Here is a 57,671-nt window from a genome sequence, read left to right as displayed (position 1 = left end):
GCAGACGCGGCGCAGGACCGCCTCCTCGGGGGCATCAGGGGCGTCGTCACCGGCCGGCAGGTCGATGAGGCCGCCCCAGGTCGCGGGCGCCTCCAGGGCGAGCGCCGCGCCCAGACCCCAGACGGCGGCCTGCTCGGGCCGCACGGGCCGGGCCGTCGCGTCGGCGTCGTCGGTGGCCACCGCGCCCCGGGTCAGGCACCACACGGGCGCCGCCCACTCCTGGGCCCCCGTCTCCCGCAGCAGGGCGGTGGTGTCCGCGAGCCCCTGGGAGAGCGCGGGGTGGTCGGGATGCGGGGTGCTGTCGAGGGCGAGCAGGCTGACGACCCCGGCCGGGGCGGTCAGTGTTTCGGGGAGGATGCCTCGCGCTCCACGGCCCTCCGCCGGAGCGGTCGGCGCCTCGCCGGGCGCGCCCGCCACCAGGACCGGGTGCGCGCCCCGGTCGGTCAGCGCGGCGGCGAGGGCGTCCGCGAGGGGGCGCTGCGCCGCGGAGTGGACGAGGAGCCAGTCGCCGGTGAGCGGGGCGGGCGGTGCGGGGTCGGTGACCGGGGCCCAGGAGACCCGGTAGCGCAACGCGTCCACGGCCGACGCCTCACGCTGTCCGGCGCGCCAGCTGGTGAGCGCGGGCAGCACGGGGGCGAGGTCGGCGGGGTCGACGCCGAGCCGTTCGGCCAGCCCCGCCGCGTCCTCGCGCTCCACGGCCTCCCAGAACCGGGCCTCACCCGGGTCCGCCGGGGCGGCCGCGGCCTGGCCGGCTTCGGGTGCGTCGGCCCAGTAGGCGCGGTGCTGGAAGGCGTACGTGGGCAGGTCCACGCGGTGCGGCCGGTGGCCGGTCGCGGTGAAGCAGGCGTCCCAGTCGACGGGGACGCCACGGGTATGGGCGAGGGCGACGGCCTCGGTCAGGACGCGTTCCTCGTCCCGGCCCCGGCGCAGGGCGGCGGTGAACACCGGCTGGTCCGTGCCCTCGTCGGCACCGGCCAGGCAGTCCGGGCCGAGCGGGGTGAGGGCGGCGTCCGGGCCGAGTTCCAGGAAGGTGTGGACGCCCTTGGCCGCGAGCGCGCGCACGGCGTCGCTGAAGCGGACGCTCGCCCGCACATGGCGCACCCAGTAGTCGGCGCAGCCCAGTTCGTCGTCGCCGGCGAGTTCGCCGGAGACCGTGGAGACGACCGGGATACGGGCGGTGCCGTACGTCAGGGACTCGGCGACCTCGCGGAACGCGTCGAGCATCGGCTCCATCAACGGCGAGTGGAACGCGTGCGACACGGCGAGCCGCTTGGTGCGCCGGCCCAGGTCGGTGAAGTGCGCGGCGACGGCGAGGGCTTCGGAATTCACTCCTGAGACGACGACGGCTTGCGGGCCGTTGACGGCCGCGATGCCTACCCCGTCCGTGAGGAGAGGAAGCACCTCGTCCTCGGACGCCTGTACCGCGATCATCGCGCCACCGGCCGGCAGCTCCCGCATCAGCCGGCCCCGGGCGGCGACCAGCCGGGCCGCGTCCGCGAGGGAGAGCACCCCGGCCACATGCGCGACGGCGAACTCGCCCACGGAGTGCCCGGCCAGGAAGTCGGGCCGCACCCCCCACGACTCGATGAGCCGGTACAGGGCCACCTCACAGGCGAACAGGGCGGGCTGTGCCAGCCCCGTACCGTCCAGCGGCTCCCGGTTTTCACCCCACATGGCCCCCCGCAGCGAGGTGTCCAGGTGCGCGTCCAGCGCTTCGACCGCCTCGTCGAAGGCGCGGGCGAACACCGGGTAGGCGGCGTGCAGTTCGCGCCCCATGCCGAGGCGCTGGGCGCCCTGGCCGGTGAACAGGACGGCGCTCAGCGCGTCCGGCCGGGCATCCCCGGTGACGGCGGCCTCGGCTGACCCGTCCGCGAGTGCGCGCAGCGCCCGTACGAGCTCACCGTGGCCGTCTGCGGTCCGCGCGTCGGCGACGACCACGGCGCGGTGTTCCAGGGCGGCCCGGGTGGTGGCCAGCGACCAGCCGGTGTCGGCCAGGGGCGCCCCGGGGTGTGCCTCCAGGTGGTCGGCGAGGCGGGTGGCCTGCGCGGACAGGGCCTCGGGGCGCCGGGCGGAGAGCAGGACGGGGACGAAACGGGGGGCGGCGCCGCCCTCCTCTGTAACCTCTTCGGCCGGAGCGGTGGGGGCCTCCTCCACGATCACGTGGACGTTCGTGCCGCTCAGGCCGAACGAGGACACCCCGGCCCGCTTGGCGCGCCCGAGCTCCGGCCAGGTGACCGGCTCGGTGAGCAGCCGCACGCTGCCCGCGCTCCAGTCGACGTTGTGGCTCGGCTCGTCCACGTGCAGGGTGCGCGGCAGCACGCCCGCCTTCATCGCCTGCACCATCTTGATCACTCCGCCGACCCCGGCGGCGGCCTGCGCGTGGCCGATGTTCGACTTGAAGGAGCCCAGCCACAGCGGCTGTTCGGCGGGCCGCTCCCGGCCGTAGGTGGCGAGGAGTGCCTGCGCCTCGATCGGGTCGCCGAGGGTGGTGCCGGTGCCGTGCGCCTCGACGGCGTCGACATCGGCGGGGGCGAGACCGCCGGAGGCCAGGGCCTGCTGGATGACGCGCTGCTGCGAGGGGCCGTTGGGGGCGGTGAGGCCGTTCGACGCGCCGTCGGAGTTCATGGCCGAGCCGCGGATGACGGCGAGGACGGGGTGGCCGTTGCGGCGGGCGTCGGACAGCCGCTCGACGAGGAGCATGCCCGCGCCCTCGGACCAGGTGGTGCCGTCGGCCGCGTCCGCGAAGGACTTGCAGCGTCCGTCGGGGGCCAGGCCCCGGTCCTGGCTGAAGCCCACGAAGGAGTCGGGGCTCGCCATGACGGTGACGCCGCCCGCGAGAGCCAGCGCGCACTCGCCGCCGCGCACGGACTGGACGGCGAGGTGGAGGGCGACGAGCGAGGACGAGCAGGCCGTGTCCACGGTGACCGCGGGCCCTTCGAGGCCCAGCGTGTACGCGACCCGGCCGGAGGCGACGCTCGCCAGGCCGCCGGTACCGCCGCCGCCCGGGTAGTCGTGGTAGACCACCCCGGCGAACACCCCGGTGCGGCTGCCCTTCAGCGAGGTCGGGTCGATGCCGGCCCGCTCGATGACCTCCCAGGACACTTCGAGCAGGAGGCGCTGCTGCGGGTCGGTGTCCCTGGCCTCGCGCGGGCTGATCTTGAAGAAGTCCGCGTCGAACTCCCCCGCGTCGTGCAGGAAGCCGCCCTCGCGGCAGTACGTCTTGCCGGGCGTGGACGGCTCGGGGTCGTACAGGGCGTCCATGTCCCAGCCCCGGCCGTCCGGGAAGAGCGAGACGGCGTCCCGGCCGGCGTCCACCAGCTGCCACAGATCCTCGGGCGATGCGATGCCGCCGGGGAAGCGGCAGCCCATCGCCACGATCGCGACCGGCTCGCTGCCCCGCGCCTCGGCCTCCGACAACTGGCGTCGGGTGCGCTGGAGTTCGGCGGCGGTGCGCTTGAGATAGTCCCGGAGCTTGTCGTCGTTGCTCATCGAACCTCAACCAATCTGCAGCTGATCGCTGGCTAGGAGATGCCGAATTCGCTGTCGAGCACGTCGAACAGCTCCTCGTCGGTGACCGTTTCGAAGTCGGGTCCTTCGCCGTCCGTCACCGGTTCGCCCTGTGCGTCGCGCCAGCGCCGCACGATGGCCTCCAGCCGGGCGGTGATCGCGTCCGCACGGGCGCCGACCGTCTCCGCGTCGCCGCCCGTGACGGGGAATCCGCCGAGCACGTCCTCGATGCGGTCCAGCTCGGCCAGCACCGTGGCGGCCGGGTCGCCGCCCCCCGCACCGGACTCGGACTCCAGCCGCTCCGCCAGGAACGCGGCGACGGCACGCGGGGTCGGGTAGTCGAAGATGAGCGTCGCGGGCAGGTCGCAGCCCGCGGCGGCGGTGAGCCGCTTGCGCAGTTCCACGGCGGCCAGCGAGTCGAAGCCCATGTCACGGAAGGCGAGATCGGTCTCGACCACGGCCACGGAGGCGTGCCCGAGGACGGCCGCCACATGCGTACGGACCAGAGCCAGCAGCACCCGCCCCGCCTCGGCCGTACCCAGCCCGTCCAGCTCCGCCCGCAGCCCGGCCGCCGCACGCTGCGACTCCTCGGCGGTGGGCTCGTCGTGCGCGACCGGGACCACGGCCCCGGTGGACCCGCTGCCCTCGACCCAGTAGCGGGTGCGCTGGAAGGCGTACGTGGGCAGCTCGACCTTCCGCGCCCCGCTGCCGGCGAAGAACGCCTCCCAGTCGACCCGGACACCCTGCGTGTACAGCCGTCCCACGGCTCCCACCAGGGACTCCGCCTCGGCACGGTTCCTGCGCAGGAGAGGCACGAGGGCGGTGTCCTCGTCGCTCACGGAACCGGCGCCGAGTGCGGTGAGGACGGCGTCCGGACCGATCTCGATGAACGTACGCGCCCCGAGGGCTTCGGCGGCGCCCACCGCGTCCGCGAACCGGACCGGCTCACGGACCTGACCGACCCAGTACTCAGGCGTCTGCCAGGCGGAGGACGAAGCACCCGTGACAGTGGAGACAACCGGGAAGCGCGGCTCGGCATAAGACAGCCCGGCCGCGATCGACCGGAACTCATCCAACATCGGCTCCATGAGCGCCGAGTGGAACGCGTGCGAAACGGGAAGACGGCTCGTCTTACGACCCAGCGCGGCGAAGTGCTCGCCCACGGCGAGGGCTTCGGACTCCACTCCTGAGACGACGACAGCCTGCGGACCGTTGACGGCCGCCAGGGATACCCCGTCCGTGAGACGTGTAAGTACCTCGTCCTCGGTCGCTTGAACGGCGACCATCGCACCGCCGGCGGGAAGCGCCTGCATCAGACGTCCCCGGGCAACGACCAACCGGGCAGCGTCCGCGAGCGACAACACCCCCGCCACATGCGCGGCGGCCAACTCACCGATCGAGTGACCGACGACCACATCCGGGGTGACACCCCACGCCTCGACCAGCCGGAACAGCGCGACCTCGAACGCGAACAGCGCGGGCTGGGTGAAGGACGTCTGGTTCAACGCATCCGCGTCTTCCCCCCAGACAATGTCACGCAACGCCGTCCCGAGGTGCGCGTCTACCTCACCGCACACCGCGTCAAACGCCCCCGCGAACACCGGAAACGCCTCATACAGCTCCCGGCCCATACCGAGCCTCTGCGCACCCTGACCCGTGAACAGGAAGGTCGTCTTCCCTCCTCGGCGGGCCCGGCCCACGACCACCCCGGGGTGTTCGTTCCCGGCCGCGAGCGCGGCGAGGGCCTCCGCGCGGTCGTCGCCGATGACCACGGCCCGGTGGAGGAAGGCGGTACGTGTGGTGGCCAGGGAGAGCCCGATGTCCGCCGCATCGGTGCCGGGCTCTCCCGCGGCCTGTTCCCGCAGGCGGGCGGCCTGAGCACTGAGGGCCTGCTCAGTCTTTGCCGACACCACCCAAGGAACCACGGGGAGCGCGGCCCGCACGGCCGCCTCCCCCGTCTCTTCCGGCGCCTCCTCCACGATCACGTGGGCGTTCGTCCCACTGATCCCGAACGAGGACACCCCGGCCCGTCGCACCGAGCCGCCGGCCACCCAGTCCCGGGACTCGGCCAGCAGCTCCACCGCACCCTCCGACCAGTCGACCTGGTCCGAAGGGGTTTGTGCGTACAGGGACTTGGGAAGCACGCCGTGGCGCATCGCCATGACCATCTTGATGATCCCCGCGACGCCGGCCGCGGCCTGGCTGTGGCCCATGTTCGACTTGATGGACCCGAGCCACAGGGGCCGGTCCTCGGGCCGTTCCCGCCCGTACGTCTCAAGAAGCGCCTGCGCCTCGATCGGATCGCCCAGGGTCGTGCCCGTACCGTGCGCCTCCACGGCGTCGACCTCGGCCGCCGTCAGGCCCGCGTCCTCCAGGGCCCGGCGGATCACGCGCTGCTGAGCGGGGCCGTTGGGGGCGGTGAGGCCGTTGCTGGCGCCGTCCTGGTTGAGGGCCGAGCCACGCACCACCGCGAGGACCGGGTGACCGTTGCGGCGGGCATCGGACAGCCGCTCCAGGAGCAGGACGCCCGCACCCTCCGAGCAGGCGACGCCGTCGGCCGACGCGGAGAAGGACTTCGAGCGGCCGTCGGACGCCAGGCCCTGCTGGGTGCTGAAGTACACGAACATGTCCGGGGTCGACATGACCGTCACCCCGCCGGCCAGGGCCAGCGAGCATTCGCCCGCCCGCAGCGCCTGGGCGGCCATGTGGAGCGCGACGAGCGAGGACGAGCACGCCGTGTCGACGCTGACCGCGGGGCCTTCGAGCCCCAGCGTGTAGGCGACCCGGCCGGACACCACACTGCCCGCCGTGGTGGAACCGGGCTCCGCGCCGAGCGCGTAGTCGTGGTACATCACCCCGGCGAAGACTCCGGTGGACGTGCCCTTCAGCGTGGTCGGGTCGATGCCGGCGCGCTCGACGGCCTCCCAGGCCACTTCGAGGAGCAGCCGCTGCTGGGGGTCCGTGACCAGGGCCTCGTTGGGGCTGATCCCGAAGAAGACCGGGTCGAAGTCGGGTGCGTCGTGGAGGAAGCCGCCCTCGCGGGCGTACGTCCTGCCGGGGGTGCCGGGCTCGGGGTCGTACACGTCCGGGTCCCAGCCCCGGTCGGCCGGGAACTCGCTGATGGCGTCGACGCCGTCCGCGACGACCCGCCACAGTTCCTCCGGGGTCGTCACACCGCCCGGGTAGCGGCAGCCCATTCCGACGATGACCACCGGGTCGTCGTCGTACCGGGTACGGCCGGACGTGCCCGCCTCTTCGAGCCGGCGTTCGGCGTCCGCCAGCCGGCGGCGCGCGTCGCGCAGGTCGGTCGTGGCCCGTTTCAGGTACTCGAGAAGTCGCTCCTCGTTGCTCACAGAGACCTACTCCCTCTGGTAGACGATCCGTGGCGACTCACTCACGCGGCGTCCAACGTCGATCGGATTTCGAACGCTACTGAGGGCGTTGAGGGGCGGCCTACCCTTAACCCACCCCTGCCGCGGGACCCGGTCCGGCGGGGGAGGAATGGCGCAAAAGGCCGGGGTGTGCGACGGCTGCTGTACAGCTGTCGCACACCCCGGCCGGGGTGCCCGTACCGCCGGGTGGGGCGGGGCGGACGTCAGGGGGCGGCCGGGCTGCCGAGCTCGTTGTCGAGGATGTCGAACAGCTCGTCCGCGGTGACCTCGTCCAGGTCCTGACCTGCGTCGTCCGGCTCGTCCTGCTGCGAGGCGTCGAGTCGGCCGGCCAGCTCCCGCAAGCGCTGCACGAGGCGGGCGCGTTCGGGTCCGGCGGGAGGGGCGTCGGTCGTCAGCGAGGCCTCCAGCTTCTTGAGGTCCGCCTCCGCCCTGGACACGGGTACGGCCGGAACCAGCCGGGCCGCGATGTATGCGGCGACCTCCGCCGCGCTGGGGTAGTCGAAGATCAGCGTGGCCGGCAGCCGCACCCCGCTGACCGCCGTGAGCTGGTTGCGCAGTTCGACCGAGCCGAGCGAGTCGAAGCCCAGCTCCCCGAACGCCCGGTCCGGTTCGATCGCCTCACCCGACGCGTGGCCGAGCACGGCGGCCGCATGCCCCCGTACGACGTCCAGGACGATCCCGGTCCGCTCCTCCTCGTCGCACCCGGCGATCCGCGCCGCGAGCCAGGCGCCCTTCGGAGCGCCGGCCGCGGCCCGCTTCCGTGCGGGCGGGGCCATCGCCCGCAGGAGTGCGGGGAGTTCGTCGGTACGGGTGCGCAGGGCGCCCGGGTCGACGTGGAGCGGCACGGTGGCCGCAAGCCCCGAGTCCAGCGCGGCGTCGAACAGCTCAAGCCCCTCCGACTCGGAGAGCGCCGGCATCCCGGCACGGCGCATGCGCTCCAGGTCGGCATCGGCGAGGTCGGCCGCCATGCCGGTGTCGACGGCCCAGAGGCCGAAGGCCATCGAGGAGGCGGGCAGACCCTCGGCATGACGTTTGGCGGCAAGCGCGTCGAGGAAGACGTTGGCCGCCGCGTAGTTGCCCTGCCCGGCCGCCAGAACCAGACCACCCGCGGACGAGAACATCACGAACGCCGAAAGATCCAGATCGCGGGTCAACTCGTGCAGATGCCAGGCAGCGTCCACCTTCGGACGCAGAACCCCAGCCACCCGCTCAGGCGTCAACGCACCAACCACACCATTGTCGGCAACCCCAGCGACATGAACGACCCCGCAGAGCGGACGCGCCGGATCCACGGACTCGATCACCGCCCGCACGGCTTCCCGATCCGCCACATCACACGCGGCGACCCCGACCGAAGCACCCAGCCCGGACAACTCAGCCACCAGACCGGAGACACCCGGAGTCTCGGCACCCCTGCGCCCCACCAGCAACAGACTGCGCACACCGTGCTCAGCCACCAGATGCCGGGCCACCCGCGCACCCAGACCGCCCGTACCACCCGTGATCAGGACGGTCCCCTCGGCGTTCCACACCGGCACCGCGGTCCCGTCGCCCGAAGCCACCGGAACCAGGCGGGGCACCCGTACCTCGCCCGCGCGCACCAGCAACTCCGGCTCGCCCAGAGCCACCAGGCGGTCGACCGGCACCGAGCCGTCCGTGTCGACCAGCACGAACCGGCCCGGGTTCTCCGCCTGTGCCGACCGGACCAGACCCCACACCGGGGCCTGCCGCACGTCGACCGACTCGCCCACCGCGTCACGGGTGACCACGGCCAGCACCGCACCCTCGGGCCGGTCCACCGACAGCCACTCCTGCACGGCCACCAGCGCCCGCCCGAGCACCTCACGCACCGCGCCCGGCACGTCGTCCGCCTCCCCGTCCTCCACCGCGCAGTCGAACAGAGCGGGGGCAGGCACGTCCGCCGTTCCGCCGCCGTCGCTCAGGGAGACGGGCTGCCAGTCCACCCGGAACAGCGATTCGGCGGTTCCGGGGCCCGACTGCCCGCCCCAGACGGGCCGGGAGAGCAGGGATTCGACCGAGAGCACCGGGCTGCCGTGCTCATCGGCAACGGTCAACGAGAGCCCGTCCTGCTGAGCGACGGGCGTGACCCGCACCCGGAGCGCCTTGGCCCCGGCCGCGTGCAGCGCGACGCCGTTCCACGCGAAGGGGAGCAGTGTCTGCCCGCCGTCCTCGCGGCCCGGGATCGCGAGCAGGCCGACGTGCATCGCGGCGTCCAGCAGGGCGGGGTGCAGGCCGAAGCGGGCGGCGTCCTCGTGGGCGGACTCCGGCAGGCGGACCTCGGCGTACAGCTCCTCACCGAGGCGCCAGGCGGCGGTGAGTCCCTGGAACACCGGCCCGTAGTGGTACCCGGCGGCTGCCAGGTCCTCGTACGCACCGGCAACGGTCAGCTCCTCGGCCCCGGCCGGCGGCCAGTCCATGAGCCCGTCCGGCCCGTCCTCGTCCGCCACGGGCGCCAGCACCCCTTCGGCGTGGCGGGTCCACGGCATGTCCGGCTGGTCGTCAACGCGCGAGTGGATCGCCACGGTCCGGCGCCCGTTCTCGTCGGCCGCCCCTACCGCCACCTGTACGGCGATCCCGCCCAGGGGTTGCAGGACGAGGGGCGCTTGCAGGGTGAGTTCTTCGAGCAGCCCGCAGTCCAGCTGCTCGCCCGCCCGGACGGCCAGCTCGACAAAGCCGGTGCCGGGGAGCAGGACGCTCCCGAGGACGTTGTGATCGACGACCCAGCCGTGCGTACCGGCGGACAGCCTGCCGGTGAGCACCACACCACCGTCGTCGGGCAGAACCACCGCCGCACGGAGCACCGGGTGGTCGAGCGCGACCTGCCCGGACGCGGCAACGGCCCCGCCCTCGGAAACGGGCGCTTCGAGCCAGTAGCGGGTGCGCTGGAAGGCGTACGTGGGCAGCTCGACCTTCCGTGCCCCCGAACCGGCGTAGAACGCCTCCCACTCCACCCGTCCGCCGCCCACGAAGACCCGCGCCAGGCCGCCGGCCAGGGACTCTGCCTCGTCGCGCTTCTTGCGTACGAGGGGGATGAAGGTGGTCGTGTCGTCGGTGGCGGACCCGGCGCCGAGTGCGGTGAGGACGGCGTCCGGGCCGATCTCGATGAACGTACGGGCCCCGAGAGCTTCGGCGGCGCCCACAGCGTCCGCGAACCGGACCGGCTCACGGACCTGACCGACCCAGTACTCCGGGGTCTGCCAGGCGGAGGACGAAGCACCCGTGACAGTGGAGACAACCGGAACGCGCGGCTCGGCATACGACAGCCCGGCCGCGATCGTCCGGAACTCATCCAGCATCGGCTCCATGAGCGCCGAGTGGAACGCGTGCGAAACGGGAAGACGGCTCGTCTTACGACCCAGCGCGGCAAAGTACTCGCCCACCGCCAGGGCTTCGGACTCCACTCCTGAGACGACGACAGCCTGCGGACCGTTGACGGCCGCCAGGGATACCCCGCCCGTCAGACGCGTAAGCACCTCGTCCTCGGTCGCTTGAACAGCGACCATCGCGCCACCTGCGGGAAGCGCCTGCATGAGCCTGCCCCGGGCAACGACCAGGCGTGCCGCGTCCGCGAGGGACAACACCCCCGCCACATGCGCGGCAGCCAACTCACCAATCGAGTGCCCGACCACCACATCCGGGGTGACACCCCACGCCTCGACCAGCCGGAACAACGCGACCTCGAACGCAAAGAGCGCGGGCTGGGTGAAGGACGTCTGGTTCAACGCATCCGCGTCTTCCCCCCACACCACCTCACGCAACCCCGTCCCAAGGTGCGCGTCTACCTCACCGCACACCGCGTCAAACGCCCCCGCAAACACCGGAAACGCCTCATACAAACCACGACCCATCCCCAGCCTCTGCGCACCCTGCCCCGTGAACAGGAACGCCGACTTGCCCTTCGTCACCGCTCCCCGCACCACTCCCGGGTGTTCCTCACCGGTCGCGAGCGCGCCGAGCGCATCGGTGTGGTCACCGAGAACCACCGCCCGGTGCTCGAACACCGACCGCGCGGCCGCGAGCGAGTAACCGATGTCCTCGGCGCGGTGGTGGTCACCGGCCACGGACAGCAGCCGTTCCGCCTGGGCGGGCAGGGCGTCCGGGGTCTTCGCCGTCACCACCCAAGGGGCGACCGGAAGTTCGACGCCGGGCTCCGCCTCCGCGGCTTCGGGAGCCTCCTCCACGATCACATGCGCGTTCGTCCCGCTCAGCCCGAAGGAGGAGATGCCCGCGCGCCTCGGCCGGCCGGCCGGCTGCCAGTCACGGGCCTCGGTGAGCAGTTCCACCTCGCCCGCCGACCAGTCGATCTGGTCCGAACGCTCCTCCGCATGCAGGGTCGGCGGCAGCACCCCGTGGCGCATCGCCATCACCATCTTGATGATGCCCGCCACACCGGCAGCCGCCTGCGTGTGGCCCATGTTGGACTTGATGGACCCCAGCCACAGGGGCAGGTTCTCGTCGCGCCCCTGGCCGTACGTCGCGAGCAGGGCCTGCGCCTCGATCGGGTCGCCGAGCCGGGTGCCCGTGCCGTGGGCCTCGACCGCGTCGACCTCCGCCGCCGACAGACCCGCGTCGGCCAGGGCCTGGCGGATCACACGCTGCTGGGCCGGCCCGTTCGGGGCGGTGAGGCCGTTGCTGGCGCCGTCCTGGTTGAGGGCCGAGCCACGCACCACCGCGAGGACCGGGTGACCGTTGCGACGGGCATCGGACAGCCGCTCAAGCAGCAGGACGCCCGCGCCCTCGCCCCAGCCCGTACCGTCCGCTCCGGCGCCGAAGGACTTGCAGCGGCCGTCCGGGGAGAGGCCGCGCTGTTCGCTGAAGTACACGAGCATGTCGGGCGTCGCCATCACCGTCACACCGCCAGCGAGAGCGAGTGAGCACTCACCCGACCGCAGCGCCTGGGCGGCGGAGTGCAGAGCGACCAGCGAGGACGAGCACGCCGTGTCGACAGTGAGCGCCGGGCCTTCCAGCCCCAGCGTGTACGCGACCCGGCCGGACACCAGGCTTCCCGCCGTGCCGCCCGCGTAATCGTGGTACATCACCCCGGCGTAGACCCCGGTACGGCTGCCCTTGAGCGTCGTCGGATCGACACCGGCCCGCTCGATCGCCTCCCAGGACACTTCGAGGAGGAGCCGCTGCTGCGGGTCCATCGTCAGGGCCTCGCGCGGGCTGATCCCAAAGAAGTCCGGGTCGAACTCCGCCGCGTCGTACAGGAACGCCCCGTCCCGGGCGTACGACTTGCCGGGCACGCCCGGCTCCGGGTCGTACACGTCCGGGTCCCAGCCCCGGTCGTCGGGCAGCGGGGCAATGGCGTCCGCCCCCTCCGCGACCAGGCGCCACAGCTCGTCGGGGGTGGTCACCCCGCCCGGGTAACGGCAGGCCATGCCCACGATGACGACCGGGTCGTCGTCGCCCGCCCGCACGACGGCATGGGCAGGCTCGCGGTCCGCGTCCGGGGCCCCGTCCAGGAGCGTCAGGACGAACGCGGCGACGGCCTCCGCCGTCGGGTGGTCGAAGATCAGCGTCGCGGGGAGCCGCAGGCCGGTCTCCGTGTCGAGCCGGTTGCGGAGTTCGACGGCGGTGAGCGAGTCGAAGCCCAGCTCGTCGAAGGCGCGGCCCGGTTCGATGGCCTCGCCCGAAGCGTGCCCGAGGACCGCCGCGATCTTCGTACGGACCAGGTCCAGGACCGCCCCGGCCCGGTCGGCACCGGTCAGGCCCGCGAGCCGGGTGCGCAGCACCGGTGATCCGGCGCGCGCGGCCCGGCGGCCGGGGGTCCGGACGAGGCCCCGCAGCAGGGCGGGCACGTCCTCGGCGTGTGCGCGCAGGACGGCGAGGTCGAGGCGTACGGGGACCGAGGCCGGCACGTCGGAGCGCAGGGCGGCGTCGAAGAGGGCGAGGCCGCGGTCGGCGGGGATCGCGGGGGTTCCGGCCTCGCGCATGCGGTCGAGTTCGGCCGCTCCGAGACCCGTGCCCATGCCTCCCGGGGTGTCCCAGAGGCCGAAGGCCAGGGACGAGGCCGCGAGCCCTTCGGCCCGGCGGTGGGCGGCGAGGGCGTCCAGGAAGGCGTTGGCGGCGGCGTAGTTGGCCTGCCCCGTGGAGCCGAGGGTGCCGGCGATGGAGGAGAACAGGACGAAGGCCGACAGCTCCAGGTCCCGGGTCAGTTCGTGCAGGTGCCAGGCGGCGTCCGCCTTGGGTGCGAAGACCCCGCGCAGCCGTTCGGCGGTGAGCGAGGTGATCATCGCGTCGTCGAGGACGCCCGCCGCGTGGACGACGCCCCGCAGCGGGTGGGCCGGGTCCACCCCGGCCAGAAGTGCGGCCACGGCCTCGCGGTCGGCGACGTCGCACGCGGCGAACGTCACGCTCGCACCCGACTCGGCGAGTTCCGCCCACAGTTCCTCGGCCCCGGGCGCCTGCGCGCCACGGCGGCCTGCCAGCAGCAGGTGCCGTACGCCGTGCTCCGCGACCAGGTGGCGGGCCACGAGCACGCCGAGGCCGCCCGTGCCGCCCGTGATCAGGACGGTCCCTGCCTCGTCCCACACCGGTTCGGAAGCAGTGACCCCGGCGGGTGCGGTGACGCGGGCCAGCCGGGGGATCAGCGCCCGGCCGTCGCGTACCGCCGACTCCGGTTCGTCGCCGGCCCACGCGAGCGGAAGGCCCTCGGACGCATCCGTGTCGAGCAGGACGAACCGGCCCGGGTTCTCGGCCTGTGCCGCCCGGACCAGACCCCACACCGGGGCCTGCCGCACGTCGACCTGCTCGCCGTCCGCCACGGCCACCGCGCCGCGTGTGACGACCAGGAGGGTGGCGGTGGCGAAGCGCTGGTCGGCCAGCCACTGCCGGATGACGTCCAGGACGTGTACGGCGACGGCGTGCGCGGCCGACGGCACGTCCGCCTCCGCCGCCGCGACGGGGGCGCAGTCCAGGACGACGGTGCCGGTCACAGGGCCTTCGGCGGGTACGTCCTCCCACCGCGGCCACGCGTCCGGTGCGGGCGCGGCACCGGCCGGCTGCCAGACCACCCGGTACAGCGGGTCCACCGCCGCTCCCGCGTCACCGGGCGCCGCTTCCAGCGCCCGGCCGACGACCCCGCCGACCGACGCGACGGGGGCGCCCGAGGCGTCCGCGATCTCCAGGGCCAGGCTCTGCGGCGTCGGCCGGGAGACGCGTACGCGGGCCGTGGACGTGCCGTCCGCGAACAGCCGCACGTCCTTCCAGACGAACGGCAGGACCGTTCCTCCGCCATCGTCCTCGCCGGCCCCCTCCACCAGCGCGGCGTGCATCGACGCGTCCAGCAGCGCCGGGTGCAGCCCGTAGGCGTCGGCCGTCACGTCCTCGCCCAGCGCGACCTCGGCGTAGAGGTCACCGTCGAGCCGCCAGGCCGCCGTCAGCCCCTGGAACGCCGGACCGTACGCGAGCCCCTGCTCGCGCAGCGCCTCGTAGGCGCCGTCCAGGGCGAACGGCACCGCACCCGCCGGAGGCCAGACGGACAGCTCGAAGGCGGGTGCCTGCGTGTCCTCGGCCAGTACCCCTTCCGCGTGCAGCGCCCAGTCGGCGTCGGGCAGGTTCTCGTTCCGCGCGTACACCCCGACCGTGCGCCGGGCCGACGCGTCGGCGGTCCCGACAACGACCTGCACGGCGACGGCCCCGTCCTCGGCGAGCACGAGCGGCGCGTGCAGGGCCAGCTCCTCCAGGACCGCGCAGCCCACGTGGTCGCCCGCGCGCACGGCCAGTTCCACGAATCCCGCGCCGGGGAACAGCACCGCGTCCCGCACCACATGGTCGGCGAGCCACGGCTGAGCGGCCACGGCGAGCCTGCCCGTGAGCACCGCGCCCCCGGAGTCCGCCAGGGTCACCACGGAGCCGAGCAGCGGATGCGGGTGCGCCGCGCCCCCCGGCTTGACCGCGTCGAGCCAGAAACGGCTGCGCTGGAAGGGATACGTGGGCAGGTCGACCCCGCGCGCACCCGTACCGGCGAAGAACGCCTCCCAGTCGACGGCGACCCCGTCCACGTACAGCCGGCCCAGGGCCGCGAGCAGTGCCTCGGCCTCGTCGCGCTTCTTCCGTACCGTCGGCACGAAGGTGCTGTTCTCGTCGGACGCCGACCCGGCCCCGAGCGCGGTGAGGACAGCGTCCGGACCGATCTCGATGAACGTACGCGCACCCAGCCCTTCGACCGTCCGCACCGCGTCCGCGAACCGGACGGCCTCCCGGACCTGGCCGACCCAGTACTCCGGGGACCGCCAGTCCGACGACAGCTCGCCGGTGACGGTGGAGACGACGGGTATGCGGGGCTCGGCGTAGGTCAACCCGCCCGCTACCGCACGGAACTCGTCCAGCATCGGTTCCATGAGGGCGGAGTGAAAGGCGTGCGAGACGGGAAGACGGCTCGTCTTACGACCCAGGGCGGCGAAGTGCTCGCCCACCGCCAGGGCTTCGGATTCCACTCCTGAGACGACGACAGCTTGCGGGCCGTTGACGGCCGCGATGCCTACCCCGTCCGTGAGGAGGGGAAGCACCTCGTCCTCGGTGGCCTGTACGGCGACCATCGCACCGCCGGCGGGAAGCGCCTGCATCAACCGACCACGCGCCACCACCAACCGGGCAGCGTCCGCGAGCGACAACACCCCCGCCACATGCGCGGCGGCCAACTCACCGATCGAGTGACCGACCACGACATCCGGGGTGACACCCCACGCCTCCACCAGCCGGAACAGTGCCACCTCGAACGCGAACAGCGCGGGCTGGGCGAAGGACGTCTGGTTCAACGCATCCGCGTCTTCCCCCCAGACAATGTCACGCAACGCCGTCCCGAGGTGCGCGTCTACCTCACCGCACACCGCGTCAAACGCCCCCGCGAACACCGGAAACGCCTCATACAAACCACGACCCATCCCCAGCCGCTGCGCACCCTGACCCGTGAACAGGAACGCCGACTTGCCGGTCGAACGCGTGGCACCCGTCACCAGCCCCGGGTGTTCCTCCCCCGCCGCCAGCGCGGCGAGCGCGGCCGGGCGGTCGCCGAGCACGACCGCGCGATGGGTGAACGCCGTACGGGTGGTGGCCAGCGCGTAGGCCAGGTCCTGGGGGCGGTGGTCGCCTGCCACGGACAGCAGGCGCTCCGCCTGGGCGGTCAGGGCGTCGGGGGTCTTCCCGGACACCAGCCATGGAATCACCGGGAGTTCGCCCACCGGCTCGGCGGCGGCCACCGGAACCTCCGGGGCCTCCTCCACGATCACATGCGCGTTTGTCCCGCTCAGCCCGAACGAGGACACACCGGCCCGCCTCGGGTGTCCCTCCGGCTGCCACTCCCGGGCCTCGGTGAGGATTTCCACCGCGCCCGCCGACCAGTCGACCTGGTCCGAAGGGGCGTCCACGTGGAGGGACTTGGGCAGGACGCCATGGCGCATGGCCATGACCATCTTGATGATGCCCGCCACACCGGCGGCCGCCTGCGTGTGGCCGAAGTTCGACTTGACCGAGCCCAGCCACAGCGGCCGGTCCTCGGGCCTGCCCCGGCCATAGGTGGCGAGCAGGGCCTGCGCCTCGATGGGGTCGCCGAGGCGGGTGCCGGTGCCGTGGGCCTCGACCGCGTCGACCTCGGCCGCCGACAGGCCCGCGTCCGCGAGCGCGTTGCGGATCACACGCTGCTGGGCGGGCCCGTTGGGCACGGTCATCGCGCTGGACGCGCCGTCCTGGTTGACCGCCGAGCCGCTGACCAGCGCGAGCACGGGGTGGCCGTTGGCGCGGGCGTCGGACAGGCGCTCAAGCAGCAGGACGCCCGCGCCCTCGCCCCAGCCCGTACCGTCCGCTCCGGCGGCGAACGGCTTGCAGCGGCCGTCGGGAGCGAGGCCGCGCTGCCCGCTGAAGTACACGAGCATGTCGGGCGTCGACATGACCGTCACCCCGCCCGCCAGGGCGAGCGAGCACTCGCCGGAGCGCAGCGCCTGCGCGGCCGTGTGCAGGGCGACCAGTGAGGACGAGCAGGCGGTGTCGATGGTGACCGCGGGGCCTTCGAGACCGAGGGTGTACGCGACCCGGCCGGAGACGAAGCTGCCCGCCGCGCCGTCCGCGTAGTCGTGGTACATCACCCCGGCGTAGACCCCGGTACGGCTGCCCTTGAGCGTCGTCGGATCGACACCCGCGCGCTCGATCGCCTCCCAGGAGACCTCCAGGAGGAGCCGCTGCTGCGGGTCCATGGCCAGGGCCTCGCGCGGGCTGATCCCGAAGAAGTCCGGGTCGAACTCCGCCGCGTCGTACAGGAACGCCCCGTCCCGGGCGTACGACTTGCCGGGCACGCCCGGCTCCGGGTCGTACACGTCCGGGTCCCAGCCCCGGTCGGCCGGGAAGCCGGACACCGCGTCGACGCCCCCGGCCACCAGCCGCCACAGGTCTTCCGGTGTGCCGGCCCCGCCCGGGTAGCGGCACGCCATGGCCACGATCGCGATCGGGTCGTTGCTCGCGGCGGTGAGCCGGGCGTTCTCCTCGCGCAGCCGCTCGTTGTCCGTGAGCGACTTACGGAGTGCCGCCACGACCTGTTCCATCGATGTGCTGGTCACGTCATCCTCATCATCCAGCGTCGGGTCAGCTGAGTTCGCCGCCGGCCAGGGCGGCTCGTACGAGGTCGTCCACGGCCATCTCCTCGATGGCGGGACCCGGTTCGTCGGTCGTGGTGGCGGAAGGCCGCGCCGGTTCGGTGCGTGCCAGGCCGAGCAGGGCGTCGAGCAGCCCGGACTCGCGCAGGCGGGCTGCCGGGATCGACAGCAGGGCCCGCCGGAGTGCCTCGTCGTCCAGGGCCTCCCCACCGCCCGTGGTCTCCGGCACCGGCTCGGGCTCCAGGCCCTCCCGCAGGAATCCGGCCAGGGCGGCCGAGTTGGGGTAGTCGAACATCAGGGTGGCGGGCAGCCGCAGTCCGGTGGCCTTCTGGAGCCGGTTGCGGAGTTCGATCGCGCCGAGGGAGTCGAGGCCCAGCTCGGTGAAGCCCCGGTCGGCGGGGACGCCCGCCGGGTCGCCGTGGCCGAGGACGGCCGCCGCGTGGCCGCGTACCAGCTCCTCCAGGTAGCGGTCCTGCTCCAGGCCGGTCCGCAGCCCGGCGAGCTTGGCGCGGACGAGGGAGCCCCCGGTGTCCCCGGCACCGGCCGCCGGCACGGCGGCGGGCTTGGGTCCCTTGCGGGCCGGTGGACCGGCCAGGGCGCGGAGCAGGGCAGGGATCTCGTCGGCCCGCTCGCGCAGCGCGGCCCGGTCGAGCCGGACCGGTGCGAGCAGCGCCGCGTCCTGGCCGAGTGCCGTGTCGAACAGCGCGAGGCCGTCGGGGAAGGACAGTTCCAGGACTCCGGAGCGGCCCATGCGGCGCAGGTCGGCGTCGGTGAGTTCGGGGCCTTCCCCGACCGTGCCCTCCCACAAACCCCAAGCCAGGGAGGTGGCGGCGAGCCCGGCGGCCCGGCGTTCGGCGGCCAGGGCGTCGAGGAAGACGTTGGCGGCCGCGTAGGTGGCCTGCCCGGCGGGAAGGATCTGGCCGCCCGCCGAGGAGTACAGGACGAACGCGGACAGGTCCAGGTTCCGGGTCAGCTCGTGCAGGTGCCAGGCGGCGTCCACCTTGGGCCGCAACACCCTGCCGACCTGCTCCGGGGTGACGGCTCCGACGAGCGCGTTGTCCATCACACCCGCGGCGTGCACGACCCCGGTCAGCGGGTGCTCGGCCGGGATGTCGTCCAGGAGTGCGGCGAGCGCGTACCGGTCGGCCGCGTCCACGGCCACGATCCGGACCGACTCGGCGCCCGAAGCGGTGAGTTCGGTGTGCAGTTCCGCCGCGCCCGGGGCGTCCGTGCCGCGCCGGCTGGTGAGGACCAGGTGGCGTACGCCCTGCTCGGCGACCAGGTGCCGGGCGAGTACCGCGCCCAGCAGGCCGGTGCCGCCCGTGATCAGGACGGTGCCGTCCGGCGACCAGGTGAGGGGCTCGCCGCCGCCGGTGACGGCCGTGTAGCGGGGGACCAGGACCTGGCCTCCGCGTACGGCGATCTCGGTCTCGGCCGAGGCCAGTGCGGCGGGCAGGGCCGCCAACGATTCTGTGGCCGTGTCGAGGTCGACCACGGTGAACCGGCCCGGGTTCTCGGCCTGCGCAGCGCGCAGGACACCCCACAGGGGGGCCTGTACGCAGTCCACCGCGTCCCCGTCGCGTGCGACGACGGCGTCACGGGTGACGAGCACCAGCCGTGCCTCCGCGAACCGCGTGTCGGACAGCCACTGGCGGAGCGTGTCGAGCAGCCGGCCCACGGAGGCCCTGACCTGCTCGGGCACTCCACCCGTGGTGCCGAAGACGTCGGAGACGTCCGGCGCGGTCAGCAGGACCGTACCGGGGACCGACGCCTGCGCGAGGGCCTCGGCGAGCGTGGGCACCGACCGGAAGCCCGGCAGCGCGCTCCCGACGACGAGCCAGTCCTCGGTGGCCGCCACCGGCACCGCCGGTCCGCCCGGCTGCGGGGATTGCCAGTCGATACGGAACAGCTCGGCGCCCCGCCCGTTCGCGCCGCCCGACAGCTGGGCGGCGGACACCTCGCGGACCACCAGCGACTCGACGGTGGCCACGGGCTCGCCGGTCGGCGCGGTGATCCGCAGCGCGACCGCGTCCGGGCCGGGCTTGGTCAGCCGCACCCGCAGGGCGGTGGACCCGGTGGCGTGCAGGGTGACCCCGCTCCAGGCGAACGGCAGGGCCGCCCGTACGGGCCCCTCGTGATCCGCGTCGAAGATCCGCTCCGCGTGCAGCGCCGCGTCGAGCAGCGCCGGGTGCAGGGCGAACGCGGCGGCCTCGGTGCGGGCGTGCTCGGGCAACGTGATCTCGGCGAACAGCTCGTCGCCGCGCCGCCAGGCCGCCGTCAGGCCCTGGAAGACGGGTCCGTACCCGTATCCGAGCCCGGCCAGGTCCTCGTACATCCCGCTCACGTCCACCGCCCGCGCATCGGCCGGCGGCCAGGACTCCAGGTCCGTCACGACGGGCGCGGGCTCCACGGCGAGCACACCACGGGCGTTACGCGTCCACGGCGCGTCGGCGGGCAGATCCTCGGCCCGCGAGTACACGACGACATCGCGCCGCCCGGCCTCGTCCGCCTCGCCCACGGTCACCTGAACCGCGACACCGCCCTTGCCCGGCAGCAACAGCGGGGTCTCCTGCGTCAGCTCCTCCAGCTGCGCGCACCCGGCCTCCTGCCCGGCCCTGAGCGCCATCTCGATGTACGCGGTGCCGGGAAGCAGCACGCTGCCGTGCACGGCGTGATCGGCGATCCAGGGCTGCGTGGCGACGGACAGCCGTCCGGTGAGCACCAGGGCCCCGGTCTCCGGCGAGACGACCACGGCACTGAGCAGCGGGTGCCCGGCGGGCAACTGCCCGAGCCCGGCCGCGTCCCCGACTGCGGCGGGCGCGTCCAGCCAGTAGCGGGTGCGCTGGAAGGGGTACGTGGGCAGATCGACCCCGCGCCCACCCGTACCCGCCTGCAACGCCTCCCAGTCGACCTCCACACCCCGGACCCACGCCGCACCGGCCCCGGCCAGAGCCGCTCGGGCCTCGTCGTGCTTCTTGCGCACGAGGGGGATGAACGAACTGTCGTCAGCGGTGGCCGACCCGGCCGCGAGTGCGGTGAGGACAGCGTCCGGACCGATCTCGATGAACGTACGGGCCCCGAGAGCTTCGGCGGCGCCCACAGCGTCCGCGAACCGGACCGGCTCACGGACCTGACCGACCCAGTACTCCGGGGTCTGCCAGGCGGAGGACGAAGCACCCGTGACAGTGGAGACGACCGGAACGCGCGGCTCGGCATACGACAGCCCGGCCGCGATCGTCCGGAACTCATCCAGCATCGGCTCCATGAGCGCCGAGTGGAACGCGTGCGAAACGGGAAGACGGCTCGTCTTACGACCCAGCGCGGCAAAGTGCTCGCCCACCGCCAGGGCTTCGGACTCCACTCCTGAGACGACGACAGCCTGCGGACCGTTGACGGCCGCCAGGGATACCCCGCCCGTCAGACGCGTAAGCACCTCGTCCTCGGTCGCTTGAACAGCGACCATCGCGCCACCTGCGGGAAGCGCCTGCATGAGCCTGCCCCGGGCAACGACCAGGCGTGCCGCGTCCGCGAGGGACAACACCCCCGCCACATGCGCGGCAGCCAACTCACCAATCGAGTGCCCGACCACCACATCCGGGGTGACACCCCACGCCTCGACCAGCCGGAACAACGCGACCTCGAACGCAAAGAGCGCGGGCTGGGTGAAGGACGTCTGGTTCAACGCATCCGCGTCTTCCCCCCACACCACCTCACGCAACCCCGTCCCAAGGTGCGCGTCTACCTCACCGCACACCGCGTCAAACGCCCCCGCAAACACCGGAAACGCCTCATACAAACCACGACCCATCCCCAGCCTCTGCGCACCCTGCCCCGTGAACAGGAACGCCGACTTGCCCTTCGTCACCGCTCCCCGCAGGCCCTCCCCGTCCGCGAAGGCGGACAGTTCACGCAGAGCGCTCTCCGTGTCCGTCGCCAGGACGACGCCACGGTGTTCGAGGCGCGCCCGGCCGCCGGCCAGGGTGTGGGCGATGTCGCGGAGATCGAGTTCGGGAGCGTCGAGCAGGCGGGCGTGAAGGGCGGCGGCCTGCCGGGCAGGGGCCTCGGGGTCCGAGCCGGACAGCACCAGGGGCACGGGGTGGGTGAGGTCCGGCCGGGGCTGCGGAGCCTCGGCGGGGCTCGCCGGCTGCGGCGCCTCCTCCACGATCAGATGGGCGTTGGTCCCGCTGAGCCCGAAGGAGGAGACGGTCGCGCGGCGCGGCCGGTCCTCGCGGCGGGGCCACGGACGGGCCTCGGTGAGCAGGCGGACGTGTCCGGCCTCCCAGTCGACCTCGGGGGAGGGCTCGTCCACATGCAGGGTCTTGGGCATCAGGCCGTTGCGCAGGGCCATGACGGACTTGATGACGCCGCTGACGCCGGCCGCCGCCTGGGCGTGGCCAATGTTGGACTTGATGGAGCCGAGCCACACCGGGTCGTCGGCGGTCCGCCCCTGCCCATAGGTGGCGAGGAGGGCCTGCGCCTCGATCGGGTCGCCGAGGCGGGTGCCGGTGCCGTGGCCCTCCACGAGGTCCACGTCGGCCGTGGTGAGGCCGCTCGCGGCCAGGGCACGCTGGATGACGCGCTGCTGCGAGGGGCCGTTCGGCGCGGTGAGCCCGTTGCTCGCGCCGTCCTGGTTGATGGCGGAGCCCCGGATGACGGCGAGGACGTCGTGGCCGAGGCGTTCCGCGTCGGACAGCCGCTCGACCAGGAGCAGGCCGACGCCTTCCGCCCAGCCCGTACCGTCGGCGCCGCCCGCGAACGCCTTGCAGCGGCCGTCGGCGGAGAGCCCGCGCTGCTGCGCGAACTCCACGTAGATCTCCGGCGTCGACATCACCGTGACACCGCCCGCGAGGGCCATGCCGACCTCGCCGCGCCGCAGGGCCTGGCAGGCCATGTGGAGGGCGACGAGGGACGAGGAGCATGCGGTGTCGACGCTGACGGCGGGCCCTTCCAGGCCGAGGGTGTAGGCGACCCGGCCGGTGAGGATCGAGGCCGCGGTGCCGTTGCCGAGGTAGCCGGCGACGTCGTCGGGGATGTGCTGGAGGCGGGACGCGTAATCGTGGTACATCACCCCGGCGTAGACACCGGTCTGGCTTCCGCGCATGGCCGTCGGGTCGATGCCCGCGTCCTCGAACGCCTCCCACGCCGACTGGAGCAGGAGCCGCTGCTGCGGGTCCATGGCGACGGCCTCGCGCGGGCTGATCCCGAAGAACGCCGGGTCGAACTCGGCCGCGTCGTACAGGAATCCACCCTCGCGGGCGTACGTCTTGCCGTGCAGGCCAGGCTCCGGGTCGTAGATCCCGTCCGTGTCCCAGCCGCGGTCGGCGGGGAAGCCGGCGACGGCGTCGCGGCCCTCGGCGACCAGGTGCCACAGGTCGTCGGCGGAGCGGACCCCGCCGGGGAAGCGGCAGCTGATGCCGACGATCGCGATGGGCTCGTCGTCCGAGAGCGGCGAGGTCGTGACCGGTTCGGCTGCCGGCTCCTCCTGCGCGCCACCGAGTTCGGCGTCGAGGTAGTCGGCGACGGCCCGGGTGTTCGGGTAGTCGAAGACGAGGGTGACGGGCAGCCGCAGCCCGGTGGCGGCGTTGAGCGCGTTACGCAGCTCCACCGCGGCCAGCGAATCGAAGCCGAGCTCCTTGAACGCGCGGTCGATGCCGACGGTGTCGGCGGACTCGTGGCCGAGGACACCCGCGACCTGCCCGGCGACCAGCTCGCGCAGGGTCCGGGTGCGTTCGGCGGCCGTGAGGGACGCCAGCCGGCGGGACAGGCTGTCGCCGACCGGTGCGGCGGCGGCGCTGCGCCGGAGCGCGGGCCGGGCGGCGGCCGCGGTGGCGCGCAGCAGCGGTGGTACGTCGGAGCCCCGGGCGTGCAGGGCGGCCGGGTCGACCAGGAGCGGGGCGAGCAGGGCGTGCCGGGTGCGCAGTGCCTCGTCGAACAGGGCGAGGCCCCGGGCGGCGGGCAGGGCGGGCAGGCCGAGCCGGTTCATCTTCTCGACGTCGGCGTCGGTCAGTTCGCCGCCGAGCCCGGTGTTGACGGCCCACAGCCCGTACGCGAGTGAGGTGGCGGGCAGGCCGAGGGAGTGACGGTGGGCGGCGAGTGCGTCCAGGAAGACGTTGGCCGCCGCATAGTTGCCCTGCCCGGCGGGAAGGACGAGCCCGCCGGCCGAGGAGAACATCACGAACGCCGACAGGTCCAGGTCCGCGGTGAGTTCGTGCAGGTGCCAGGCGGCGTCCGCCTTGGGCCGCAGCACCGTGTCGAGGCGCTGCGGGGTGAGTGCGCCGATCAGGCCGGGGTCGACCACACCTGCCGCGTGCACGACGCCGCCCAGCGGGTGCGCCTGCGGGACGGCGTCGAGGACAGCGGCCAGCGCTTCCCGGTCCGCGACATCGCAGGCCGCGATCGTGACGTCCGTGGCACCGGCCCCGATGAGCCGGTCGCGCAGCTCGGTGGCGCCGGGCGCTTCGAGGCCCCGGCGGCTGGTGAGCACCAGGTGGCGGACGCCGTGCCGCTCGACCAGGTGGTGGGCGAGGCGTGCGCCGAGGCCGCCCGTACCGCCGGTGACCAGGACGGTGCGCTCGCCGTCCCAGGGCGCGTCGGCCTCCGGCACGGCGGTCCTGACGAGCCGGGGGATGAGGAAACGGCCGTCGCGGAGGGCGAGTTCCGGTTCGTCCTGGGCGAGGGCCGCGCCGACGAGAGCCGGGAGCCCTTCCGCGCCGAGGGCGGCGCCCGGGTCGGCGTCGAGGAGGACGATCCGGCCCGGGTTCTCGGCCTGGGCCGCCCGGACGATGCCCCACACGGGGGCCTGGGTCAGGTCGGGGGCGGTGGCCGCGTCGGTGGCGACGGCGCCCCGGGTGACGACGACGAGCGTCGTGGACTCGAACCGCTCGTCGGTCAGCCAGGACTGCACCAGGTCCAGGACGTACGCGGTGGTCGTGCGGGTGGCCTCGGGCACCGGCCAGCCGCCCGGGGTGGGGCAGCAGGCCAGCACGGCGGCCGACGGCTCGCAGAGGATCGCGAGCCCGTACTCGTCCAGCACGGCGCCGGAGGACGGGAGCGGTTCGGCCGGCGCCCGGAGCGGCGTCCACGCGATGTGGTGCAGGGCGTCGGAGAGCGGCCCCTCGGCCGGGGCGAGCTGGTCGGCGGAGACCGGACGGCAGATCAGCGAGGACACCGTCATCACGGGGCTGCCGGTCTCGTCGGCGACGACCATCGCCGACTCCTCCGCGCCCCGGATGCGCCGTACGTACACCCGGAGCGCGGCGGCCCCCGTCGCGTGCAGGGACACCCCGCTCCAGGCGAACGGCAGAAGGGCTTCGGTGCCGCCCTCGTCCTGGTCGACCAGGACGTCCACATGCATGGCGGTGTCCAGGAGCGCGGGGTGCAGCCCGTAGTCGGCGGCCTCGCCGCGCACGGACTCGGGCAGCGCGACCTCGGCGAACAGCTCGTCGCCGCGCCGCCAGGCCGCCGTCAGCCCCTGGAACGCGGGCCCGTACCCGTACCCGCGCTCACTCAACCGCTCGTACGCGCCTTCGACCTCCACGGGTGTCGCGCCGCGCGGCGGCCACTGGGTGAGGTCGGCGCCGGGCACCTGTGGCGGTGCTCCGGTGGCGAGGAAGCCGGTGGCGTGCCGGGTCCAGGCGTCCTCGGGTGCGCCGTCGAGGCGCGAGTGGATGTGCAGGGGGCGCCGCCCCGAGGCGTCGGGGGCCCCGGCGGCGACCCGCAGGGAGGCGCCACCGTGCTCGGGCAGGACGAGCGGCGCCTCCAGGGTCAGCTCCTCCAGGAGGTCGCAGCCGACCTGGTCGCCCAGGCGTACGGCCAGCTCCACGAAGCCGGTACCGGGCAGCAGCACCGCCCCGTGCACCCCGTGGTCCGCGACCCAGGGCTGACCGGTGGCCGACAGCCGGCCCGTCAGGACGACCGCACCCGACTCCGGCGCGAACACGGCCGCGCTGAGCACGGGATGGTCGACCGCGTCCAGCCCCGCCGAGCCGACATCGCCCGCCTTGGCGGTGACGTCGAGCCAGTAGCGCTTGCGCTGGAAGGCGTACGTGGGCAGGTCGACCAGGGGCCTGTTCGCGCCCGGGCCGGCCCCGAGGACGGCGGCCCAGTCGACGTCGGCGCCACGCGCCCAGGCCGCCCCGACCCCGCCCAGAACCTCACGGGCCTCGGCCCGCTTCTTCCGCACCAGCGGGACGAACGTGCTGTCGTCAGCGGTCGCGGACCCGACGCCGAGCGCGGTGAGCACCGCGTCCGGGCCGATCTCGACGAACGTACGGGCCCCGAAGGCTTCGGCGGCACGTACCGCGTCCGCGAACCGGACCGCCTCGCGGACCTGGCCGACCCAGTACTCGACGGACTGCCACTGCGACGACAGTTCGCCGGAGACGGTGGAGACGACCGGGACGCGGGGCTCGGAGAAGACCAGCTCCTCGGCCACCGCCCGGAACTCGTCCAGCATCGGTTCCATGAGCGCGGAGTGGAACGCGTGCGAGACGGGAAGGCGGCTGGTCTTGCGGCCCAGCGCCGCGAAGTGCTCGCCCACGGCGAGTGCCGCTTCCTCGGTGCCCGACACCACCACGGACTGCGGCCCGTTGACGGCCGCGATGCCTACCCCGTCCGTGAGCCGTGCAAGCACCTCGTCCTCGGTCGCCTGCACGGCGACCATCGCGCCACCGTCGGGCAGCGCCTGCATCAACCTGCCACGCGCCACGACCAGCCGCGCCGCGTCCGCGAGCGACAGCACCCCCGCGACATGCGCGGCGGCCAGCTCACCGATCGAGTGCCCGACCACGACGTCCGGGGTGACACCCCACGCCTCGACGAGCCGGTACAGGGCCACCTCGAAGGCGAACAGCGCGGGCTGAGCGAAGACCGTACGGTTCAGCTCCTCCGCGTCCTCCCCCCACACCGCCTCACGCAACGCCACCCCGAGGCGCGCGTCCACCGCCCCGCACACCGCGTCGAACGCCTCCGCGAACACCGGGAACGCCTCGTACAGCTCCCGGCCCATCCCGACCCGCTGCGCACCCTGCCCCGTGAACAGGAACGCGGTCTTGGCCTCCTGGGCGCTCCCGGCGCCCGTCAGCAGCTCCAACGCCTCCGCGAGTTCCGCACGGTCGGCGCCCACGGCCAGGGCGCGGTGCTCCAGCGCCGCGCGGCCGGTGGCCAGGGTGAGGGCGGCCGGGGCCAGCTCCTCGTCGGTGAGCTGCGTGAGCCGGTCGCGCAGGCGGTCGGCCTGGGCCCGCAGGGCCTCGGGGGTCGCGCCGGAGACGGGCCAGGCGAGGAGGGCGGGGGCCTGGACGGTGGCCGCCGCGGCGGCCTCCTCCTGGGCCTCCTCGATGATCACATGGGCGTTCGTCCCGCTGATACCGAAGGACGAGATGCCCGCACGCCTGGGGCGGTCCGCCGGCTGCCACTCCCGGGCCTCGGTGAGCAGTTCCACCTCACCGGCCGACCAGTCCACCTGGTCCGAAGGGGTTTCGGCGTAAAGGGACTTGGGAAGCAGGCCGTGGCGCATCGCCATGACCATCTTGATGATGCCCGCGACACCTGCAGCCGCCTGCGTGTGGCCCATGTTCGACTTGATGGAGCCGAGCCACAGGGGCTGTCCCTCGGGCCGTTCCTGGCCGTAGGTCTCCAGGAGCGCCTGCGCCTCGATCGGGTCACCGAGGCGGGTACCCGTGCCGTGCGCCTCCACGACGTCGACCTCGGCGGCCGACAGGCCCGCGTTGGCGAGCGCGCCACGGATGACGCGCTGCTGGGCCGGCCCGTTGGGGGCGGTCAGGCCGTTGCTCGCGCCGTCCTGGTTGAGGGCCGAGCCACGGACGACGGCCAGCACGCGGTGGCCGTTGCGGCGGGCGTCGGACAGCCGCTCAAGCAGCAGGACGCCCGCGCCCTCGCCCCAGCCCGTACCGTCCGCGCCGGCACCGAAGGACTTGCAGCGCCCGTCGGACGCGAGGCCGCGCTGCCGGGCCATGTCGAGGAAGGTGTCGGGCGTGGACATGATCGTGACACCGCCGGCCAGGGCGAGCGAGCACTCACCGGCCCGCAGTGCGCGGGCAGCCATGTGCAGCGCGACCAGCGACGACGAGCACGCCGTGTCCACGCTCACCGCCGGGCCCTCAAGTCCCAGCGTGTACGCGACCCGGCCGGACACCACGCTCGCGAGGCTGCCGTTGCCGTGGTAGCCGGCCACGTCGTCGGGCAGCGGGCCGAGGCGCAGCCCCCAGTCGTGGTACATCACCCCGGCGAACACGCCGGTCGAGCTGCCCTTCACCGAACGCGGGTCGATGCCCGCGCGCTCGAAGGTCTCCCAGGCGACCTCCAGGAGGAGCCGCTGCTGCGGGTCCATGGCCTGGGCCTCACGCGGGCTGATCCCGAAGAACGCGGGGTCGAACCGGGCGGCGTCGTACAGGAACGCGCCCTCGGTGGAGTACGTACGGCCGGGCTTGCCGATCTCCGGGTCGTAGAGGTCGGTGTCCCAGCCCCGGTCGGTGGGAAAGGGTCCGATGGCGTCGGAGCCCTCGGCGACGAGCTGCCACAGCTCCTCGGGCGAGGTCACCCCGCCCGGGTAGCGGCAGGCCATGGAGACGATGACGATCGGGTCGTCGTCCGTGGCCCCGGCACCGGCACGGGCGGCCGGAGCCGCCGCGTCCGTCGCCGGCACCGTGCCCACGAGCTTGGTCACGAGGTGTTCGGCCAGAACCGTCGCCGTGGGGTAGTCGAAGGTCAGGGTGGCGCTCAGCCGGAGCCCGGTCGCGGTGGCGAGCCGGTTGCGCAGCTCCACGGCGGCGAGCGAGTCGAAGCCCGTCTCCATGAAGGCCCGGGTGGCGCTGACCTCGTCGGCGCTCTGGTAGCCGAGGACGGCGGCGGTCTCGGTGCGGACCATCCGCAGGACGTGCGCGAGGCGGTCGGCCGCGCCCATGTCCGCGAGGAGCGCGGCGAGCGGGGCCGCGCCCGTGGTGGCGGCGGCGCCCGCCGTCCGTGCGGCCGGCACCGTGCGGGGGCGTACGAGGGCGCGGAGCAGGGTAGGCGTGCCGTCCGTCCGGGCGCGTACGGCACGCTGGTTGACGCGGATGGGCACGACGGCCGGCTCGTCCGTGGTGAGCGCCTTGTCGAGCTGGGCGAGGTTCTCCTCGAAGGAGAGCGAGTCCAGGCCGAGGCGTTCGATGCGGGTGAGGGCGGCGGCGTCGAGCGAGGCGCCCATCCCGCCGCCACCGGCCCACAGGCCCCACGCGAGTGAGGTCACGACCTGCCCGGCCGCTGCCCGGCGTGCGGCCAGGGCGTCCAGGAAGAGGTTGGCGGCGGCGTAGTTGCCCTGCCCGGCGCCGTCCAGGACGGTCGACGCGGAGGAGAAGAGGACGAACGCGGCGAGGTCGAGGCCCGCCGTCAGCTCGTGCAGATGCCAGGCCGCGTCCACCTTGGGGCGCAGCACGGTGTCGAGGCGGCCGGCGGTGAGGTGGCCCACCAGGCCGTCGTCGATGACGCCCGCCGCGTGCACCACGGCCCGCAGCGGGTGCGCGGCCGGGATCGCGGCGAGCAGGGCGGCGAGGGCGTCCCGGTCCGCGACATCGGTGGCGCTGACGGTGACCTCGGCACCCGAGTCGGCCAGCTCGGCGAGGAGTTCGCGCGCCCCGGGGGCGTCCGCGCCGCGCCGGCTGGTGAGGACCAGGTGGCGTACGCCGTGCTCGCGGACGAGGTGGCGGGCGAGTTCGGCGCCCACCCCGCCGGTTCCGCCGGTCAGGAGTACGGTCCCGGTCGCGTCCCACGGCGTCGGCCGCTCCACGTCGGGGGCGGGCACGGCGGCCAGCCGGGGGACGTACATGCGGTCGCCGCGCAGGGCGAGTTCGGGCTCCGACGAGGCGGCCAGCGCGCGGCCGAGGAGTGCGGTGCCGGTCTCGTCGGTGTCGACCAGCACGAAGCGGCCCGGGTTCTCCGCCTCCGCCGACCGCACCAGACCCCACACGGGTGCCTGGCCGAGGTCCACGTCCGTGCCCGGTACGGCGGCACCGCCGCGCGTGACGACGGCGAGCCGCGACCCCGCGTACCGCTCGTCCGCGAGCCATGCCTGTACGGCGGCCAGCGCGTCGGCGGTGACGGCGCGCACGGCGGCGGGCACATCGCCCTCCGGCGTGGGCGGGGTGCGGTACACGACGACAGGCGGGACTACCTCGCCCGCGACCTCGCCAAACGTGCCGAAGTCGATCTCGTTCGAGGGAAGTTCGGCCGAGTTCCAGCGGACGGCGAGCAGCGGGTCCGAGCGGTCGGCGGCCAGCTGTCCGGCGGTGACGGCGCGCAGCAGCAGCGACTCGACACGGGCGACGGGGGCGCCGGTGGCGTCCGCGACCGTCACGTCCAGTTCCTCGGGGCCGCGTGCGGCGATGCGTACGCGTACGGCGGACGCGCCGGCCGCGTACAGGGTCGCCCGGTTCCAGGAGAAGGGGATCCAGGTGCCCTCGGGCCGGTTGCCGGCCGTGGCGAGGGCGTGGTCGGCGGGGTGCAGGGCGGCGTCGAGCAGGGCGGGGTGCAGGCCGTAGCCGGCCGCGTCGGCGCGTACGTGCTCCGGGAGTTCGACGTCGGCGTACACCTCGCCGTCCAGCAGCCAGGCGGCCCGGACGCCGTGGAAGGCGGGGCCGTAGCCGTAGCCCTCGTCGGCCATGTCGGCGTACAGGGTGCTGACGTCGAGCGGGACGGCACCGGCAGGCGGCCACACCCCGGACAGGGCTGTGGTGTCCGGTGCGGGGGCGGCCGGGGCCAGGAGACCGGTGGCGTGGCGGGTCCAGGCGTCCTCGGAGGTTTCGGCGCCGTCCGGGCGGGAGAAGCACTCGACGGTGCGGCGGCCCGAGGCGTCGGCGGGAGCCACGACGACCTGGAGGTCGACGCCCCCGGACCCGGGCAGGACCAGCGGCGCCTGGAGGGTCAGCTCCTCGACCAGCCCGCAGCCGGTCTCCGTGCCGGCGCGGAGGGCGAGTTCGACCAGGGCCGTGCCCGGCAGCAGGGTGACCCCGGCGATCGTGTGGTCGGCCGTCCACGGGTGGGTACGCGGCGACACCCGGCCCGTGAGGACGGTGGTGCCGGTCCCGGCGAGGTCACCGGCCGAGCTGAGGACGGGGTGCTGGGAGGCGAGCCGGCCGAGCCCGGTGGAACCGGACGCCTCGGGGGCCAGCCAGTAGCGGCGGGTGCGGAAGGCGTACGTGGGCAGCTCGACGCGGCGGGCGGGGCGACCCGCGTAGAGCGCCCGCCAGTCGAGCAGCGCGCCCCGGGCGTGGGCGAGGGCGGCGGCGCCGAGCGCCTCGCGGACCTCGTCCTTGCCGGCCCGCAGCAGCGGGGCGAAGACGGTGTCCGCCTCGCGCTCCTCGGTCAGGCAGTTCTGGCCGAGGGCGCTGAGCACGCCGTCCGGGCCGAGTTCCAGGAAGGTGCGGGCGCCGCCCCGGGCGACGAGCCAGTCCATGGCGTCCGAGAAGCGGACGGCGCTGCGGACATGGCCGGTCCAGTAGTCCGGCGAGCACAGCTCGTCGGCGGTCGCCAGACGTCCGGTGACGGTGGAGACGACCGGGATGGTGGGCGCCGAGTAGGTCAGCACGCCGGCGATCCGGCGGAACTCCTCCAGCATCGGTGCCATGAGCGGCGAGTGGAAGGCGTGGCTGACCTGGAGCCGCTTGGTCTTGCGGCCTTGGGCCGCGAACCGCTCGGCGAGCGCGACGGTGGCGTCCTCCTCGCCGGAGAGCACCAGCGAGCCGGGGGCGTTGAGCGCCGCCACGGCGACCTGCTCCCCGAGGAACGGAAGCACCTCCTCCTCGGTGGCCTGCACGGCGATCATGGCGCCGCCGGCCGGGAGTTCCTGCATCAGCCGGCCCCGGGCCGCGACGAGGATCGCCGCGTCCTCCAGGTTCAGCACCCCGGCGACATGGGCGGCCGCGATCTCCCCGATGGAGTGCCCGGCCAGGAAGTCGGGCCTGATGCCCCACGACTCGACGAGGCGGAAGAGGGCCACCTCCACGGCGAACAGCGCGGTCTGCGCGTAACGGGTCTGATCGAGCAGAGCGGCTTCCCGGGACCCCTCCTCGGCAAACAGGACGTCCCACAGCGAAAGGTCGAGCTGGAGGTCGAGCCAGCCGATGGCGTCGGCGAGGGCGTCCGCGAAGACCGGGTAGGTGTCGTACAGCCGGCGGCCCATGGCGAGGCGCTGGCTGCCCTGGCCGGTGAAGAGGAACGCGAGCCGCCCGGCGGGCAGCGCGCCCGTCCGGGTGGCGTCGGCCGCGGTTCCGGCGGCGAGGGCACGCAGCCCGCCGAGCAGTTCGTCGCGGCCGTCCGCGACGACGACGGCCCGGTGTTCGAGCGCGGCGCGGCCGGTGCCGAGCGCGTGCCCGAGATCGGCGGCGGTGAGGTCGGGCCGCTCGTCCAGGAAGTCCGCGAGCCGGGCGGCCTGGGCACGCAGCCCCTCGTCGGAGCGGGCCCCGACGGGCACGAGGACAGGCCCGGCGGAAGGCTCCTCGTAGCTCTCGGCCTCGTCCCGCGCGGGCGGCTCCTCCACGATCACATGGGCGTTGGTGCCGCTGATCCCGAACCCGGAGACGCCCGCCCGGCGCGGCCGGTCCTCGGTCTGCGGCCACGGGACGGGCTCGGTGAGCAGCTGTACGGTCCCCGCCGACCAGTCGACGTTGCCGCTGGGGGTGTCGACGTGCAGGGTGCGGGGAAGGACCCCGTTCCGCATCGCCATGATCATCTTCATCAGCCCGGCGACCCCGGCGGCGGCCTGGGTGTGCCCGAGGTTCGACTTGACCGAGCCGAGCCACAGCGGCCGGTCCACGGGACGGCTCCTGCCGTACGTGGCGATCAGGGCACTCGCCTCGATCGGGTCGCCGAGGGTGGTGCCGGTGCCGTGCGCCTCCACCGCGTCCACGTCGTCACCGGTCAGGCCGGCGTCGGCGAGGGCCTGGGCGATGACGCGCTGCTGGGCGGTGCCGCTCGGGGCGGTGAGCCCGTTGCTCGCGCCGTCCTGGTTGACGGCAGAGCCCCGGACGACGGCGAGGATCCGGTGCCCGTTGCGCCGCGCGTCGGAGAGCCGTTCCACCACCAGGAGGCCGACGCCCTCAGCGAAGGAGGTCCCGTCGGCGCCGTCCGCGAACGCCTTGATCTGCCCGTCGGGGGCGAGGCCGCGCTGCCGGCTGAACTCCGTGAACAGGCCGGGGGTGCTAAGGACGGTGACCCCGCCCGCCAGCGCCATCGAGCACTCGCCCCGGCGCAACGACTGGACGGCGAGGTGCAGCGAGACCAGCGACCCGGAGCAGGCGGTGTCGACGGTGAGCGCGGGCCCCTCAAGGCCCAGCGCGTAGGCGACACGCCCCGAGGTGACGCTGAGCGCGCCTCCGGTGACCAGGTAGCCCGTCAGGTTCTCGGGGGCGTCCTGCACACGGGGCCCGTACTCGGAGGGCCCGGCGCCGATGAACACACCGGTCCGGCTGCCGCGCAACGAGGTCGGGTCGATCCCCGTACGCTCCAGCGCCTCCCAGGCCGTCTCCAGCAGCAGCCGCTGCTGCGGGTCCATGGCCAGCGCCTCGCGCGGGCTGATCCCGAAGAACTCGGCGTCGAACTCGGCGGCATCGTACAGGAATCCACCGGTCCGGGTGTAGCAGGTGCCCGGGACGGTCGGGTCGTCGTCGAACAGGGCGTCGAGGTTCCAGCCCCGGTTGTCGGGGAACGGCCCGACGGCGCTCCTGCCCCCGTCGACCAGGTTCCACAGGTCCTCGGCCGAGCGGATGCCGCCCGGGAAGCGCCCGCTGATGCCGACGACCGCGATGGGCTCGCCGTCGAAGGCCGGTGCCGGCTCGGCGACCGGCTCCGCGACGGCCCGCCCGGCGGGTGCGCCGAGCAGCTCCGTACGCACACGGGCGGCAAGCAGTTCGGGGCTCGGGTGGTCGAAGGCGGCGGTCACGGGCAGGGCGAGCCCGGTCGCCGCGTTGATCCGCGCGTGGAGGTCGACCAGGGCGATGGAATCAAGCCCCAGTTCCCGGAACGAGGTGTGGGCGACGACCACCGGTTCGGTGTCGGGCCGCACCTTGCGGAGGCACTCGGCGGTCTGCTCACAGACCAGGTCGGTCAGGAGCCTGGTCTGCTCGCTCCCTGGGAGCCCGGACAGCCGGCCGGCCAGGGTGGCCACCGGATTGTCCCCCGGACCGGCCTCCGAGCGGCCCCCCGGGCGGACCTCCGCGCCGGACATGTCATCAGCGACAGGATCGAAGCCCGCGGACATCTGCACGCTCCCAGCTCGTATCGAATGCCCCGAGTCATTCCAGCCACGGGGTGTCCGCACGCTAGGTCGGCCCCGAAGGGCGGCGACACCCCTATCCCCCCAGGTGTTGACCCTGCACGCTTCCCGACCGCGCCCCCGAGAAACCGCCGTTGACCACGGGTTCGGGTCACGAGATGCCTGCTGGGCCCGGGTCCCGGCGGGCCGGGGAGCGGTCAGGGGGGTGGTCGGTGTTCTCCGCGCACGCCCCCGGCCCCTTCAATGGCACGCACTGCCCAGGGCACCGCCAACGGCGGGCCCGATGGCCGAGAGACGGGTGGAGCATGACCGTTGCCGATGTCAGTGTCCGAGTGGCCGAACGAGGAGCGATCAAGGAGGCCGTGGAGCTGGGCCCTTCGCCGAGCGCCACCGAGGCGCAGCGCGCACGGGGCAAGCTGACCGTGCGCGAGCGGCTGAACCTGCTGTTCGATCCGGGAACCTTCCGCGAGATCGAACAGCTGCGCCGCCACCGCGCCTCGGGGTTCGGCCTGGAGGACCGCAGGCCGCACACCGACGGCGTCGTCACCGGCTGGGGCCAGGTCGAGGGCCGGAAGGTGTTCGTGTACGCGCACGACTTCCGGATCTTCGGCGGCTCCCTCGGTGAGGCGCACGCGCAGAAGATCCACAAAGTGATGGACCTCGCCCTGGCGGCAGGAGCCCCGCTCGTGTCGCTCAGCGACGGCGCGGGCGCCCGTATCCAGGAGGGTGTCACCGCCCTCGCCGGCTACGGCGGCATCTTCCGCCGCAACGTGGCGGCGTCCGGGGTGATCCCGCAGATCAGCGTGATGCTCGGCCCGTGCGCGGGCGGAGCGACGTACTCCCCGGCGCTCACGGACTACGTGTTCATGGTCCGCGACATCTCACAGATGTACATCACGGGCCCCGACGTGGTGCAGGCCGTCACCGGCGAGAAGATCACGCACAACGACCTCGGCGGTGCGCAGGTGCACTCCACGGTCTCGGGTGCGAGCGCGTTCCTGTACGACACCGAGGAGGAGTGCCTGGAGGAAGTACGCCACCTCCTCACGCTCCTGCCCTCCAACAACCGCGAAGTCCCCCCCGTCCTCCCCTGCGAGGACCCGGTGGACCGCCCCGGCGACACCCTGGCCAGGCTGGTCCCGGCCGACCCGAACCTCTCGTACGACATGCGGTCCGTGATCGAGGAGATCGTCGACGACGGCGACCTGTTCGAGGTCCACGCCAACTGGGCGACCAACATCATCTGCGGCCTCGCCCGCATCGACGGCCACGTCGTCGGCATCGTCGCCAACCAGCCCGCCTCCCTCGCCGGCGTCCTGGACATCCACGCGTCCGAGAAGGCCGCGCGCTTCGTGCAGACCTGCGACGCGTTCAGCATCCCGCTCGTCACCCTGGTCGACGTCCCCGGCTTCCTGCCCGGCAGCGACCAGGAGCACAACGGGGTCATCCGCCACGGCGCGAAACTCCTCTACGCGTACTGCAACGCCACCGTCCCCCGCGTCCAGGTCATCCTGCGCAAGGCGTACGGCGGCGCGTACATCGTCATGGACTCCCGCTCCATCGGCTGCGACCTGTCCTTCGCCTGGCCCACCAACGAGATCGCCGTCATGGGCGCGGAGGGCGCCGCCAACGTCGTCTTCCGCCGCGAGATCGCCGCCGCGGACGACCCGGACGCGGCCCGCGCCCAGCGCGTCAAGCAGTACCGCCAGGAGCTGATGCACCCCTACTACGCCGCCGAACGCGGCCTGGTCGACGACGTCATCGACCCGTCGACCACCCGCCAGGTACTGGCCGACGCGCTCGACGTCCTGCGCGCCAAACACGTGCCGCTACCCGAACGCAAGCACGGCAACCCCCCGTTCTGACATGGCCGACTCCCACATCCGCGTCGAAGGCGGAACCCCGACGCCCACCGAACTGGCTGCCCTCCTCCTGGTCCTGCTCTCCGCCGCACGGACCGAGGAGCCCCCCGTGAGCCCCGCTCCGCCACGGGCCACGTGGGGCCCGGCACGCGGCTGGCGCCCACCGGGCACCTGGAGCGCGACGTGACCCGACTGCGTAAGGAAAAGATCCCCGAATGACCACCTCAACGCGCCCCGCGACAACCTGGCTACGCCGCTTCCACCCCACGGACCAGGCCCCGGTACGCCTTTTCTGCCTGCCCCACGCGGGCGGCTCGGCGAGCTACTACTTCCCGGTCTCCCGCGCCCTGACCCCGGCAGCCGACGTGATCGCGGTCCAGTACCCCGGCCGCCAGGACCGCCGCAACGAACCCTGCGTGGACGACGTCCGCCGCCTGGCCGACCTGATCAGCGTCGAAATGCTCCCGTGGTGCGACCGCCCGGTGGCCCTCTTCGGCCACAGCCTGGGCGCGACCCTCGGCTTCGAGGTGGCCCTCCGCCTGGAGGCGGCCGGCACAATCCCCCTCACCCTGTTCGCCTCCGGCCGCCGAGCCCCTTCCCGCCACCGCGAGAACGAACACGTCCACGCGTCCCCCGACGCCCAACTCCTGTCCACCATCCGCCGCATGAGCGGCACCGACCCGGCGGTCCTGGCCGACGAGGAACTCCTCCGCTCGATCCTTCCCGCGATCCGCGCCGACTACAAAGCCGCAGAGACGTACCGCTACCAGCCAGGCCCACCCCTGACCTGCCCCATCGAGGTCCTGAACGGCACAACGGACCCCGAGGTGACAGAGACCGAAGCGGCAGCCTGGACAACCCACACCACAGGCCCCTGCACCTTCCACACGTACGACGGCGGCCACTTCTACCTGAACGACCACGCCCCCACAGTCATCAACCTGATCCGCGAACGCGTCGCGCGGTAGGCCGCGAAGGGCGAAGACCCGACCGGGCCTTCGCCCTTCCCCTCTCCGCCGGACCTACTCGCCCTCCGCCGCCTCACCGGCGACCTCAGAATCCGGTCCAGGAATCACGCTGACCCGCAGACACCCATCCGTACCGAACATGTCGATCAACTGGGAAAGATGGGCTCGGGCCACGCTGCGCTCGGGGAGCTCCTCGGTAGTCACCCGCGCCCCTCCAGGTCGGCCCACACGACCTTGCCCCAACGGTGCGTGTCCGTGCCCCAATCGGATGCCAGGGCCGCAACAAGTAAGAGCCCTCGTCCCCCCTCGTCACCGTCCCCCGCCCGACACACCACGGGCAGCTCCCGGGAGAAGTCCGTGACGGCCACACGCACCGTCCGCTCGCTGACGCGCTCCACCACCACCCGGATGGACTCCCGACGGGCGTACTGCACAGCATTGGCGACGAGTTCGCTCACGACCAAGGCGCCGTCGTCGGCCAGCTCTCCCAAGCCCCAACAACAAAGGGCGGCATCGGTGAGGCGCCTGGCGGGTGCAGCACTCTCCGGCTTGCGCGGCAATGTCTGGCTGTACCCCGGTGGCCCAGTCGGACGGGCCCGCGTTGTAGCTTGCGGCATGTCGGTCTGCTCTTTCAGATCGGCCGAGCCCCGGGGCCGGTCGCACGGCTGCCGGGGCACTGTCCGCTCATGTAAGCGACATGCGAGAAGCGGTGACAGGGACGCCACGTCCCACTTTCACCACGCTATGCGCAGACTCCCAGAAACTCCGCCAACGCCCGCAGTCCGGACGGATGGTTGGGCAAAGCCCAAAGGTCCCGGACGATGGCCACGGCCAGCGTGTGGTGCTGCATCCACGTGGGAGCGACGCGACGCAGGGACTCCAGGGCCTTTACGGCGCCGACCGCGTCGCCGAGGTCCGTGTGAGCGCGTGCCACGTCCAGGAGCAGCCACGTACGCCAGGACGGCGGTGTGTCCTTGCTCAACCGCATGCCCTTGGCCAGGGCCAGGGCATCCTGCGGGTGCCCGTACTGAACGGCAAGCCGAACACGCTCGATGCGAACGGAAGACGGACTGAAGACACTCACCATCCGGTTGTCACCACCGTCAGGCAGCTTCACCACGCGCGCCGCTTCCTTCTCCGCCGCCTCCATTATCGCCGCCGCACGCTCGTAGTCACCGCTCCGCGCGGCGGACGTGGCGGCACTCATGGTCAGCGCGCCCCACACCTTCAGTCCGTCGGCGGTGTCGAGCCGGCCAGCGCCCGCCAAGTCATCGGCATGGCGAAGCGCGATACCCAACGCGTCGTCCAGCCTCCCCTGCCGCTGGTACGTCCACGCCGTCGAGTTGACGATCATCGGCACGAGCAAGGGATCTCCGGACTTCCCCGCAGCATCTATCGCCCGCTCCAGGCTGATCAGCGCGAGGTCGGTCTTCCCCATCCGCACGGCAACATGCCCCGCGAGCTGAAGGGCCTTACCCAAGGCACCGAACCCTGCCCGCCGCACCTCTTCATCGGCCGAAGCAGTGGCCGTACGCGCATCCGCGATGAGAGCCGGCAGCGCCTTCATCACCGAGTCGAACTCAGCGGAGTGGTAACGCGTCCATCCCGCCGCGATCTGTTCGCGCAACTGATCCAACGGGAACCCGACCCCGGGCGGCTCCGGCCCCGGCCCCCCGAGCGCGGGCATGATGGCCCGCCGCACAGCCACGAAGCGCGGCCCGTCGTTCTCCCCCGAAGACGCGACCGCGGGCGGATCCCCCAACAACGTGGTGAGCTCCACGCCCAACCCGTTCGCCAATGCGTGCAGCGTAGGAAGCCGCGCCGACTGCTTCCGCCCCTGCTCAAGCTGCCTGATCACATCCACGGACACACCGGCCCGCTCAGCCAGCTCTTCCTGCGTCAGGGAGGCCAGACGTCGCAAGCGGCGCAGAGTCCGTCCCAGGTCTTCGTTAGCCACGCAGCCACGCTACGCCCGAGAGGACCGGCCTGGAGGGGAGCCGGAAGAAGGGCCCAATTCACCGAAGCCTGCCGCTAACAAGCCCCATTCACCCGCACCCTGGAAGAGTGAGGCCCCATGGTGACCACCCGCATCGATCTCGCACGACTGCCGCACGCCGCACGCGCCGCCATCGAAGAACGCACCGGCCCCCTCCTCTCGATCGAGGAGACAGCCCAGGGCTTCAACAGCGAGATCGCGGCCCGCGTCACCTCAGCCACGGGCACCTGGCACGTCAAAGGCTTGCGCACCGACCATCCCCGCGTCTGGACACAGCGCCGGGAAGCCGCCGTCGCTCCCTTCCTCACAGGTCTGGGCCCCGCACTCCGCCTGCGCCTCGCGACCGCTGCCACGACCTGGCACGCACACCGCAAAGCTGTTTGCACTGAACCCTCGTTCGGGGCGAGGACACTATGTGCGGCTTCCGCGTGCCCCTGCACACATGACAACGCGAGAGGCCCCCAGGATTTCTCCTGAGAGCCTCTCGCTTGCTGTGCACTCGGCAGGATTCGAACCTGCAACCTTCTGATCCGTAGTCAGATGCTCTATCCGTTAAGCTACGAGTGCTTGTGCTTCCTGGGCTTTTCTGCCCCGTCCGCGTTGCGAGAACAACATTACATGACCTGCGCCGGGACGCGAAATCCATTAGCCGCACCCGGCCTGACCTGCGAGAACGACGGGAACGCGGCTCGAACGGGGCCGGGAACGGCCGAAGCCCCGGGCCAGGGGCTCGGGGCTTCGGTGGTGGGGCGGAGGCGGAGGGATTTGAACCCTCGATGGGGGGTAAACCCCAAACCGCATTAGCAGTGCGGCGCCATAGACCGGACTAGGCGACGCCTCCAGCACACCCCGCGCGAGCGCGGGTGGTGCGTGCAGATGATGACACAGCTGCACGCTGCGCCACCAATCGCGGCCTACGGTACTAGGCAGTCGGCCAGGAGGGCAAAGCGGTTCGGTTGCGCAACGCCGGGGCGTGCGGCGCGTTAGTCAGGGCGAGGGCGCCGCCCTCCGCAGGTTCTTCGGTCACAGGAGTCCGCATGATGCGCCGTCTCGCCCTCACCGCTGTCGCGTCCCTCGCCGCGCTGACCGCGGCCGCGCCCGCCGCCACCGCCGCGTCCGGGCCCCTTCCGCTTCCGCTCTCCCTGCCCCTCCTCCAGAACGACGGCGCCGGCACCCGGCTCACCGTCGTCGTCGCCGGCTCGGGCAACCCGGAGGCGGACGGGACGTACGAGCTGGCGTGCGAGCCGGCCCGGGGGACCCACCCCGTCGCCGCGGACGCCTGTGAGCGGCTGGGGCAGCTGGAGAGGGAGAAGGCGGACCCGTTCGCCCCGGTGCCCGGGGACGCGATGTGCACGCTTCAGTACGGCGGGCCGGCCACCGCCCGGGTCACCGGGACCTGGCACGGACGGGACGTCAACGCCTCGTTCAAGCGGACCGACGGATGCGAGATCGGGCGCTGGAACCGGCTGCGTCCGGTCCTGCCGAACGTGCGGTGACCTGCCCCGCAGCCCGGTGGCAGGGCCCATCGGGGCGCGGCGAGGGGCGGAGTCGTACACCGTACGCACCAAACCTTGGTGAGAGCTCCCCCTCATCCGCAGCCCCGCGCCCCTCCCCTGCCTTTAGACTCCTCCAGTGACAGCCTGAGGCCCGAGGGGCAAGATGGGGCCGCTGTCGGCAAGGTGCAGTAATCAGGGAGGAAGCGTCGTCGTGAGCAGCAGGCCATCCCGAGGCGCTGCTCGCCTCGCAGCCATACTCGACGCCCTTCCGGACGGGCTTCTGCTCGTCAACTGCAACGGTACGGTCGTCAACGCCAACACCATCGCCCTCGAAATGTTCGAGACCCCGGGCACCGCGCTCGTCGGTCGCGGGCTGCTCGATCTGCTGCCGGAGTTCGACTCCAAGCTGATCCCGGGGTCGATGCGAAGGCCGGAGGCTGCGGACGAGCGGGGCCGTACGAAGCCCACGCGGATGACCGCGCGGCGTACCGACGGCAACGAGTACCCCGTCGAGGTGACGAGCGCCAGCCTGGAGGACGGGCAGGCGGCGTACAAGGACGTCCAGCCCTCGTACGGCGGCAGCTATACGGGTGACGAGCTGCTGATGCTCGTCGTGCGCGACCTCTCCGGCACCGTCGACACCGAGGCCGAGCTCGCCCGCTCGCAGCGCCAGACCGAGATGATCCTGCGCGCCGCTGCCGAAGGCGTCGTCGGTACGGACACGGACGGCCGGGTCGTCCTCGTCAACCCCGCCGCCGCGCAGATCCTGGGCTTCCGTGCCAGCGATCTCGGCGGCCAGGAGCTGCATCCGCTGATCCTGCACTCGCGTGCGGAGGGCGAGCCGTTCCCGTACGAGGAGTCGCCGCTCGCCGACACCCTGAAGTCGGGGCGCAAGCATCGGGTGCGCGGGCAGGTTCTGTGGTCCAAGAGCGGGGAACAGGTGCCGGTCGACCTGACCACCGCCCCCGTCCGCGACGGCGACCAGCTCGTCGGCGCCGTGATGACGTTCACCGACCGCAGGCCCTACGAGGAGCTGGAGACGCGGCGCAAGGCCGAGGCCGCCGAGCTGGCCGAGAGCCACACCTCCGAGGTCACCGAGCTCACCGAACGGCACGCCGCCGAGCTCGCCGCCCTGAAGGAGGCGCACGCCGCCGAACTGGCCGACAGCACCGAGCGCTACGCCTCCGAGCTGGAGAAGCAGACCGAGCGGCTGACCGACCTCACCGCCCGGCACACCCAGCTCACCGCCGTGCTCGGCGAGTCGCTGCGCGGGCCCCTGGAGGAACTGCGCGGCGAGCTGTCCACGCTCGCCGCCGACCCGGCCGGGCAGCTCTGGCCCGAGGCCAACCAGATCCTGCACCACCTCGCCGCGGGCTACGCGCGTATGACGACGCTCATCGACAACGTGCTGAGCTACCAGCGCCTCGACGGCGGCGCCGAGGCGCTCGCCAAGACGCGGGTGCTGCTCGACGGGGTCGTCACGGCCGGCATCGACGCCTCGGTCGAGCTGATCGGGCCGGGGCGCGCGCAGTTCGCGGTGCACGCCCCGCCGATCGAGGCGGAGGTGGACGCCGGACGGCTGGTGACCGCGCTCGCCCACCTCGTCGCGGATGTCGCGGGCGTCGATTCGACGGGCAAGGCACGGGTCGTGCCCGGTGGCGGTTACGTCGACTCGACCGTGGTGGTCGCCGCCGCCCAGCGCGGTGACGTCGTACGCATCGAGGTGCGCGGTCCGTTCGCCGGAGGCGACCCGGTGCACGTGCCGATCGTCAGCGGCATCGTGCGCGCGCACGGCGGTGTCCTCCAGACGCACGAGATGCCGGGCATGAGCGGCAGTGCGTACGTGCTCGAAGTGCCGATCGGCGCGGGGTCCGGGACCGTGGTGGCTGCCGCGCCGTCCGTGCCCGAATCCGTTCCTGTGCCCGAATCCGTTCCTGTGGCTGTTCCCGAACCCGCGGCTTCCGAACCTGCGGGTGTTCCCTCCGCGGAGTCGGGTCATGCCTCCTCGGAGGCCGCGGTTCCCGAGGCCGGGCGGGGGCGGCGCCGGGCGCGCCGTTCCTCCACCGACGCCTTCCTGGAGAGCCCCGTCGGCGGGTCCGACGGCACCGGCGAGCTCCAGGCCGCGCCCGGGGACACCGGCGCGTCCGAGCCGACCGGGCGCCGGCGTGCGCGCCGTGCGGCCCCCGCGCCCGAGGTGGCCCCGAACGAGCTCATCCCCGCCCAACAGGCCGAGGGCTCCGGACGTCGTCGCGGGCGTCCCAGCCCCGCCGAAACCGGTGCCCAGGCCGCCGCGCAGGCGCCGGGGCAGGCCCTCGCGCTGCCCTCGGCCGCTCCGTCGGAGGGGTCCGTGGTGACCGCCGCCGAGGGCGCGCAGGGTGGCGGTGGCCGGCCGCAGCGCGGGCAGACCGTGCCGCCGCAGGGCGTGGCCGCGGACGCTCAGGTCCCGGTCCCGGCCGGTGGGCACCGGGGACACCGTGGGCGTTCGGGCGAGGAGAACCGGCTGGCGCTCCCCGCCGCCGTGAACGCCGTCGAGGCCCCGGCCTCCGCCGCCTTCTCGGACCTGAACGACGGGGGCCACGCGGCTCCCGGTGCGACGTCCCCCGTCTCCGAGTCGCCCGCGACCGCGCCGCAGCCGACCGGCCGGAGGGCCCGGCGCGCCCTGGCCGCCGCCCAGGACCGGGCCGCCGCCGAACAGTCCGGGCCGCGCGTCCCCTTCGCGTTGCCGCCCGCCGATGCGGACCGGGTGGCTCCGGCCGGCGAGGAGGTCGACGGCTCGCTGCCCGCGGGCCCCGGCGGCGCGGCCGGCGCCGGGACCGAGGGAGCCGGTGCGGTGTCCGGTGCGGTGCCCGGTGCGCCCGAGCGTGGTGTGGCCGGTACGCCTGGTGGCGTTCTGGGTGTCCCCGGCGGAGTGCCGGGCGCTCCCGAGGGCGGCGCCGGTGTGCCTGGTGGTGTGGCGGGTGCGCCCCAGGGTGATGCCGCCGGTACGCCCCCCGGTACCTCCGGCGGGGCCATGGGCACACCCGGCGGCGGCGCCAGCGTGCCTGGTGGTGTGGCCGGGGGGCTCGACGCCCTCTCCGGCGCGCCGGAGCACGCCCCCGTACCGCCGCAGGCCCCCCAGGCCTCACCCGTACCCCCGCAGGCCCCGCCTGTCTCGCCCGCCCCCACCGGCCGGCGTCGCGCCCGGCGGCCCGAAAGCGGCCCGCAGGAGGGGCAGCCCGCGCCCTTCGCGGTGCCGGCACAGGACGGACAGCCCGTGGCCGGTGCGCCTGGCGCGGACCCGGTGCCGGGTGCCCCCGTCCCGCCTCCGGCCGCGCACGTACCCGCGCAGGCGGCCCAGCCCGCCCCGCGCCCCGAGCCCTTCGCGCCCTCGGCGCCTCCGGCTCAGCCCGGTGGCTGGGGGCCGGACGACGCCTCCGGCCAGGGGCCCGTCGCGCCCGCCGCCCCGGAGCCGGAGTTGCCGGACGCCGTGCCCGTCGCCCCCACCGCCCACACCACCGGCACCGCGGCCGCCCCCGGCGGGGTCCCCGTCGATGACACGGGCGCCGGCCCCGAAGGGCTTCGCGCCCCCGCGGCCCGTCCCCGGACCCTGGCGCCCGCGCCCGACGTACGGCGGCAGCCGTTGCCCGCCGAGGCGCCGATGCCGGGGTCGCCGGACTCGACGCAGGGGCGCGCGTTCAGCGTGCGCACGCTCGGGCAGGGTGTGCCGTTCGCCCAGCACATCGCCCACCAGCAGAACCAGCCCCAGGGCGGCGCCGGCAGCGTCGGCCGGCGCCGGAAGCTCGCCGCGCCGCCGGAGCCGGAGCCGGAACCGGGCGCGCCCGCGCCCGAAGAACAGCAGACCGCGCTCCCCGCACCCCAGTCCGCCCCCGGCACCACGGTTCAGGGGCAGGGATCGGGGCAGCTGCTTGCCGCACCGGCGGCCGAAGGGCGCGCCTACGCCATAGGGGCGCCCGACGAGGGCGCGGCCGAGGGGCCCGAGCCGCTGGACGGTCCCGGTGGTGCGGTGGAGGTCGCCAACCGGCCCTCACCGCAGCCCGTGGACGACGAGCTGCCTCCCGAGCCGCTGGACAACCCGCGCCGGCTGCTCGTGTGGCCCGCGCCCGATGTCTCGACCCAGCAGGCGCTGAGCGACCGCGGTTACCGGCCGGTGATCGTGCACTCGCGCGAGGAGGTGGACGCGCAGATCGCCGCGTTCCCCGCCGCGCTCTTCGTAGACCCGTTGACCGGGCCCATCACCCGAAAGGCGTTGCAGTCGCTGCGCCAGGCGGCAGTGGCCGCCGAGGTGCCGGTCCTGGTGACGGCCGGACTCGGGCAGGCATCGCGGGAGGCGGCGTACGGCGCCGACCCCGCCGTACTGCTGAAGGCGCTCGCTCCGCGCGACAGCGAGCAGCACCCGCCGCGCGTCCTGCTGATCGAGGAGCACGAGGACATCGCGTTCGCGCTGACGCAGACGCTGGAGCGGCGGGGCATGCAGGTGGCCTGCGCGGCGACGGACAGCGAGGCGGTGTCGCTGGCGGCCCAGATGCGCCCGAACCTGGTGGTGATGGACCTGATGCAGGTACGCCGTCGCCGGGCCGGCATCGTCGACTGGCTGCGCGCCAACGGGCAGCTGAACCGCACCCCGCTGGTCGTCTACACCTCGGCCGGCATCGATCAGTCGGAGCTGCCGAAGCTCGCCTCCGGCGAGACCGTGCTGTTCCTGGCGGAGCGCTCGACGAGCGAAGAGGTGCAGTCCCGCATCGTCGACCTGCTGGCGAAGATCGGCACGAACTGACCGCCGCGCAACCGCCGCACAGGCGCGGTCCGAACGCCGCGCAACCGCGGTCCGACGGCCGCACAAGCACGAACTGACCGCCGCACAGGCGCATACGACGAGGGCGGTACGGGAAGACCCCGTACCGCCCTCGTCGTCCGTGCGGCTCGGCTCAGAGCTGCGTGATGTCCAGCTCGCCCTGCGCGTACTGCTTGCGGATGACCTTCTTGTCGAACTTGCCGACGCTCGTCTTCGGCACAGCGGGGATGACCGACCACCGCTCCGGCAGCTGCCACTTCGCGATGCCCGAATCGGCGAGGAACGACTTCAGGGCCTCGTAGTCGGCGGTGGCGCCCTCCTTGAGGACGACCGTGGCGAGCGGGCGCTCGCCCCACTTGTCGTCCGGGACGGCCACGACGGCGGCTTCGGCGACGTCGGGGTGCGCCATCAAGGCGTTCTCCAGCTCGACACTGGAAATCCACTCGCCGCCGGACTTGATGACGTCCTTCGCGCGGTCGGTGAGCGTGAGGAAGCCGTCGGGGCTGATCACACCGACATCGCCGGTCTTCAGCCAGCCGTCCTCGCTGAACTTGTCCTCGGGCCGCAGCGCCTCACCGTCCGCGCCGCCGTAGTACGCACCGGCGATCCAGAACCCGCGCACCTCCAGCTCACCGGCCGACTCACCGTCCCACGGCAGGTGCTCGCCGGCCGGGCCGACCAGCCGCGCCTCGACGCCTGCGGGGAAGCGGCCCTGAGTGATGCGGTAGGGCCACTCCTGCTCCTCGGTCAGCCCGGCGGGCGGGTTGGCCATGGTGCCGAGCGGGGAGGTCTCCGTCATGCCCCAGGCGTGACAGAGGCGGACGCCGAGCTTGTCGTACGCCTCCATGAGGGAGGGCGGGCAGGCGGCGCCGCCGATCGTGACGTTGGCCATCGAGGTGAGGTCGCGCGGGTTGGCGGTGACCTCTGCGAGCAGCCCCTGCCAGATGGTGGGGACGGCCGCGGCGTGCGAAGGGCGCTCACGCTCGATCATGTCGGCGAGCGGGGCCGGCTGGAGGAAGCGGTCCGGCATCAGCATGTTGACGCCGGACATGAACGTCGCGTGCGGCAGCCCCCACGCGTTGACGTGGAACTGGGGCACGACGACCAGGGTGGTGTCCTTGTCGGTCAGACCCATCGACTCGCTCATGTTCACCTGCATGGAGTGCAGGTAGATCGAACGGTGGGAATAGACGACGCCCTTCGGGTCCCCCGTCGTGCCGGAGGTGTAGCACATGGCTGCGGCCTGGCGCTCGTCGAGCTCGGGCCAGTCGTAGCTGGTGGGGCGGCCCGCGATCAGCTCCTCGTACTCGTGCACCCGCACGGTCGCGCCGTCCAGCGCCGAACGGTCACCCGGACCGGATACGACCACATGTTCGAGCGACGTCAGCTGGGGGAGCAGCGGCGCGAGGAGCGGCAGCAGCGAGCCGTTGACGAGGACGACCTTGTCGTCGGCGTGCTTGACGATCCAGATCAGCTGCTCGGCGGGGAGGCGGAGGTTCAGCGTGTGGAGCACGGCGCCCATGGACGGGATGGCGAGGTACGCCTCCACGTGCTCGGCGTTGTTCCACATGAGGGTCGCGACGCGCTGATCCGCGTCGATGCCGAGCTCGTCGCGCAGGGCGTTGGCGAGCTGCGTGGCCCGTCGCCCGATCTCGGCGAAGCTGCGCCGGTGCGGCTCCGGCTCTCCGGTCCAGGTCGTGACCTGCGACTTCCCATGAATCGTCATCCCGTGGTTCAGGATGCGGGTGACAGTCAGCGGTACGTCCTGCATGGTGCTGAGCACGGCGTCCTCCCGGTGGGCGCTACGCGGCAGTAGGGTTCCGCTGATTCTGCGCACATACCGAGCGGTATGTCACTACTCCCGAGGGTACGAATCGGTGTCGTCCGGCATTTCACACCGACCGGAGGGGTGGTGGCGGACGACTCCGCTCCGCTTGCCCGCGCGCCGGACGACTCAGCGGACCGGGGTCAGCTCCGGGTCCAGCCGCAGTTTGCCGAGCGCCCGGGAGACCGCGCTCTTGACCGTCCCGACGGAGACTCCGAGCACCTCGGCGGTCTGTGCCTCGCTCAGGTCCTCGTAGTAGCGCAGGACGACCATGGCCCGCTGGCGGGCGGGCAGCTTCAGCACCGCACGCCACATCGCGTCGTGCAACGACTGCTGCTCGGCGGGGTCCGGGCCGGGGGCCGTCTCCTGCTCGGGCAGCTCGTCGCAGGCGAACTCGTCGACCTTGCGCTTGCGCCACTGCGAGGTCCTGGTGTTCAGCAGGGCCCGGCGCACATAGCCGTCGAGCGCCCGGTGGTCCTCGATCCGGTCCCAGGCCACATACGTCTTGGTGAGCGCCGTCTGCAACAGGTCCTCGGCATCGCTCGGATTCGCGGTGAGCGAGCGGGCGGCGCGCAGCAGCACCGGCCCCCGCGCCTTCACGAACGACGTGAACGAGGGGTACGGGACATACGGCGCCGCCGACGCGCGCACACCGTACGAGGTGCGCGCCGACGCGGACGGACGCATCGGTGCGGACGTGCGCACCGCCGGTGCGAAAGTACGTGCCGCTCCCGACGTGCATGCCGGTGCGGCTCCCCTGGAGGTGCCCGTGCGGACTGGCGTGGTCATGGCTCCACGCTAGGAGCGGGGCACGCTCCGTGGATCGCCCCCAGGTCCCGAAACCGCGTCCGCCTCAGGGTGTAGGCCCATGCACCCCTCCACCTCCTGTAGGTGGAGGGCCCACCCCTGCGGGACTCCGGGTCGCCCCCGATGCGTACGCCCACGGACACGGCCCCCGTCAGCCCGCCCGGCCCAGCAGCAGGCCCGAGGTCGGGACGCCCGTGCCGGCGGTGACCAGGGAGGTGGCGGCGCCCGGCACCTGGTTCACCGAGGTGCCCCGGATCTGCCGGACCGCCTCCGCGATGCCGTTCATGCCGTGCAGGTACGCCTCCCCGAGCTGGCCCCCATGGGTGTTCAGGGGCAGCGCGTCCGCCGCCACGAAGTCCGCCGCCTCGCCCGGGGCGCAGAAGCCGAACTCCTCCAGCTGCATCAGGACGAAGGGGGTGAAGTGGTCGTACAGGATCGCCACGTCGACATCGCAGGGCGCGAGGCCCGAGGTGCGCCACAGCTGGCGCGCGACGACCCCCATCTCCGGCAGACCCGTCAGATCGTCCCGGTAGAAGCTGGTCATCTGCTCCTGCGCCCGCCCCGCGCCCTGGGCCGCCGCGACGATCACCGCGGGCGGGCGGCGCAGGTCACGGGCCCGTTCGGCGCTGGTGACGACGATCGCCTGGCCGCCGTCCGTCTCCTGGCAGCAGTCCAGCAGCCGCAGCGGCTCGACGATCCAGCGGGAGGCCGCGTGGTCGGCGAGCGTGATCGGCTTGCCGTGGAAGTACGCCGCCGGATTGCGGGCCGCGTGCCGCCGGTCGACCACCGCGACATGCCCGAAAGCCTCCGGCGTCAGCCCGTACGTGTGCAGGTAACGCCGGGCCGCCATGGCCACCCAGGAGGCGGGCGTGAGCAGCCCGAAGGGCAGGTTCCAGCCGAGCGCCGCGCCCTCGGCGGTGGGCTCGCGCCGCTGCACGCCGGAGCCGAAGCGGCGCCCGGACCGTTCGTTGAACGCGCGGTAGCAGACGACGACGTCAGCGACCCCGCAGGCGACGGCGAGGGCCGCCTGCTGGACCGTCGCGCAGGCCGCGCCACCGCCGTAGTGGACGCGCGAGAAGAAGGACAGTTCGCCGATGCCGGCGGCCTGGGCGACGGTGATCTCCGGGCTGGTGTCCATCGTGAAGGTGACCAGACCGTCGACGTCCGCGGGGGTGAGACCCGCGTCGTCCAGCGCCGCGTGCACCGCCTCGACGGCGAGCCTGAGTTCGCTGCGTCCGGAGTCCTTGGAGAACTCGGTGGCGCCGATCCCGGCCACCGCCGCCTTCCCGCCGAGCGAGTCGGCCATGCGCACGCTCATACGGACCCCTCCGGACGGGTGACGCTTACGGGGATGCTGACGCTCACCGTGCCGGTGACGTGCCGGCCGAGCCCGTTGGCGCCGACGACGGACACCTCCACCGTCCCGTCCGCCCCGAGCGCGGTGACCCTGCCGCTCAGGACCATGGTGTCGCCGGGGTAGTTGGGCGCGCCCAGCCTGATGGCGACGCGCCTGAGGACCGCCGTGGGGCCGAAGCGGTCGGTGACGTACCGGCCGACCAGGCCGTTGGTGGTCAGGATGTTCATGAAGACGTCCGGGGAGCCCTTCTCCCGCGCCGACTCCGCGTCGTGGTGCACGTCCTGGTAGTCGCGTGAGGCGAGGGCACCGGCCACGATGAGGGTGCGGGTCACCGCGATCTCCAGCGGCGCGAGTTCCTCGCCGAGTGCGGGGGCGTCGGGCTTCGGAGCGGGCGTCAGCGCGTCGGGCAGCAGCGCGTCGGGCATCGGCGCGTCGGGCATCGGCGCGTCGGGTTCCGGTCGGCCGTCGGTCATCGGGTCCGTCATTCCTCCGGCTCCTCCTCCGTCAGCAGCGTGCCGAGTTCCTGGAGTACGCCACCGCCGCTGCCGAGGTAGGCGTCGAGCTGCCGCCCCCAGAGGAAGTGCCGGTGGACGGGGTGGTCGAGGTCGGCCCCCGTGCCGCCGTGCAGATGCTGGCCGGTGTGGACGACGCGCTTTCCCGCCTCGGACGCCCACCATGCGGCCGTCAGCGCCTGTTTCCCGTACGGCAGTCCCTCGTCGCGGCGCCATGCCGCCTCGTACGCCGTGACACGGATCGCCTCGGTGTCCATGTACGCGTCGGCGGCCCGCAGCAGCACGGCCTGCTTGGTCGACAGGGGGCGCCCGAACTGTTCGCGCGTGCCGGTGTGTTCGACCGCTCGCGCCACCGATCCGGCGCACACGCCCGCCTGCACACCGGCGAACGCCGTCCGCGCACCGGCGAGCACGTCCTCGTACGCCCCCACGTCCCCGAGCCGCTCGGCGGACGCCCCGTCCAGCACGAGCCGGCCGGCCGACCACGCGGCCGTGGTCTCGACGGGCTCGGTCCGCACCCCGCGCTCCCCGGTCCGCACCAGCCACAGGGCGCGGTCGGCGGCGGCGACCAGGACGTGTGTGGCGTCCCGCAGCCAGGGAACGAACGGCACCCCACCACTCAAACGGGCCCCGGTCTCCACGTGTACGGCGCCGCAGGCGGGGAACGCACCCGTCGCCACCGCCGTACCGTCACGCAGCGGCGGCAGCAACCGCTCGCGCTGTTCGTCCGTACCGTGCCCGGCGACGGCCAGCAGCCCGTAGACACAGCTCGCCGCGAACGGCACCTGCGCCGTCGTCCGCCCCTGCTCCTCCAGCATCAGGACCAGGCCGAGCAGTCCAATCTCCTCGGCCGCCCCGGGCAGACCGGCCGCACACAGCTCCTTCCACAGCTCCGTGTCCGAGCCGCTGCCGGCCGCGACCAGGCGGTCGTGCGTCGACAGGTCCGCGAAGATCCGGGAGGCCAGCCCCTGCGCCGCGCGCTGCTCCTCACTGGGCGTGAAATCCATGTCAGCCCTCACCTCCCGCCGAGGAACGGAAGACCGGAAGTCTCGCCTCGGGGCCGGTACGCAGGAACTCCAGCCGCACCGGCATGCCCACCCGCACCTCGTCGTACGGCACACCGACCACATTGCTGACCATGCGCACGCCCTCCGCGAGCTCGATGAGTGCCACCGCGTACGGGCCGCCCTCGCCCGACTCGCTGAAGGCGGGGAACGGCGGGTGGTGCATGACGACGTAGCTGAAGACCGTGCCCTCGCCCGATGCCTCGACCGTGTCCCACTCGGGTGATCCGCAGGTGTTGCAGCCGGGCAGCCAGGGAAAGCGCAGGGCGGCGCACACCCCACAGCGCTGGATCAGCAGCCGGCCGGCCGCCACGCCCTCCCAGAAACCGGCGTTGTCCCGGTTGACGACAGGATCGGGCCGCGCGACACCGGCGGGCCCCTTCGGCTTCCCGCCTGCCTTCGCCGGGCGGTACTTGAGGATGCGGAAGCGGTGCGTCCCGGCCGGTTCGCCCGAGGCGCGGACGTCCATGCGCGTGGTGATGAAGTAGCCGGTGCCGAGTTTCGTCGTCTTGCGTGCGGATACGGACTCGATCACCGCGTCGAAGGTGACCCGGTCCCCGGGGCGCAGGGGGCGCAGATACTCCTGTTCGCAGTCGGTCGCGACGACGGCCGCGTACCCGGCCCCGTCGAGCAGGGCGAACAGCTCGTCGTAGGGCCCACTGCGGTCCGTGTGACCGGACAGACCGCCCATCGTCCAGGCCTGGAGCATCGTCGGCGGAGCAATGGCGTCCGGTCCCGTGTAGGCGGGGTTGGTGTCGCCCATCGCCTCGCACCAGTGCCTGATCATCGTCTCGTTGACGAGGTCCTTGCCGGTCCCGGCGGTGGCGGCGGGCCGCCCTTCGTACGCTCTGAGCCGCCCGTACAGCTCGTCGGCGTCTCCGCTCACGTCCTCGTCCACGCCGGCTTCCGCGCTCGCTTTCCCGGCTGTCACCGCTTCGCCCCCTTCATGCCGAGCCGCATCATGGCGACGATCTCCCGCTGCACCTCGCTCACCCCGCCCCCGAACGTGTTGATCTGGGCCGCCCGGTTCATCCGCTCCAGCTCGCCGTCGCCGAACGCGCCGGGGGAGCCGCCGCGGATGAGGCCGGCGTCGCCCGTGATCTCCTGGCACATCCGGTAGACCTCCACGGCGCTCTCGGTCCCGGCGAACTTCACGCCGCTCGCGTCGCCCGGCGCCAGTGCGCCCGCGCCCACGTCCCCGACGAGGCGCCAGTTGAGCAGGCGCGTCGCCGCCAGCCGTGCATACGCCTCGGCCAGCCGGGAACGCACCCACGGCTCATCGGCCGGGCGCCGGCCCGTCAGCGGATCGGGGGTGCGGGCGAAGGCGAGCGCCGCCGCGTAGAAGTCCTCCGCCTGCATGCCGATCGCCGCGAGCGCCACTCGTTCGTGGTTGAGCTGGTTGGTGATGAGCCCCCAGCCGGCGTTCTCCTCCCCGACGAGGGCGCCGGCCGGGACGCGCACACCGTCGTAGTACGTGGCGGTGGTGGTCAGACCGCCCACCGTTTCGATGGGTGTCCACGAGAAGCCCGGCGCGTCCGTCGGCACGAGCAGGATCGAGATGCCGCGGTGCTTGGGCGCGTCTGGGTCGGTTCGGCAGGCCAGCCAGATCCAGTCCGCCTGGTGCGCGTTGCTGGTGAAGATCTTCTGCCCGTCGATGACCCAGGCGTCGCCGTCCCGGACAGCCCGGGTGCGCAGCGCGGCGAGGTCCGTACCGGCCTCCGGTTCGCTGTAGCCGATGGCGAAAACGGTCTCACCGGCGAGGATCCGGGGCAGGAAGTACTCCTTCTGCGCCTCGGTCCCGTACTTCATCAGGGTGGGTCCGACGGTGTTGAGCGTGACCATGGAGACGGGCGCGCCGGCCCGGTACGCCTCGTCGAAGAACACGAACTGCTCGTCCGCGCCGCGCCCCTGCCCCCCGTACGCGACGGGCCAGCCGAGGCCGAGCATCCCGTCCGCCCCGATCCGCCGCAGCAGCCGCCGCTGCGCGTCCGGATCACGGACCGCGTGGCCGGGCTCCGGCATCACCTCGCGGAAATAGGCACGGAGTTCGGCGCGCAGACGGAGCTGGCGCTCGGTCGGGGCCAGATGCACGTCGACGCCTCCCGGGAACGGCACGAGGACCGGCCGGCTGGGCACTGCGAGCCGACCGCTACAGTTTTCTGACTGTCCGTCAGATACGCTGCCGCTGTCAAGGCACGCGACACCACCGCCCGTACGCACACGCCCCACGTGCCCCTCCGCACACGCCCCACGTGTACCCCTCGCACACGGAACGGCCCGCGCAGGCGCCGAAGCAGCGCCTGTGCGGGCCGTAGCCGTCCTTCCGTCACGGTCCGGCCCCCCGCCCGGACCGCGACGGACCCCGCGCTCACCAGAGGTTGGTGAAGTTCACCGCCAAGTTGTGCGTGGACTGGTCGATGTCGGTGAACCCGGACCCGTTCACCTGCGCGGAGTTGCTTTGATTCGACGCCCCGGGCCCGGTGGCCTGTTGTTGGGAGGTCGACGAATTGCCCGCGTTGTCCCTGCCGACCCCGCTGCCGCCGATCGTGGCCACGCCGGCGTTCGATCCGTCGCTCGCGATCGAGCCGTTGTCCGCCTGCGCCACCCCGCCGAGGAGAACGGCGGCAAGAGGCAGCGCGGCAACAACGGCGAGGGCACGAGCGGTACGGATGCTTGCCATGTCTGTTCCTCCAGGAACCGGAAATAGGGCTGAGTCCGAACCCGGGCCGGCGGCCGACCGCCCGGTGATGATCACGACGTCGCGGATCAAAGCTGCCCAGCGCCGTACCGGCGAACCGCCCGAGCCTCCCGATTCCCCCGCAAGCGTGAGGAAGGGAAACCAAACCCCCGGAGATGTCCGAACCGTCCGCTCGGGCCCGCGAGGTCCACAGCAGGGCGCAAAACAACCCCGGAGAAGTGGGCGAGGAAAAAACAGGGCGGAACCGGCCGGATTCGAACCGGCGTCCTCGCGGTTTTGGAGACCGCGCGCGACGACCTCTGCGCTACGGGCCCCGCCCCACCCGCCATCCTAGAAGCCCGCACGCACAACCGAACGGCCCCCGCCCGATGCACCTGGTGCACCTGGACGGGGGCCGTCCCCATGCGGTGGGTGTGGATTTGAACCCACGGTGACTCGCGCCACGACGGTTTTCAGGACCGCCGGGGAGTCGGACCAGGTACACCCCGCGACCTGTGCAGACGCTTCACCGACACATTTAGCTCGCGAGTGTGGCCCACAGGTGGCCCACAGGGATCCCGATCCCGCGCGCTGGGCGCTCCGTGGCTCTCTTGCCAGGCGGGGCCGGGGATCGCAGGCGACCCAGCCTTAGCACCTGGGAGCTGGCGACGGACAACTCTCCCCAAACTGGGCACTCACGCACTGGCTCGAATCGACTACACAAAGCAACCGTGTGCGAGTTGTACAGAACAAGCGCAGGCATCAGACAACCAAAAGGACGTGGGATCATCTTGACCATGCCGAACCTTGACGTCGCCCCTCGACCGCTGACTGTTGCCGGGCTGTTCGCTGGCATCGGCGGTGTCGAGCTCGGGCTTGAGGCAGCAGGCATGCAGACTAAGCTGCTCTGCGAGTGGTGGGAACCTGCGCAAGCCGTTCTCAAGCACCGCTTTCCGGATGTCGCTCTCCACGACGATATCCAGACCCTGCAGGCCCTTCCTGACGTTGACGTGGTGACTGCAGGCTTTCCGTGCACCGACCTGTCCCAAGCCGGCCGGACTGCAGGCATCCACGGAAAAGCATCCGGGATGGTCAAGCACCTACTTGAGCTCCTGGAGGATGCTTCTCCCCGATGGGTAGTCATCGAGAACGTACGCAACATGCTTGCCCTCGACCGCGGCACAGCCATGGAGTATCTGGTCAGCGAATTTGAACGACTTGGCTACACATGGGCCTATCGCTTGGTCGACTCTCGTTTCACCGGCGTTCCGCAACGACGGCACCGGGTAATCCTCGTCGCATCGCGCACTGAGGATCCTCGCTCGGTTCTATTTGCCGACGAAGCCCAGGAACGTCCTGAATCAGATTACAGGGAAGACGCTTTCGGCTTCTACTGGACTGAAGGCAATACCGGATTGGGGTGGGCGCAGGACGCGCTTCCGACCCTTAAGGGAGGATCCGGGCTCGGTATCCCATCATCACCTGCCATGTGGGTGTGCAACGCAGAGCCTGGCCGCGCCATTGTTACACCACGCATTGAGGACGCAGAGGAACTTCAAGGTTTCCCTCGCGACTGGACCCAAGCAGCACTTAAGGTAGCCCGCCCCGGAGTTCGGTGGAAGCTCGTCGGAAACGCCGTGACGGTAGGTGTATCGACGTGGCTAGGGAATCGTCTTCAAAACCCCGGGAACGTTGATGAGACCGGTCAACTTATCCTTCTGAAGGGTATGAAGTGGCCTACAGCTGCCTGGGGAAACTCAGGCGAACGATGGTCAGTTTCGGCTAGTCTCTGGCCCGAGAAACACCCCTATCGCAATTTGCTCGACGTCGTGGACGCCAGTAATGCTGCCCCGTTGAGCCTGCGCGCCACTACGGGGTTCCACACACGCCTCCTCAAGAGTCGGCTCCGCTACCGGGAAGAATTCTCGCAAGCCCTCAAGGAGCATTCCGAATACATGGCTGGCAGTATTTCGGCCGCTTAGGTGAATTCTGCGGACGCTGCACGTCGGAGATACACGGAGTCACGCCTTAGCGGCAGACAAATTCAACCGTGATTCAAGTGCTCGGATACGGAACCTAACCTGACCCGTATCCGAGCGCTTCAAATAGACTCACGCACCGCTTACGGATCGCAGCTATAGACTCATCGCATGACGCCTACAGAGACCCTGGGACACCTGTCCGAGCTGCTGGTCAGGGAGCACGAGAAGCCCGTCACCAATAAGTACCACGCCGCGCGCGACTTTACGGCCAAACTACTCAAACTGCCATATTCTCGCGTTTATTTCACATACATCAGCAAAGCTGCCAACTTTAGCGTGCGTGCAGTGCAGTCTGATGCTGCGGTACAAGCGTCTGTGGTCGTTGCCCTAATTAAACTAAGGGGCGAACTCCAAGACGCGGCCACACATCGGGCGGCCCGCAAGCTTGCACTAAGGACCGGAAAAACCCTACTGCTACTGCAGCGCGCCTCGCCGGATAGCCTGCAGTGGAACATCATGGGTGGCTATTTCATGTCTGCTGACCTCAGGTCTCAAGGCATCGTGGACAACCTCGTTAACAGTTTTGGCCCCATTCCGTTTGAACCGATCAACGTTAGCCGCGATGAAGCAGTTTCCGGCGTTCTTGACTTTTTTGACAGGGTCGGACTGAGTGGTGCAGGGGTCGGGGCCGCTCTTTCTCAACGGCAAGACATCGCCAGTATTATGCAATTTGCGGCTGCTTCAAGTGCGGCTGGACTATCAGCAGCAGAAACTGCGGTGATCGCTCAACGGCGCACACTGATTGCCGATCTAAAGCGCATGATCGCCGATCCAGCGACGACCGAAACTGAGCTGCACCGTAAGATCAGGGGAAACTACTGGATTTTTGGCGGGCGATATACAGGGGTGGCTCGCGGATCAATCGTCCCAATGGACAGATATGACATTCCCTTGTTCTGCGCCGACGGTTCGCTGCACATCATCGAACTCAAAGGGTCGTATATTCCAGACCTGGTAGAGCGCCATAGGCAGCATCTGATCCCCGGAGAAGAAGTACACAAGGCCACCATGCAGGCAGCGAACTATATCCGCCAGCTCGACGAGGGTGGCGCAGCTTTGGAAACCCTATACAGGAATAGTGGCCTCAACTACGACCTCCGGCGCGGTCGAGCAACGGTCATCATCGGAAATCAAGACTTTGTGGAAATCCCAGAGGATCCAGTACGACAGGTCGGCGCCGTTACAAGGTCAATGATTGACCAGACAATTCGCACCTACGATTCACTCATCAATCGCATTGATGTTTTGACCTGGGCCGACTTGCTGGATTCCGCCGAAAGGTCACTCCGCTTCGAAAGTGAGATCTCCGCAGATCACGCCAGCACAGGAGATGAGCCTGGCAGCAGCCCAGGGAGTAATTCCAGAGAAGATCCTGATAGCGACCAGAATCCAACCCTCTTCAACTGAGACGCAGCATCTACAGGGCAGCTCCGGCCAGCGATTCATACGTCGATCACTCCGAGCGTATTGCCGAGTCGGCAGTGCGGGCAGGCATCTACCCCCTCGAAACAGAGCACGTCGCACCTGGCTCTCAAGAGAGAAAAGCCTCCGGGCGCAGCGACCTGTCCCGTGCCGGCCACCATGCCGTCCCTTCCGCCGTCAGGCTGCGCACCGGCGTTCGACGTAAGGCCGGTGAGAGCGATGGCGGTGGATACGACATACGCACTTGCTGGTGGTTGCACTCAACACGCCTTCCAAGTCTGTTGAGGGCGGCCGAGGAGCGCCGTGCTCGCTGAACGCGCCCCGGGTGATGGGTCTCTGTGATTCGATCCTCTGAAGCTAGAACTCTAAGGAGGGCACGATGGCTACATGGCGGGACCTTGGACTGCCTCGGGAGGCCGAGGTTTGGCGTGAACTGCGTGGGCTCAGGTCAGGGGTTGCTGGCCCGGCGGGTTCAAACCCTCAGCGTCGTTCGGTCTTCAACGCCTCCCTTGAGCAAACGCAACAGTTCACGGAGGCAGCTGCGAACGCCGGGCCAGCCACGCGACCCGTCCAGATCTTCTACGCCTTCTCCCAGTTCGGGCGGGCGATCTCTGCCGCGTCGAGATTGACTGTCGGTATCGAATGGCGCCTGAAAGGACATGGGATTGGCACGAGAAACCTAGATGCGAGCAAGGGCTTGGCGGCTGTGGGCGTCACACCTACAGCGAAAGGATCGCTGCCTGGTGTGGCAAGAGCGCTGGGCGTACCTTCCTTTGAGGCAGGTGCTGAGATTAATCTTGGTCAGCTATGGCCGCTCATCCCGGAAACTCATGGCGTTCCTCTGCCTGGGGTAGACGGTGTGAAGGCCATGTACATGAGCCAGTCCGGGGTCAGGTACGAGGAGGGCCAAGGCTGGGCCCAGGTGCACGTAATGCCCGTCAGTAACAGGGTTCGCCAGGCAGCCGAGAGAGATCCGGCGACGCTAGAGACGTTCCTTGCGCGATACCCGACACTGGATGGTTGGTCGCGCAAGGAAATCGCCGGCGCCCAAGCTGTGAGCTGGGAGGAGCAGAGTAAC

The 57,671-nt window shown here is 72.2% G+C and carries 22 protein-coding genes, 4 tRNA genes and 1 pseudogene (2 of these 27 cut by a window edge); 9 read left to right on the top strand and 18 right to left on the bottom strand.

Features of this window, described 5'->3' with window-relative positions; translation table 11 throughout:
* The 4 genes from P8A18_RS17115 to P8A18_RS17100 form a co-directional block, all read right to left on the bottom strand.
* Positions 1-3,489: the 5' portion of a type I polyketide synthase gene (locus P8A18_RS17115; RefSeq protein WP_306055671.1), read on the bottom strand. It extends 1,434 nt beyond the left edge of the window; 3,489 of the gene's 4,923 nt are visible here — the first part of the coding sequence; the start codon lies at positions 3,487-3,489; its stop codon lies beyond the left edge, outside the window.
* Between the two features lie 32 nt (positions 3,490-3,521).
* Positions 3,522-6,860 carry a type I polyketide synthase gene (locus tag P8A18_RS17110; RefSeq protein ID WP_306055669.1) on the bottom strand — a complete coding sequence of 1,113 codons (3,339 nt, stop codon included), beginning with the start codon at positions 6,858-6,860 and terminating at the stop codon, positions 3,522-3,524.
* Positions 6,861-7,102: 242 nt separating this feature from the next.
* The gene (locus tag P8A18_RS17105) at positions 7,103-17,458 is read right to left on the bottom strand and encodes a type I polyketide synthase (protein WP_306060963.1); all 10,356 of its coding nucleotides are present in this window, start codon (positions 17,456-17,458) and stop codon (positions 7,103-7,105) included.
* 40 nt (positions 17,459-17,498) lie between these two features.
* Positions 17,499-33,725: a type I polyketide synthase gene (locus tag P8A18_RS17100; RefSeq protein ID WP_306055668.1), complete on the bottom strand. Its 16,227-nt coding sequence runs from the start codon at positions 33,723-33,725 to the stop codon at positions 17,499-17,501.
* Positions 33,726-34,078: 353 nt separating this feature from the next.
* On the opposite strand from P8A18_RS17100, the gene P8A18_RS17095 reads away from it, so the two are divergent.
* Genes P8A18_RS17095 through P8A18_RS17085 form a run of 3 tightly spaced genes read left to right on the top strand, consistent with a single transcriptional unit; the run spans position 34,079 to position 36,603 of the window.
* Complete coding sequence (locus tag P8A18_RS17095; RefSeq protein ID WP_306055667.1) at positions 34,079-35,638, top strand: acyl-CoA carboxylase subunit beta; 1,560 nt, start codon at positions 34,079-34,081, stop codon at positions 35,636-35,638.
* Position 35,639: 1 nt separating this feature from the next.
* The gene (locus P8A18_RS17090) at positions 35,640-35,822 is read left to right on the top strand and encodes an acyl-CoA carboxylase epsilon subunit (RefSeq protein ID WP_306055666.1); all 183 of its coding nucleotides are present in this window, start codon (positions 35,640-35,642) and stop codon (positions 35,820-35,822) included.
* A gap of 28 nt (positions 35,823-35,850) precedes the next feature.
* Positions 35,851-36,603 carry a thioesterase II family protein gene (locus tag P8A18_RS17085; protein ID WP_306055665.1) on the top strand — a complete coding sequence of 251 codons (753 nt, stop codon included), beginning with the start codon at positions 35,851-35,853 and terminating at the stop codon, positions 36,601-36,603.
* Between the two features lie 200 nt (positions 36,604-36,803).
* Here the strand turns inward: P8A18_RS17085 and P8A18_RS17080 are convergent, their stop codons facing one another.
* Together P8A18_RS17080 and P8A18_RS17075 are read right to left on the bottom strand one after the other, a co-directional pair.
* Entirely contained in the window at positions 36,804-37,220 is a 417-nt protein-coding gene (locus P8A18_RS17080; protein WP_306060961.1) for an ATP-binding protein, read from the bottom strand.
* 125 nt (positions 37,221-37,345) lie between these two features.
* Positions 37,346-38,560, bottom strand: a complete 1,215-nt coding sequence (locus P8A18_RS17075) for a helix-turn-helix domain-containing protein (protein ID WP_306055663.1) — start codon at positions 38,558-38,560, stop codon at positions 37,346-37,348.
* Positions 38,561-38,677: 117 nt separating this feature from the next.
* Here P8A18_RS17075 and P8A18_RS17070 point away from each other — a divergent pair.
* Positions 38,678-38,947 (top strand): annotated as a pseudogene (locus tag P8A18_RS17070) (aminoglycoside phosphotransferase); the annotation flags it as partial.
* A 146-nt stretch (positions 38,948-39,093) separates the two neighbouring features.
* Here P8A18_RS17070 and P8A18_RS17065 read toward each other — a convergent pair.
* Both P8A18_RS17065 and P8A18_RS17060 read right to left on the bottom strand, forming a co-directional pair.
* A tRNA-Arg gene (locus P8A18_RS17065) sits at positions 39,094-39,166 on the bottom strand.
* 183 nt (positions 39,167-39,349) lie between these two features.
* Positions 39,350-39,440, bottom strand: a tRNA-Ser gene (locus P8A18_RS17060).
* 196 nt (positions 39,441-39,636) lie between these two features.
* Between P8A18_RS17060 and P8A18_RS17055 the strand changes: the two genes are divergently transcribed.
* Positions 39,637-40,095 (top strand): SSI family serine proteinase inhibitor, encoded by a 459-nt coding sequence (locus P8A18_RS17055; protein ID WP_306055661.1) that lies wholly within the window; start codon positions 39,637-39,639, stop codon positions 40,093-40,095.
* Between the two features lie 211 nt (positions 40,096-40,306).
* On the top strand, positions 40,307-44,869 hold the full coding sequence (locus P8A18_RS17050) for a response regulator (RefSeq protein WP_306055659.1): 4,563 nt from the start codon (positions 40,307-40,309) through the stop codon (positions 44,867-44,869).
* 151 nt (positions 44,870-45,020) lie between these two features.
* Here P8A18_RS17050 and P8A18_RS17045 read toward each other — a convergent pair whose 3' ends face one another.
* The 10 genes from P8A18_RS17045 to P8A18_RS17000 all read right to left on the bottom strand — a co-directional run bounded on the left by P8A18_RS17045 (position 45,021) and on the right by P8A18_RS17000 (position 53,639).
* Entirely contained in the window at positions 45,021-46,670 is a 1,650-nt protein-coding gene (locus P8A18_RS17045) for a long-chain fatty acid--CoA ligase (RefSeq protein ID WP_306055658.1), read from the bottom strand.
* Between the two features lie 171 nt (positions 46,671-46,841).
* Positions 46,842-47,501 carry a SigE family RNA polymerase sigma factor gene (locus P8A18_RS17040; protein WP_306055657.1) on the bottom strand — a complete coding sequence of 220 codons (660 nt, stop codon included), beginning with the start codon at positions 47,499-47,501 and terminating at the stop codon, positions 46,842-46,844.
* Between the two features lie 169 nt (positions 47,502-47,670).
* Positions 47,671-48,837 (bottom strand): lipid-transfer protein, encoded by a 1,167-nt coding sequence (locus P8A18_RS17035; protein ID WP_306055656.1) that lies wholly within the window; start codon positions 48,835-48,837, stop codon positions 47,671-47,673.
* Positions 48,834-49,301 (bottom strand): MaoC family dehydratase, encoded by a 468-nt coding sequence (locus P8A18_RS17030; RefSeq protein WP_306060959.1) that lies wholly within the window; start codon positions 49,299-49,301, stop codon positions 48,834-48,836. Before P8A18_RS17030 ends, P8A18_RS17035 begins: the two co-directional genes overlap by 4 nt.
* 56 nt (positions 49,302-49,357) lie before the next feature.
* A complete protein-coding gene (locus P8A18_RS17025; RefSeq protein ID WP_306055654.1) occupies positions 49,358-50,395 on the bottom strand; it encodes an acyl-CoA dehydrogenase family protein in 1,038 nt (345 codons plus the stop codon).
* 1 nt (position 50,396) lies between these two features.
* Complete coding sequence (locus P8A18_RS17020) at positions 50,397-51,383, bottom strand: bifunctional MaoC family dehydratase N-terminal/OB-fold nucleic acid binding domain-containing protein (RefSeq protein WP_306055652.1); 987 nt, start codon at positions 51,381-51,383, stop codon at positions 50,397-50,399.
* Positions 51,380-52,543, bottom strand: a complete 1,164-nt coding sequence (locus P8A18_RS17015) for an acyl-CoA dehydrogenase family protein (protein ID WP_306055650.1) — start codon at positions 52,541-52,543, stop codon at positions 51,380-51,382. The genes P8A18_RS17020 and P8A18_RS17015 overlap by 4 nt, the downstream gene beginning before the upstream one ends.
* Before the next feature lie 277 nt (positions 52,544-52,820).
* Positions 52,821-53,132 carry a hypothetical protein gene (locus P8A18_RS17010; protein WP_306055648.1) on the bottom strand — a complete coding sequence of 104 codons (312 nt, stop codon included), beginning with the start codon at positions 53,130-53,132 and terminating at the stop codon, positions 52,821-52,823.
* Positions 53,133-53,389: 257 nt separating this feature from the next.
* A tRNA-Trp gene (locus tag P8A18_RS17005) sits at positions 53,390-53,465 on the bottom strand.
* Positions 53,466-53,553: 88 nt separating this feature from the next.
* Positions 53,554-53,639 (bottom strand) — tRNA-Ser (locus P8A18_RS17000).
* Between the two features lie 287 nt (positions 53,640-53,926).
* Here P8A18_RS17000 and P8A18_RS16995 point away from each other — a divergent pair.
* The 3 genes from P8A18_RS16995 to P8A18_RS16985 form a co-directional block, all read left to right on the top strand.
* Complete coding sequence (locus P8A18_RS16995) at positions 53,927-55,111, top strand: DNA cytosine methyltransferase (RefSeq protein WP_306055646.1); 1,185 nt, start codon at positions 53,927-53,929, stop codon at positions 55,109-55,111.
* A gap of 168 nt (positions 55,112-55,279) precedes the next feature.
* Positions 55,280-56,578 (top strand): Shedu anti-phage system protein SduA domain-containing protein, encoded by a 1,299-nt coding sequence (locus P8A18_RS16990; RefSeq protein ID WP_306055644.1) that lies wholly within the window; start codon positions 55,280-55,282, stop codon positions 56,576-56,578.
* A gap of 394 nt (positions 56,579-56,972) precedes the next feature.
* Positions 56,973-57,671, top strand: partial view of a YaaC family protein gene (locus P8A18_RS16985; RefSeq protein ID WP_371933681.1) — the 5' portion only. Its footprint extends 354 nt past the window's final position; 699 of the gene's 1,053 nt are visible here — the first part of the coding sequence; the start codon lies at positions 56,973-56,975; the stop codon falls past the right edge of the window.

Source organism: Streptomyces sp. Mut1 (genome assembly GCF_030719295.1).
In the GTDB taxonomy this organism is placed as follows: domain Bacteria; phylum Actinomycetota; class Actinomycetes; order Streptomycetales; family Streptomycetaceae; genus Streptomyces; species Streptomyces castrisilvae.
Note: the sequence above shows the minus strand (reverse complement) of the source record. Positions and strands in the feature narration are given on the sequence as shown.

Bases quoted from the DNA above. Each gene is read 5' to 3' on its own strand.
- P8A18_RS16990 (WP_306055644.1), top strand. From the start codon at position 55,280: ATGACGCCTACAGAGACCCTGGGACACCTGTCCGAGCTGCTGGTCAGG.
- P8A18_RS17095 (WP_306055667.1), top strand. From the start codon at position 34,079: ATGACCGTTGCCGATGTCAGTGTCCGAGTGGCCGAACGAGGAGCGATC.
- P8A18_RS17085 (WP_306055665.1), top strand. From the start codon at position 35,851: ATGACCACCTCAACGCGCCCCGCGACAACCTGGCTACGCCGCTTCCAC.
- P8A18_RS17025 (WP_306055654.1), bottom strand. From the start codon at position 50,395: ATGGATTTCACGCCCAGTGAGGAGCAGCGCGCGGCGCAGGGGCTGGCC.
- P8A18_RS16995 (WP_306055646.1), top strand. From the start codon at position 53,927: ATGCCGAACCTTGACGTCGCCCCTCGACCGCTGACTGTTGCCGGGCTG.
- P8A18_RS17010 (WP_306055648.1), bottom strand. From the start codon at position 53,132: ATGGCAAGCATCCGTACCGCTCGTGCCCTCGCCGTTGTTGCCGCGCTG.
- P8A18_RS17090 (WP_306055666.1), top strand. From the start codon at position 35,640: ATGGCCGACTCCCACATCCGCGTCGAAGGCGGAACCCCGACGCCCACC.
- P8A18_RS17080 (WP_306060961.1), bottom strand. From the start codon at position 37,220: ATGCCGCAAGCTACAACGCGGGCCCGTCCGACTGGGCCACCGGGGTAC.
- P8A18_RS17040 (WP_306055657.1), bottom strand. From the start codon at position 47,501: ATGACCACGCCAGTCCGCACGGGCACCTCCAGGGGAGCCGCACCGGCA.
- P8A18_RS17035 (WP_306055656.1), bottom strand. From the start codon at position 48,837: ATGAGCGTGCGCATGGCCGACTCGCTCGGCGGGAAGGCGGCGGTGGCC.
- P8A18_RS17105 (WP_306060963.1), bottom strand. From the start codon at position 17,458: ATGGAACAGGTCGTGGCGGCACTCCGTAAGTCGCTCACGGACAACGAG.
- P8A18_RS17030 (WP_306060959.1), bottom strand. From the start codon at position 49,301: ATGCCCGACGCGCTGCTGCCCGACGCGCTGACGCCCGCTCCGAAGCCC.
- P8A18_RS17100 (WP_306055668.1), bottom strand. From the start codon at position 33,725: ATGTCCGGCGCGGAGGTCCGCCCGGGGGGCCGCTCGGAGGCCGGTCCG.
- P8A18_RS17055 (WP_306055661.1), top strand. From the start codon at position 39,637: ATGATGCGCCGTCTCGCCCTCACCGCTGTCGCGTCCCTCGCCGCGCTG.